67 protein-coding genes and 1 tRNA gene (1 of these 68 cut by a window edge) are annotated in these 56,233 nt (G+C 35.4%); 45 read left to right on the forward strand and 23 right to left on the reverse strand.

The features are described 5' to 3' along the window. Positions 1–151: 151 nt before the first annotated feature. Together MWJ95_RS12065 and MWJ95_RS12070 are read left to right on the forward strand one after the other, a co-directional pair. On the forward strand, positions 152–316 hold the full coding sequence (locus MWJ95_RS12065) for a DUF2639 domain-containing protein (RefSeq protein WP_249072844.1): 165 nt from the start codon (positions 152–154) through the stop codon (positions 314–316). A gap of 61 nt (positions 317–377) precedes the next feature. Then, positions 378–1,067 carry a YqjF family protein gene (locus tag MWJ95_RS12070; RefSeq protein WP_249072843.1) on the forward strand — a complete coding sequence of 230 codons (690 nt, stop codon included), beginning with the start codon at positions 378–380 and terminating at the stop codon, positions 1,065–1,067. A gap of 14 nt (positions 1,068–1,081) precedes the next feature. Here the strand turns inward: MWJ95_RS12070 and MWJ95_RS12075 are convergent, their stop codons facing one another. After that, complete coding sequence (locus MWJ95_RS12075; RefSeq protein ID WP_249072842.1) at positions 1,082–1,747, reverse strand: hypothetical protein; 666 nt, start codon at positions 1,745–1,747, stop codon at positions 1,082–1,084. A 628-nt stretch (positions 1,748–2,375) separates the two neighbouring features. Here MWJ95_RS12075 and MWJ95_RS12080 point away from each other — a divergent pair. From MWJ95_RS12080 to MWJ95_RS12090, 3 genes are all read left to right on the forward strand, one after another. After that, positions 2,376–2,449, forward strand: a tRNA-Arg gene (locus tag MWJ95_RS12080). A 119-nt stretch (positions 2,450–2,568) separates the two neighbouring features. Then, complete coding sequence (locus tag MWJ95_RS12085) at positions 2,569–3,534, forward strand: tyrosine-type recombinase/integrase (RefSeq protein ID WP_249105735.1); 966 nt, start codon at positions 2,569–2,571, stop codon at positions 3,532–3,534. Between the two features lie 51 nt (positions 3,535–3,585). After that, a complete protein-coding gene (locus MWJ95_RS12090; RefSeq protein ID WP_249105738.1) occupies positions 3,586–3,846 on the forward strand; it encodes a hypothetical protein in 261 nt (86 codons plus the stop codon). Positions 3,847–4,587: 741 nt separating this feature from the next. Here the strand turns inward: MWJ95_RS12090 and MWJ95_RS12095 are convergent. Then, entirely contained in the window at positions 4,588–4,896 is a 309-nt protein-coding gene (locus MWJ95_RS12095; protein WP_249105740.1) for a hypothetical protein, read from the reverse strand. A 245-nt stretch (positions 4,897–5,141) separates the two neighbouring features. On the opposite strand from MWJ95_RS12095, the gene MWJ95_RS12100 reads away from it, so the two are divergent. After that, positions 5,142–6,071, forward strand: coding sequence for a hypothetical protein (locus tag MWJ95_RS12100; protein WP_249105743.1), 930 nt, complete (start codon positions 5,142–5,144; stop codon positions 6,069–6,071). A gap of 77 nt (positions 6,072–6,148) precedes the next feature. Continuing rightward, positions 6,149–6,376, forward strand: coding sequence for a hypothetical protein (locus tag MWJ95_RS12105; protein ID WP_249105745.1), 228 nt, complete (start codon positions 6,149–6,151; stop codon positions 6,374–6,376). Positions 6,377–6,805: 429 nt separating this feature from the next. Here MWJ95_RS12105 and MWJ95_RS12110 read toward each other — a convergent pair whose 3' ends face one another. Continuing rightward, positions 6,806–8,089, reverse strand: a complete 1,284-nt coding sequence (locus MWJ95_RS12110; RefSeq protein ID WP_249105747.1) for a hypothetical protein — start codon at positions 8,087–8,089, stop codon at positions 6,806–6,808. A 662-nt stretch (positions 8,090–8,751) separates the two neighbouring features. Further along, a complete protein-coding gene (locus MWJ95_RS12115; RefSeq protein WP_249105750.1) occupies positions 8,752–9,300 on the reverse strand; it encodes a recombinase family protein in 549 nt (182 codons plus the stop codon). Positions 9,301–9,644: 344 nt separating this feature from the next. Here MWJ95_RS12115 and MWJ95_RS12120 point away from each other — a divergent pair, with 344 nt between their 5' ends. From MWJ95_RS12120 to MWJ95_RS12185, 14 genes are all read left to right on the forward strand, one after another. Continuing rightward, positions 9,645–9,989 (forward strand): hypothetical protein, encoded by a 345-nt coding sequence (locus tag MWJ95_RS12120; RefSeq protein WP_249105751.1) that lies wholly within the window; start codon positions 9,645–9,647, stop codon positions 9,987–9,989. An 859-nt stretch (positions 9,990–10,848) separates the two neighbouring features. Beyond that, complete coding sequence (locus MWJ95_RS12125) at positions 10,849–11,136, forward strand: helix-turn-helix domain-containing protein (protein WP_249105753.1); 288 nt, start codon at positions 10,849–10,851, stop codon at positions 11,134–11,136. 372 nt (positions 11,137–11,508) lie between these two features. Then, on the forward strand, positions 11,509–11,985 hold the full coding sequence (locus tag MWJ95_RS12130; protein WP_249105755.1) for a phBC6A51 family helix-turn-helix protein: 477 nt from the start codon (positions 11,509–11,511) through the stop codon (positions 11,983–11,985). Positions 11,986–12,034: 49 nt separating this feature from the next. Beyond that, positions 12,035–12,607 (forward strand): hypothetical protein, encoded by a 573-nt coding sequence (locus MWJ95_RS12135; RefSeq protein WP_249105757.1) that lies wholly within the window; start codon positions 12,035–12,037, stop codon positions 12,605–12,607. Positions 12,608–12,711: 104 nt separating this feature from the next. Then, entirely contained in the window at positions 12,712–13,557 is an 846-nt protein-coding gene (locus MWJ95_RS12140) for a major capsid protein (protein ID WP_249105760.1), read from the forward strand. A gap of 352 nt (positions 13,558–13,909) precedes the next feature. Continuing rightward, positions 13,910–14,233 carry a hypothetical protein gene (locus MWJ95_RS12145; protein WP_249105762.1) on the forward strand — a complete coding sequence of 108 codons (324 nt, stop codon included), beginning with the start codon at positions 13,910–13,912 and terminating at the stop codon, positions 14,231–14,233. Positions 14,234–14,261: 28 nt separating this feature from the next. Beyond that, positions 14,262–14,498, forward strand: coding sequence for a hypothetical protein (locus tag MWJ95_RS12150; RefSeq protein ID WP_249105764.1), 237 nt, complete (start codon positions 14,262–14,264; stop codon positions 14,496–14,498). 435 nt (positions 14,499–14,933) lie between these two features. Beyond that, a complete protein-coding gene (locus MWJ95_RS24700; protein ID WP_249072829.1) occupies positions 14,934–15,077 on the forward strand; it encodes a siphovirus ReqiPepy6 Gp37-like family protein in 144 nt (47 codons plus the stop codon). 38 nt (positions 15,078–15,115) lie between these two features. Further along, positions 15,116–15,406: a hypothetical protein gene (locus MWJ95_RS12160; protein WP_249105766.1), complete on the forward strand. Its 291-nt coding sequence runs from the start codon at positions 15,116–15,118 to the stop codon at positions 15,404–15,406. Continuing rightward, positions 15,396–15,659 carry a phage holin gene (locus MWJ95_RS12165; RefSeq protein ID WP_249072827.1) on the forward strand — a complete coding sequence of 88 codons (264 nt, stop codon included), beginning with the start codon at positions 15,396–15,398 and terminating at the stop codon, positions 15,657–15,659. The genes MWJ95_RS12160 and MWJ95_RS12165 overlap by 11 nt, the downstream gene beginning before the upstream one ends. Beyond that, on the forward strand, positions 15,656–16,324 hold the full coding sequence (locus MWJ95_RS12170; protein WP_249105768.1) for a M15 family metallopeptidase: 669 nt from the start codon (positions 15,656–15,658) through the stop codon (positions 16,322–16,324). Before MWJ95_RS12165 ends, MWJ95_RS12170 begins: the two co-directional genes overlap by 4 nt. 449 nt (positions 16,325–16,773) lie before the next feature. Continuing rightward, positions 16,774–17,253, forward strand: a complete 480-nt coding sequence (locus tag MWJ95_RS12175; RefSeq protein WP_249105770.1) for a carbohydrate-binding protein — start codon at positions 16,774–16,776, stop codon at positions 17,251–17,253. Positions 17,254–17,275: 22 nt separating this feature from the next. After that, entirely contained in the window at positions 17,276–18,190 is a 915-nt protein-coding gene (locus MWJ95_RS12180) for a hypothetical protein (RefSeq protein ID WP_249105772.1), read from the forward strand. Between the two features lie 145 nt (positions 18,191–18,335). Beyond that, positions 18,336–18,815 carry a PH domain-containing protein gene (locus MWJ95_RS12185; RefSeq protein ID WP_249105773.1) on the forward strand — a complete coding sequence of 160 codons (480 nt, stop codon included), beginning with the start codon at positions 18,336–18,338 and terminating at the stop codon, positions 18,813–18,815. A gap of 174 nt (positions 18,816–18,989) precedes the next feature. On the opposite strand, the gene MWJ95_RS12190 is transcribed toward MWJ95_RS12185, so the two are convergent. The 3 genes from MWJ95_RS12190 to MWJ95_RS12200 all read right to left on the reverse strand — a co-directional run bounded on the left by MWJ95_RS12190 (position 18,990) and on the right by MWJ95_RS12200 (position 20,261). After that, positions 18,990–19,676: a lysozyme inhibitor LprI family protein gene (locus MWJ95_RS12190; protein WP_249105776.1), complete on the reverse strand. Its 687-nt coding sequence runs from the start codon at positions 19,674–19,676 to the stop codon at positions 18,990–18,992. An 86-nt stretch (positions 19,677–19,762) separates the two neighbouring features. Further along, complete coding sequence (locus tag MWJ95_RS12195) at positions 19,763–20,035, reverse strand: helix-turn-helix domain-containing protein (RefSeq protein ID WP_249105777.1); 273 nt, start codon at positions 20,033–20,035, stop codon at positions 19,763–19,765. A 1-nt stretch (position 20,036) separates the two neighbouring features. Continuing rightward, positions 20,037–20,261 (reverse strand): helix-turn-helix domain-containing protein, encoded by a 225-nt coding sequence (locus MWJ95_RS12200; protein ID WP_249105779.1) that lies wholly within the window; start codon positions 20,259–20,261, stop codon positions 20,037–20,039. Between the two features lie 405 nt (positions 20,262–20,666). Here MWJ95_RS12200 and MWJ95_RS12205 point away from each other — a divergent pair, with 405 nt between their 5' ends. From MWJ95_RS12205 to MWJ95_RS12215, 3 genes are all read left to right on the forward strand, one after another. Beyond that, on the forward strand, positions 20,667–21,557 hold the full coding sequence (locus MWJ95_RS12205; RefSeq protein WP_249105781.1) for a helix-turn-helix domain-containing protein: 891 nt from the start codon (positions 20,667–20,669) through the stop codon (positions 21,555–21,557). 434 nt (positions 21,558–21,991) lie between these two features. Then, positions 21,992–23,698, forward strand: a complete 1,707-nt coding sequence (locus tag MWJ95_RS12210; RefSeq protein WP_249105783.1) for an AAA family ATPase — start codon at positions 21,992–21,994, stop codon at positions 23,696–23,698. 287 nt (positions 23,699–23,985) lie between these two features. Next, positions 23,986–24,363, forward strand: a complete 378-nt coding sequence (locus MWJ95_RS12215; RefSeq protein ID WP_249105785.1) for a hypothetical protein — start codon at positions 23,986–23,988, stop codon at positions 24,361–24,363. Between the two features lie 432 nt (positions 24,364–24,795). Here MWJ95_RS12215 and MWJ95_RS12220 read toward each other — a convergent pair whose 3' ends face one another. From MWJ95_RS12220 to MWJ95_RS12230, 3 genes are all read right to left on the reverse strand, one after another. Next, entirely contained in the window at positions 24,796–25,209 is a 414-nt protein-coding gene (locus MWJ95_RS12220; RefSeq protein WP_249072818.1) for a hypothetical protein, read from the reverse strand. A 426-nt stretch (positions 25,210–25,635) separates the two neighbouring features. Beyond that, on the reverse strand, positions 25,636–26,235 hold the full coding sequence (locus MWJ95_RS12225; protein ID WP_249072817.1) for an exosporium glycoprotein BclB-related protein: 600 nt from the start codon (positions 26,233–26,235) through the stop codon (positions 25,636–25,638). 354 nt (positions 26,236–26,589) lie between these two features. Then, positions 26,590–27,117, reverse strand: a complete 528-nt coding sequence (locus MWJ95_RS12230) for a DUF6241 domain-containing protein (RefSeq protein WP_249072816.1) — start codon at positions 27,115–27,117, stop codon at positions 26,590–26,592. A gap of 260 nt (positions 27,118–27,377) precedes the next feature. Between MWJ95_RS12230 and MWJ95_RS12235 the strand changes: the two genes are divergently transcribed. Both MWJ95_RS12235 and MWJ95_RS12240 read left to right on the forward strand, forming a co-directional pair. Further along, positions 27,378–27,632: a hypothetical protein gene (locus MWJ95_RS12235; RefSeq protein ID WP_249072815.1), complete on the forward strand. Its 255-nt coding sequence runs from the start codon at positions 27,378–27,380 to the stop codon at positions 27,630–27,632. A 20-nt stretch (positions 27,633–27,652) separates the two neighbouring features. After that, complete coding sequence (locus tag MWJ95_RS12240) at positions 27,653–27,859, forward strand: hypothetical protein (RefSeq protein ID WP_249072814.1); 207 nt, start codon at positions 27,653–27,655, stop codon at positions 27,857–27,859. 386 nt (positions 27,860–28,245) lie between these two features. Here MWJ95_RS12240 and MWJ95_RS12245 read toward each other — a convergent pair whose 3' ends face one another. Further along, positions 28,246–28,707: a DUF4365 domain-containing protein gene (locus MWJ95_RS12245; RefSeq protein ID WP_249072813.1), complete on the reverse strand. Its 462-nt coding sequence runs from the start codon at positions 28,705–28,707 to the stop codon at positions 28,246–28,248. A 158-nt stretch (positions 28,708–28,865) separates the two neighbouring features. Beyond that, complete coding sequence (locus MWJ95_RS12250) at positions 28,866–29,312, reverse strand: GNAT family N-acetyltransferase (protein ID WP_249072812.1); 447 nt, start codon at positions 29,310–29,312, stop codon at positions 28,866–28,868. A 643-nt stretch (positions 29,313–29,955) separates the two neighbouring features. On the opposite strand from MWJ95_RS12250, the gene MWJ95_RS12255 reads away from it, so the two are divergent. From MWJ95_RS12255 to MWJ95_RS12265, 3 genes are all read left to right on the forward strand, one after another. Next, complete coding sequence (locus tag MWJ95_RS12255) at positions 29,956–30,720, forward strand: hypothetical protein (protein ID WP_249072811.1); 765 nt, start codon at positions 29,956–29,958, stop codon at positions 30,718–30,720. A gap of 260 nt (positions 30,721–30,980) precedes the next feature. After that, the gene (locus MWJ95_RS12260) at positions 30,981–31,181 is read left to right on the forward strand and encodes a hypothetical protein (RefSeq protein WP_249105787.1); all 201 of its coding nucleotides are present in this window, start codon (positions 30,981–30,983) and stop codon (positions 31,179–31,181) included. Between the two features lie 97 nt (positions 31,182–31,278). After that, positions 31,279–31,566 (forward strand): hypothetical protein, encoded by a 288-nt coding sequence (locus MWJ95_RS12265; protein ID WP_049667586.1) that lies wholly within the window; start codon positions 31,279–31,281, stop codon positions 31,564–31,566. 91 nt (positions 31,567–31,657) lie between these two features. On the opposite strand, the gene MWJ95_RS12270 is transcribed toward MWJ95_RS12265, so the two are convergent. Genes MWJ95_RS12270 through fdhF form a run of 3 tightly spaced genes read right to left on the reverse strand, consistent with a single transcriptional unit; the run spans position 31,658 to position 36,135 of the window. Next, positions 31,658–32,704, reverse strand: coding sequence for an Mrp/NBP35 family ATP-binding protein (locus MWJ95_RS12270; RefSeq protein WP_249072809.1), 1,047 nt, complete (start codon positions 32,702–32,704; stop codon positions 31,658–31,660). 16 nt (positions 32,705–32,720) lie between these two features. Beyond that, positions 32,721–33,197 (reverse strand): helical membrane plugin domain-containing protein, encoded by a 477-nt coding sequence (locus MWJ95_RS12275; protein ID WP_249072808.1) that lies wholly within the window; start codon positions 33,195–33,197, stop codon positions 32,721–32,723. Positions 33,198–33,201: 4 nt separating this feature from the next. Continuing rightward, positions 33,202–36,135 (reverse strand): formate dehydrogenase subunit alpha, encoded by a 2,934-nt coding sequence (gene fdhF, locus MWJ95_RS12280; protein WP_249105789.1) that lies wholly within the window; start codon positions 36,133–36,135, stop codon positions 33,202–33,204. 593 nt (positions 36,136–36,728) lie between these two features. Between fdhF and MWJ95_RS12285 the strand changes: the two genes are divergently transcribed. Genes MWJ95_RS12285 through moaA form a run of 3 tightly spaced genes read left to right on the forward strand, consistent with a single transcriptional unit; the run spans position 36,729 to position 38,921 of the window. Beyond that, complete coding sequence (locus MWJ95_RS12285) at positions 36,729–37,076, forward strand: Na-translocating system protein MpsC family protein (protein ID WP_249105791.1); 348 nt, start codon at positions 36,729–36,731, stop codon at positions 37,074–37,076. A gap of 14 nt (positions 37,077–37,090) precedes the next feature. After that, entirely contained in the window at positions 37,091–37,903 is an 813-nt protein-coding gene (gene fdhD / locus MWJ95_RS12290) for a formate dehydrogenase accessory sulfurtransferase FdhD (protein WP_249072806.1), read from the forward strand. 1 nt (position 37,904) lies between these two features. Next, positions 37,905–38,921, forward strand: a complete 1,017-nt coding sequence (gene moaA, locus MWJ95_RS12295; RefSeq protein WP_249106056.1) for a GTP 3',8-cyclase MoaA — start codon at positions 37,905–37,907, stop codon at positions 38,919–38,921. 77 nt (positions 38,922–38,998) lie between these two features. On the opposite strand, the gene moaC is transcribed toward moaA, so the two are convergent. From moaC to MWJ95_RS12310, 3 genes are read right to left on the reverse strand one after another with little or no spacing between them, the layout of a single operon-like run. Continuing rightward, positions 38,999–39,481 carry a cyclic pyranopterin monophosphate synthase MoaC gene (moaC, locus tag MWJ95_RS12300; RefSeq protein ID WP_249072805.1) on the reverse strand — a complete coding sequence of 161 codons (483 nt, stop codon included), beginning with the start codon at positions 39,479–39,481 and terminating at the stop codon, positions 38,999–39,001. Then, positions 39,474–40,067, reverse strand: coding sequence for a molybdenum cofactor guanylyltransferase (mobA, locus tag MWJ95_RS12305; RefSeq protein WP_249072804.1), 594 nt, complete (start codon positions 40,065–40,067; stop codon positions 39,474–39,476). Before mobA ends, moaC begins: the two co-directional genes overlap by 8 nt. Further along, positions 40,064–40,558 carry a MogA/MoaB family molybdenum cofactor biosynthesis protein gene (locus MWJ95_RS12310; protein WP_249072803.1) on the reverse strand — a complete coding sequence of 165 codons (495 nt, stop codon included), beginning with the start codon at positions 40,556–40,558 and terminating at the stop codon, positions 40,064–40,066. Before MWJ95_RS12310 ends, mobA begins: the two co-directional genes overlap by 4 nt. Positions 40,559–40,668: 110 nt before the next feature. Between MWJ95_RS12310 and MWJ95_RS12315 the strand changes: the two genes are divergently transcribed. Genes MWJ95_RS12315 through moaD form a run of 5 tightly spaced genes read left to right on the forward strand, consistent with a single transcriptional unit; the run spans position 40,669 to position 44,181 of the window. Further along, the gene (locus MWJ95_RS12315; protein WP_249072802.1) at positions 40,669–41,685 is read left to right on the forward strand and encodes a thiazole biosynthesis adenylyltransferase ThiF; all 1,017 of its coding nucleotides are present in this window, start codon (positions 40,669–40,671) and stop codon (positions 41,683–41,685) included. 15 nt (positions 41,686–41,700) lie between these two features. Beyond that, a complete protein-coding gene (locus MWJ95_RS12320; protein WP_249105793.1) occupies positions 41,701–42,993 on the forward strand; it encodes a molybdopterin molybdotransferase MoeA in 1,293 nt (430 codons plus the stop codon). Continuing rightward, a complete protein-coding gene (gene mobB / locus MWJ95_RS12325) occupies positions 42,960–43,478 on the forward strand; it encodes a molybdopterin-guanine dinucleotide biosynthesis protein B (RefSeq protein WP_249072800.1) in 519 nt (172 codons plus the stop codon). Before MWJ95_RS12320 ends, mobB begins: the two co-directional genes overlap by 34 nt. Beyond that, positions 43,475–43,933: a molybdenum cofactor biosynthesis protein MoaE gene (locus tag MWJ95_RS12330; RefSeq protein WP_249072799.1), complete on the forward strand. Its 459-nt coding sequence runs from the start codon at positions 43,475–43,477 to the stop codon at positions 43,931–43,933. The genes mobB and MWJ95_RS12330 overlap by 4 nt, the downstream gene beginning before the upstream one ends. A gap of 14 nt (positions 43,934–43,947) precedes the next feature. Next, the gene (gene moaD, locus MWJ95_RS12335) at positions 43,948–44,181 is read left to right on the forward strand and encodes a molybdopterin converting factor subunit 1 (protein WP_249072798.1); all 234 of its coding nucleotides are present in this window, start codon (positions 43,948–43,950) and stop codon (positions 44,179–44,181) included. An 84-nt stretch (positions 44,182–44,265) separates the two neighbouring features. Here moaD and modB read toward each other — a convergent pair whose 3' ends face one another. Both modB and modA read right to left on the reverse strand, forming a co-directional pair. Further along, on the reverse strand, positions 44,266–44,922 hold the full coding sequence (gene modB / locus MWJ95_RS12340) for a molybdate ABC transporter permease subunit (RefSeq protein ID WP_249072797.1): 657 nt from the start codon (positions 44,920–44,922) through the stop codon (positions 44,266–44,268). Then, on the reverse strand, positions 44,923–45,711 hold the full coding sequence (gene modA, locus MWJ95_RS12345) for a molybdate ABC transporter substrate-binding protein (protein ID WP_249072796.1): 789 nt from the start codon (positions 45,709–45,711) through the stop codon (positions 44,923–44,925). A gap of 546 nt (positions 45,712–46,257) precedes the next feature. Between modA and MWJ95_RS12350 the strand changes: the two genes are divergently transcribed. The 3 genes from MWJ95_RS12350 to MWJ95_RS12360 all read left to right on the forward strand — a co-directional run bounded on the left by MWJ95_RS12350 (position 46,258) and on the right by MWJ95_RS12360 (position 48,241). Continuing rightward, positions 46,258–47,181, forward strand: coding sequence for a helix-turn-helix transcriptional regulator (locus tag MWJ95_RS12350; RefSeq protein WP_249105795.1), 924 nt, complete (start codon positions 46,258–46,260; stop codon positions 47,179–47,181). Between the two features lie 343 nt (positions 47,182–47,524). Next, on the forward strand, positions 47,525–47,725 hold the full coding sequence (locus MWJ95_RS12355) for a cold-shock protein (protein WP_248716720.1): 201 nt from the start codon (positions 47,525–47,527) through the stop codon (positions 47,723–47,725). Positions 47,726–47,902: 177 nt separating this feature from the next. Beyond that, positions 47,903–48,241 carry a hypothetical protein gene (locus tag MWJ95_RS12360; RefSeq protein WP_249105797.1) on the forward strand — a complete coding sequence of 113 codons (339 nt, stop codon included), beginning with the start codon at positions 47,903–47,905 and terminating at the stop codon, positions 48,239–48,241. Positions 48,242–48,340: 99 nt separating this feature from the next. Here MWJ95_RS12360 and MWJ95_RS12365 read toward each other — a convergent pair whose 3' ends face one another. Both MWJ95_RS12365 and MWJ95_RS12370 read right to left on the reverse strand, forming a co-directional pair. Then, positions 48,341–49,717 (reverse strand): MATE family efflux transporter, encoded by a 1,377-nt coding sequence (locus MWJ95_RS12365; RefSeq protein ID WP_249105799.1) that lies wholly within the window; start codon positions 49,715–49,717, stop codon positions 48,341–48,343. 19 nt (positions 49,718–49,736) lie between these two features. After that, the gene (locus MWJ95_RS12370; protein WP_249105802.1) at positions 49,737–50,216 is read right to left on the reverse strand and encodes a DUF6530 family protein; all 480 of its coding nucleotides are present in this window, start codon (positions 50,214–50,216) and stop codon (positions 49,737–49,739) included. Between the two features lie 252 nt (positions 50,217–50,468). Between MWJ95_RS12370 and MWJ95_RS12375 the strand changes: the two genes are divergently transcribed. The 3 genes from MWJ95_RS12375 (at position 50,469) to MWJ95_RS12385 (ending at position 51,987) form a co-directional block, all read left to right on the forward strand. Continuing rightward, positions 50,469–50,846 carry a hypothetical protein gene (locus MWJ95_RS12375; protein WP_249072791.1) on the forward strand — a complete coding sequence of 126 codons (378 nt, stop codon included), beginning with the start codon at positions 50,469–50,471 and terminating at the stop codon, positions 50,844–50,846. Between the two features lie 33 nt (positions 50,847–50,879). Beyond that, complete coding sequence (locus MWJ95_RS12380) at positions 50,880–51,422, forward strand: TlpA family protein disulfide reductase (protein WP_249072790.1); 543 nt, start codon at positions 50,880–50,882, stop codon at positions 51,420–51,422. A gap of 61 nt (positions 51,423–51,483) precedes the next feature. Continuing rightward, the gene (locus MWJ95_RS12385; RefSeq protein WP_249072789.1) at positions 51,484–51,987 is read left to right on the forward strand and encodes a DinB family protein; all 504 of its coding nucleotides are present in this window, start codon (positions 51,484–51,486) and stop codon (positions 51,985–51,987) included. Between the two features lie 162 nt (positions 51,988–52,149). Here the strand turns inward: MWJ95_RS12385 and MWJ95_RS12390 are convergent, their stop codons facing one another. Continuing rightward, a complete protein-coding gene (locus tag MWJ95_RS12390) occupies positions 52,150–53,154 on the reverse strand; it encodes a nucleoid-associated protein (protein ID WP_249105803.1) in 1,005 nt (334 codons plus the stop codon). Positions 53,155–53,593: 439 nt separating this feature from the next. On the opposite strand from MWJ95_RS12390, the gene MWJ95_RS12395 reads away from it, so the two are divergent. Further along, on the forward strand, positions 53,594–55,147 hold the full coding sequence (locus MWJ95_RS12395) for a spore germination protein (RefSeq protein ID WP_481817353.1): 1,554 nt from the start codon (positions 53,594–53,596) through the stop codon (positions 55,145–55,147). A 25-nt stretch (positions 55,148–55,172) separates the two neighbouring features. Then, on the forward strand, positions 55,173–56,233 hold the 5' portion of the coding sequence (locus MWJ95_RS12400) for a spore germination protein (RefSeq protein WP_249105806.1). It continues 37 nt past the right edge of the window; the window shows 1,061 of its 1,098 coding nt (coding positions 1–1,061); the start codon lies at positions 55,173–55,175; its stop codon lies off the right edge, out of view.

Genomic DNA, 56,233 nt, shown 5'->3' on the forward strand with positions numbered 1-56,233 from the left:
ACATTCACCAAAATTACCTAGACCCATTTTGATTATTTAACAGTATGAAAACGAAGGATAATTTCTTCGTTTTTTTATTTTGAAAAATTGTCACTACACAAATTCCTGAGCATACGCTATGTATGAAGATTAGAGAAGGAGAATGTGTACAATGCATAAGTATTCAAAAGGTTGGTTTGTGAAGCAACTTCGAGATCATGGTATGTTGGTGCATCCACAATATAAAAGTCATTTAGGCAATTATAAAGAATCGGAATTGCGCAATCTGTATTACCGATATGTGGAAAAAGAAATGTTAGATTCAGAACAAAAATAGTCATGTTCGTTTGAATAACTCCTTTGTAGGAAAGAATTTAACTACAGAAAGGAGTTATTTTATGTGGAGTAAATCGTGGATTTTGACGCAAATTTGGCAGGATGTGTTGTTTCTACATTGGCCAGTATCACCGAAGGATTTAGAGCAGCACATTCCGCAAGAGTTACAACTGGACCTCTATGAAAATAACGCTTGGCTTAGTGCTGTCCTTTTTAAAGTGAAAGGACAACGACTAAGATGTCTGCCACCATTACCTGGAGTAGATTCCTATTTGCAGCTAAATGTCCGGACATATGTTACATATAACGGCATGAAAGGAGTCTATTTCATAAATTCAGATGTAACGAATCGTTTTATAGTACAACTAGCTACAAAGGGCGGTTTATCATATCGCTATTCTAAAATATCTATAAAGCAAAAAGAGAACTATTTTTCGTCTTCAAGTTTATATCACGGTGCACGGGCAGAAAGGTTCAAAATTTCATATCAACCGATTGCCGGTGAAATAATTAGTTCTACCTTTGATAAATGGTTAGTGGAACGTTATCATTCTTGGTCGAAATGGAAAAATTCTTTATTTCGCATTGATATAGATCATTTGCCATGGCAGCTACAACGAGTCCACATTAACATTGAAAGCAATACACTAGCTCCATTTGTGAAGGAATCTATACAAGGCATTCAACCTATTGCCCATTATTCGAAGAGGAAACAGGCTAGAATTTTCTCGCCAATTTTGGAACAGAAGTAACCGATTCATTTACGTTAATAAAAGAGATAATAAAATTGCATGACAATGGCGCTTGCAATCATATCCGACATTGCAAGTGCCTCTGCCTCAATGTCGTCAAAAACTTGAACATCCTCTTGATAGTTTTTCTGAATCATAGTCACGGCTTCTTGTTTTGTTAAAGCTAAATGTGTGTAGAACATTTTTTGTACTGCCTCCATACTCAAGTATGGATTTATTTGATTTAAAAATATGGCAATGTCGTCAGCGTTACGATACCATTCCTTTTCCTTTGCATCCGCTGTTGCTGTATCTCCTTTGGCAGCTGCAGTTACTAACTGCGCAGCAATAAGAAGATGTTCTTTAATCAGCTCAGCATAACGATCAGCAATTTGGTCACCGTAAAATGGACGTAAACAATTGCCTAAGTCCGTCGCATTCCGTAACAGTCGTTCCTGCACAAAGGGCAAATCAGGTAAGCCAAAGACAATACTAATAATCGTCATTCTCGTCCAATTGACATGCTCCATCCATAACAAACGATTCATTGCCATAAAATCTGCTTCAGCTCTACTGATAAAGCGACGATGATCGTGCTGCGGCAATAAAAAATGGCGAACTGGTGCAGTATATTGTGTGGAAGTATCTTTATATAACGCACTTAAAGGACTAGCGTAATATCCAGTTGAATTTGGGTACAATGTATATCCACTCCCTTTAGTTTTTCATTCTACTGTAGAATACTCTTAGGTATTTCCATATATGAAAGAACAATTTTTTGAAAGGAGTGAAGATGGCTATTTTTCATCCATCATTTTCTTCGATATCCCTCCAGCAGCAGTTAGATAAATAAAAAGATTTATGTTGAAATTTCCCCGCATTATTAATTAAAATATGAATAGTACCAAAATGATTAACAACTTTTAAAGAAACGATGTCCTGTTCTTTCGTAACATCGGTTTGAACAAAAAAACTAATAACCTTGCGCGAGTAAATATTTTTTTATTTGCTTTGCCTAATTCTTTATTTATATTGGTAATAACAACATTGGCACCATTTCGTGCATACTCAAGTTTAATGCCATTGCCAATCCCTTGTGCAACCAGTTACGACGACTACTAAGTCATTCAACATATTCCTTCCTTCAGTTTTTTGCTTTTCATTAGCAAAAGTAGAGTCGAAAGAGGGCATAATGGGGTACAGGAAATCATATAATAATAATAATGAGGCAAACCTTGCCTTCATAGTAAAATTAATGTTGACTTTATGATAAAAAGCACATATAATAAATATTGTCCTTCATATGGATTACATAAAAAATAACATCATGTCTCAGTAGCTCAGCTGGATAGAGCAACGGCCTTCTAAGCCGTCGGTCGGGGGTTCGAATCCCTCCTGGGACGTCCAGTTTTACAACGTTATATCTAGAGAAATAAGCACTTTCGCTTATGATTCAATTTTACAGTACTCGGTCAGTCGAGTTTCTGTACTAATGAATTATAGGTGGAGGTGCTTTTTTCATTTGACTAAAAAGAAGGGGATATTTGATATCCAAATTGAACAACCGTTAATTCAAGTTAGAAAAGGTGAAGAAAAACGTAATGATGTGGCAATTGAACAAGCGTTGTCAGTCATTCTGAAACAACTTGAAGTCAGTGGCTGTCGTGAAAGAACGCTATACGATTATAGTACAATTGTTCATTATTTTATCAGAGATACAAATGTTGTGTATCTGATAGATATAACTAGCGATGTAATTTATTCTTGGCTGGAACAGATGAACGTCAAAAATACAACTAAATTAACACGTTTAAAGTGTTTTAAAGCATTTCTGGGACGTTGTTTTGATAATGGATGGTTCACTAATAAGTTTTGGCGGTCAGTAAATATAAAAGTGGATACTGAAATTAAAGAAGGTGCAACAGATGAAGATGTGAATTTACTTTTGTCTGTTCTTGACTATACAAAATTTCTTGATTTAAGAAATGCCACTGCAATTTTATTGATGTATCGTTGCGGATTAAGGATTGGAACTATTGCACGAATGAAAGAAAAGCACGTAGATTTTGTGAATGAAAGGTTAGTACTCGATGGAGAAGTTATGAAAAATCATAAAGGTTTAATTTTACCTTTAGACGAACAATTAATTTATTTATTACAAGTTATGAAAAAACAGAATTTCCATATTAGAAATGAATACAAGGAAGATAATGATAATCTGTTCATAACGATTAAGGGAAAACCAACAACTACTTCTATAACATCTAACTCGATTCAGAAACAACTTAGAAAGTACACTTTAAAGTATGGAATAAGGAATATTAATCCCCATGCCTTAAGACGTGGGTTTGCAAAAAATTTATATTCAAAATCTAATGATTTACTCTTAGTGTCGAAAGCATTAGGACATAACGATTTATCTGTAACTACAAAGTATTTACATACAGAATTAAATGATATAGCAGATAAATTGAAGGATTATATGTAATAACCAAAGTTAGTATATTGGTGAAACTGAAAAGGTTAGAGGTGTGTACCAGTGGAGAGAAGATATAAAATTTTTGACATACAAGACAGCGATTTATTTGTTTCAATAGAAAGTCATTATTTTACACGTACTGATGCTAAACAAGCTTATATTGATTCAAAAACTTCAAAAGATAAAAATGATGATTCACTACTAATCACAATCGCAAAAAATGATTATTCTGAAATACAATCAGTGGTTACCTTTGGAGTTGAAGAAGGGGAACGGTTTGCATTAGCACTGTTAAACCTTTGCCAAGCAATAAAATACTAGTTTTTATGTAGAAGAAAAGCCACCTACTCGCAATAGGTGACTTAATAGTAAATCGAACTTCTAGTTCACGCAAATAAACCGAATACGATATACCTTATCTTGCTTAATTTTATCGAAAAAAATTAGAATTAGCAAGGCTTATTAAGTGCACACTTTTTTGGTATATCCAACGTGGAAAGCCTAGTAACACGTTGAGAAACTAAACTTGACAGGTTATGGCGTTCCCACTGCAAACAAACGTTTAGCACTCTGTATATGCGTTCCTTGTTTCGCTTTGAGTGTGAATGGTGTTAGCGACCATTAACGGCTAGGAGTGGAAGGTCTGAATGATTAAGGTCATGCAGAATACATAATACATTGTAATTGTTGTTGAGTTTCTCATAACAGTAGAATAAGCATTTACGATACACGCAGAAGGCATGTAGACGGATTACAAGACGTTTCGGGGGCAGAAGTAGAAACTATATGTATTGATTTGAAAGAATCACATTTAACAAGGGCATACATATACGGATACCTCAAATGACGGATTCATGGAAATACATAATGCAATGGCTGTCTATGTTTCAGATTCTATTAATTTAGTTTCAGAAATGTAGGCAGTCATTTTTGCACCAAGCCGTTGTCCTCAACTCTGGCTTCATGATAGGGGTAGCACTGAAATAATGCAAGTAAACATGAAGAAATAAATAAAAAGAGAACCACTGTTATATTAGTAGGTTCTCTAACTTCTTCAATTAATCAATTAACTGAAAGATGAAATACATTGTCATTATCCAAGCCTTCTACAGGAAGTTCTTGTATTAAGTTATTGATGTAGCTGAATAATATACATTCAAGTTCAGGAGTTATTTCATATTCAAGTCCTAAATAACCTAAATGAAGAATGTAACGAATTTTTAATTGGTTGAAGTATTTATATTTGCCTTGTTGGTATATTTGACGCAGTTCTATTATTTCTTTTACTGTAATTCCGTTTATTGATTTAAAAGCTATGTCTTGTAATAAATCCATGTGTATATTCAATTGCATATTTAGTTCTTTTTTCATTTTTTATTCCCACCATTATTTTATTTTTTTCTATTGTTGCTTACACCCCTTAAAACAACTAAAGTAGATTTTTCAGACGTACTCAATAATGATTTTTTAAAATAAAGGGTTGTTATTTTAGTTTTACAACGTACTAGTGAAAAACACCGATTTCATTTAAAAGATAGGCGTTCAGATAGTTAGCTTTTCTTTAAGTTGTAGCTGATAATGGTTATAAGCCACTCTAATTGAAAGGTAGTGTTCGAATGGGAAAGAAAAAGCATAAATGCACATGTAGACCACAAGACCCTAATATTGAAAAGCGTAATGTGTACTTCAATTTGTACTTCAATCCTTACTACAAAGAAACCTTTACCCGAATATATGATGTATTGATAGATACTCATAATCGTACATATGAATCAATGTATAAAGACTTAAAGGAGAATCCTGAAAAAATTGCTGAATCTTATTTTAAAGAAGCTAATGAAACCATTCCCAGCAATTACAATTATGAATACGATGATGGTAGCGAATACTATGAACAAATTGAAAGTTATGTAGTTGACCGTATGCAAGAACAATCACTTATGCATTATCAATTTGAATTAATGTCATTGAGTAATCTGTACCAGGTATTTGAACAGCAGTTGCGGAAATGGTTGTTTGAAGAAATGACAAATCATCATAACGAATACATAAATCAAATTGAATTCACTTTAATCAATGAAGAAAAAGATTACGGTGAGTTTTACAGTCAGTTTGGGGCTTTACGGAGTGTACTGCAAGAAATGAAATTAACCTTTACTATGCCGTCACCTATCGCAAGTGACCTTCCTGAATGGGCTGATTTGTTTGGCGTTATAGAGGACAGTGGGATTGAAGTACCTATCGTGGAAACGGAAATATGGGAAACAATTCGTGAATGTAATTTATTATCGAATACATTTAAGCATGGTAGTGGACCATCAGCGATATCATTATACAAGATACGTCCGGAATACTTTGAAAAAGTAAATAAAACTAAACTTATGAACTTGTACCGCACGACCAATATGGAAGAAGTATTAAGTGTCGATAAAATATCTTTTGAAAAATACGCTAATGCTATGAAAAACTTTTGGGAAAAGCTAAAAACAAATCAAGGCGGTTCTGTTAAGCTAGATATCGATATTTCAACTGAACAGGAAGCCTAAGAAGAGAATATTTAGTCGGTGCTTAAAAGTTTTTATGGCACGTTTGCAAAAAAGGCTAGTGAAAGAAGGGGATATTTATGTACTGGAATTATAGAGTTGTTGAATTTACCAATAAACAGAACAAACCTTACTTTGAGATATGCGAAGTTCATTATGATGAAAACGATAAACCTCATATGTGGGGTGAAATAATGCCTGCAGAATCATTAGATGAATTAAAAGATGATTACGAGTATATGCGTAAAGCATTTGAAAGTCCTGTATTGAAGGTGGTTGGAAATAAATTAGAACAAGTGACAGAATAATGTGCAGCACGTATATAATGTGTAATAAAAGAGAAGCGTCTGCCTGTAAGGGTATTTTTTTCTTATTGAACTAACGGTGCAGGTTAGTTGAGAAAATAAATGTTTATTTTTGAAAGGTGAATGTGTTTAGATTGAAGAATATATTAAGGGTATAGTTTGTAATGGGGGAGAGAGAATAGAAAACTATTAATGAAAGGGTGATGAAATATAAAAAACAGGACAAAAAACATTCTTATTTTTCTTCTAGGATTTGTGACGTTCTTCATTTTATCAACCATTTTCAGATATTTCTTTTAGGCTGTTTTCGAAAAGATTGTTGTTATTCAACTAACGGTGCAGTTTAGTTGAATAAGGTTCAAAAAGAAAAGTCGATTCCTTAACATACAGGGAGTCGACTTTGTTCTTTAAAAACATCATGTCGATTAAACATCACCATTCGTTTTCTAAATAATCTTTAAGAAGCGTTCTCATACGCTTTGATGGGATATATACGTTTATTTGTTGCCCGTGTCTGATACGGCTTCTAAATAGCCACTGAAGCAATTCAGAAAGGGCAAAAGTATCTTCATCAACCTGAACGCCATGCTTAAAGAAGAAATTCTTTGTTACTGGATTCATAAAACGATTTGCTAAATAAATACATACAGATTTATCTTGATATTGATTGGTAGCCCTACAATTCACGGAAACAAAGGAATTTTTCAGTCCAGTTGGTGTTAATGTGTCTTGAAATTCTTTGAATGTAGTCCACATGACTTCATCCGTTGAAACCTTGCATTTATTGCGATAGAAATTATAAGCGTTATCTTTGAGTACTTTTTTTATTGCTGTTTGTTTGGTTCTAGTTCGCAAATTACCCATGCTGAAATCTATACGCTTATCGCCAACTTTGTTCATATCCTTTTTATCAGCTGGTGAAGGTGTGTAAATATTAATGTTGTCTCTGATATGTGCAAGCTGTTCGTTGTGATATTGGTTGTATTTAGTAAGTTGATATGTGCCTTCAATGTTGGCAACAGAATAATAATTATATTGAACTCTGAACAGGTCAAAATATGCCCGTTGAATTTGTCCATCAAATAAATATGTCAGTAAATAAATTTCATCAAAATAATGGAAGGATTCTGCTGGGAATGCCCAATACAAGACAACTGGTTGTCCTTCATCATCTTCATACATCATCAAGTTTCCAGCGTTAGCAAGGTTGCGTATTTTAGTGAAATATCCTTCATCGCTATCGTATTCAGGCTTATTCCAGTGTACAAAACCTCTATCATCCACTTTTATTATTCCTTCACTGTATAACAGCCGTAAATCAGATTTAGTGTATTCTTCCAATGGTGTAATTACATTCATTACTTCATCCAAAATAAGGGTATAGTTTTCGCTTGATAATAAGTCTAATAGTTCCGCATCCACACGCTGGAATAATGAATGAGTTGAAGCAATATCAGCACCTTCAGAAATCAGGCGTTTAATATCTTCAAGTTTTGTGCCATCTTCATTTGATGGCTGAACAAATTCTCTACTGGTACAATCTGAAATGATACGTTCCACTTCATCCGTGAATGGTGTTATGTAGATGAATTTTTGCCGTGCTGGTGCATTGTTCATATGATGGATAGCCCAGCTGGATTTCCCACTTCCCATAATTGAATCAATTACTTTGATTGTTGGTGTGTTTAGTTGTCGTACTGGATTGATTAGATTCATGGTGATATTCCCCCGATTTCTTAAATGTTTCTTCATCCCTTTAAACAAGGAAATGGGGAAATTCAGACAAGTAATTTGATGTTGAAAAAAACCTTTACTTTCATTGCTTAGTAAACGATTGCTGAAAGCATTGATATGACTGGGTTTGTAGCAGATTCCCTTTAAAAGAGAAGAGTATAAAAAAGAAAAAAGAAGATGCTTTGCATGTGGAAGAAAAGCACTTCCACCTATAATGAAAAAATGCTATCTGAAAAGTAGCACGTATAATTCTTCAGCTAACAATGAAAAGACATACAGTGATGATTTAGTGCAGACGAAACTTGTTTCGACTGATGTTTTGACTTTGAACTATTACGCTTTTAAAGGTGGGTGATTGTTCAGACACAAAGTAGAGTGATTATGTGGTGTCGCATGTATAAAAAATTTTAACGTGTATGCCGATTGTGTCTAATGTGTGTCTACGTGTACAGTGAATATCGGGGTGAATCTACCATATATCGTGCCTTGCGTGTGGAAAAGGAAATAAGGTGTAAAGTGTTTTCCTTACTGTATTAAGCCGTATCAGCTTAGACTCAACGCTGGTGTCGTTATACGGATGCTGAAATCAACCTAAAACAAAGAGAGAACCAGCAAAAGCTGATTCCCGTATATCACTATTCAATTCACTGCTTTTTCTTGTGTCTGATTAAAGTGCTTTTGCTGATTCCAGTCATAACTTCTACCTGTTTATACGAGTTGGATTCAAGAAGCTTCAATGCGTGTTCCATCTGTTGCTTGTTGAACTTGTTGGGGCGACCTTCTTTAAATTCAGGATTCTGTTTTGCAATGGCTTTTCCTTCCTGTGTCCTTTCAACAATCATATCCCTTTCAAATTCTGCAAATGAACTCATGATGTTAAATATCAGCCGACCAGTGGGTGTATCTTCTACAATGCCCATATTCAGTACATGCACCTTTACACCTCTGTTAAACAATTCCTTAACGGTTTCAATAGCCCCTGAAGCAGAACGTGCAAACCTATCAAGTTTAGTGACAACAAGGGTATCTCCTTTATCTAGATGCTTTAATAGTTGCTGAAATTGAGGTCTATCTGTTTTCGTACCAGTGTATTTTTCAGAATAGATTTCTTCGCATCCTTCAGCTTTCAATGCATGTAATTGTACTTCTAAATCTTGTGTAGCAGTTGATACCCTTGCGTAACCGTATTTCATTATGTAAAAACCCCTTTTTAGTATTTCATTTATGAATCTATGTTATGACACCTTTTGATACCTTGATAATACAGGGGATAGCTAGTGGTGTCAATTCTTTTAAGTTTTGACACTCAAATCGATACGAGACGAATCGAAGTGTAGTTAAGTAGGGAAGGCATCGTCCAATTATTCTCACAGCGATTTTGATGTTTTTTTGCTATAATAATAGGAAAGCAATTTACATAAACATTTTGCGAAATTTTCTTTATATCATTAGGGGGTGCACCACGACTGACATAGAGTTTGAAAAAATAGTAATAAACCGGAAATGATAAAAATAAATGTAAAAGAGTGATTCTACCATGCCGAATAAACCTAATGATTCTCAAGTCCCGAATGAAATTGTGTTAGACCAGTTTTATCAAAAGGAAAAGCAAGTTGAAAAGAAACAGGTTTCTATTTACTTAGACACTGATGTTATCGTTGCTTTGAATAAGTTCGGTAAGCAAAAGGGCAAGGGTGCAAAGAGTGACCTTGTAAACAACTTTTTAAAGCAAGCTTTCGGTATTACACAGGGGCAACAAGTAGTTACGGCTAAGACAGCTGAACAAATGATTTCAATGATTAAAGATATGGAGAATGGAGAACGTAATAAATTTTTAGAATACCTTTTCCATGAAGTGCTAACGGTATACTCTAAGAAATAGGGTTATTCCAATTCCACTAAGCCCCTGTTCAATCAAATTGAAAGCCCGCCAACTTCTACTGGTGGGTCTTTCTTTTGGCTTAGCAATTTAAAAGGGGCACTACTTTTTAGGGGGTGTCCTTTAACCGCCCTAGCCTTTTAGATACCCCGACTATTCCACCACCTACCTACCAGCAACCAATGCACAACAACCAGCCGATACAATCCACACTGATTCATACCTTAAATACTATTGCGTATTCCATTACGGAACAAGAAACTATTTCACCTATCTGTATCACCGAACCCTTATTGTTCCGTTAAATTCTTTCGTGTTTCCTTTGCTGAACTTACATATAATCCTTTCGTGTTCCCTTTGAAAGAATGAATTCCTTTTCAGCTGAAGAACGATTTCATCCATGAAGTGAATTAATAATTGAAGATTAATATTCAATAATCAATGAAGGGGGCAACGGGGTGGCTAGGGGCTGTTTCTTTAGGTTTTGGTGTTTCGAGAATATACACACTATTTTTTTCACTGTTTGCTTTTCTGAAATCCAACAGAACATCATGATTTCTTTTAGGGGGTTACCCTATATCTCTATATCAATTCTTAAAATAAACTACAAAATTTTTTTCTGAATTTTTCACATAGAATTCTTACCCAGGCAGAAGCATAAAAAGGCTGATACACCGAATACCAAACATATTCTTTATCGTTCCATAAAAATTTTTATAAACGTCTTACTTTGGGCACTAACCAAGTACCTATTAGTAGGATTTAATAAGGTGAAATGTTTCCCCTAGTAATTGGTGTGGTCGAAAGACTGCACCTTTTCTTTTTAAGTTGTACTGCCAATTTGAACAGTAAAGGAAGTGAAATGAAAGACATGATGTCAGTTGAATTATTAAAACAAATGCGGATGTTTGTGGGCTATTCCCAGCAAGACTTAGCGAAAGCCACGAATTACAGTCGCAGTTATATAAGCAAAATTGAACAGGGTACAGTTGAAGCTTCTTCAATTGTGCAGTGGCATATTTTACAGGCCTGTAGACGTGCTGGAATGGAAGATTTCCAATTTGCGATTTTAAAAATCATTGTAGACGGTAGCGAACAAGAAATGGAGGAACTATTGAATGGAATTAGTCGAGAAGCTGAAAAAGTGTGAAAAGATGCTAAGTGAAAACTTACATGGAAGCAAGCCAATCATAATTCACTGGTTGTCTGAAATTTATAAGTAAGTTGCAGATACAACTTTTACATATCAAGTGGGCTATAAACTTCCACACGTTCAAAACCACATTCCAACCTATAGAAAATACGCTATGAAGCATAAAGCGAAATCACTCGCTGCTATTCAGGAAATCATGTGTGAATTAAGAAGCCGGCACACTAATTTTAATCGAGTAAGCCGAATTATTACGGTATTAATTGCAACTAACCTCTACAGTGCCAATGCACAAAGGAAGCTAAACAACTTCAAATTAACAATTGGAAAGATGTAGTACACAGAAATAACGATTTAAGGAGGATAAAAAACATGGACAAAATTAACGAGATAAAACCATCACCTTCCCTTTCTGAAAACATGGTCAAATTTGCAAAATCATATGTGAAGCTTCGAATTGTTGACGGGCTAAGCGTGGGTGACATCTGCAAAACGTTAGGAGTATCAACAAAGACTTTTTATTCATGGAAAGAAAATGAAGCGTTCAATTCTTATTTGAAGGCACTTGAAGCAAGTTATGTTACGGAAGATGAGGTACATGCGTACAACCACGTGCGGAAACACATTCTTAAAATGGTGTCAAAGGAAAATCCCACCGATAAGCACGTTGAGATGTTTCTGAAGCACTTCTCACATGTAGCCGAATCAGAAAGCCAAAAACACATGAATGAGTTGGGAATTAGTACAAACACAAGGTCTAGTAGATTGAAAGAAATTGAAGAACGTAGGGCTAGTTTAGCAAAGTATGGTTTTAAAGTTAACGATGAAGGTTTTATTTATAGGGATTAAATCTACTGGAACGATTGAAAATTAATATTCAAAAAGGGGAGTATACATTATGAAAAATATAAAAAAAGTCATAACCGGTCTTTTAAATAAAGCATCTGATGCATCTACAAGCTATGAACTTGCACTGGAACGTAAGCAAGAAGAGTTGGTTCAGCTACAGCTACACCTTCAGGATGAACAGGTAAAGCTGAAAGATTACCACAAGCTTGCATTGCTTCAGCAAATTTCAGAACAAACATATGAGGAACAGAAACAAGTTGTGGCATCTATGACTAATAAAATTCAATCTATTCAGCTTGAGATGCAACAAATATCCATTTACCGTACTGAAGATGTAAATGCCGTGATTGCCGAGATTCAGGCAAATAAGGCTGAAATGAACATGGCACAACAAGTCGAAATACAAGTAATTAAAGAGGGCATTGCAGAAGCAAAACGTGAATATCTGCAAAAGCTTTCAGAGTTGGGTGAACAGTATGATTCGGCAATTAAAGAAGAAGGACTACTGCAAAGCTTCTTAGTGGATATAGGGAAGCAACCTAACGTCTACCTACCTTACAAAATGGAGATTTTAGGTGCTGGTGCAACAGTCTCGATTCATGAAGTAGAAAACAACCTTTAAAAAATTTAATAGCAGTGCAAAACAAGCACACCCACAAAGCTAACTGATGAACTTCAGTTGGCTTTTTTATTGCAAAAAATTAACGAACAGAAGGAGATTTTTATATGTCAGGAATTACACTTACAGAAGCTAACAAATTAACAGGCAACGCAATGCAGAAAGGTATCGTACAGACAATTGCACGAGAATCAGCCGTATTAGAGGTATTGCCTTTTGAAACTATTTTTGGTGCTACATACGGCTTTATCCGTGAAGAATCTGATGGTGGTGCAACTTTTCGGGCAGTAAATGAAGAATACATTGTTGAGAACCCTACCAACTCACAACACTTCGAGGAACTACGCAGACTAGGTTCTAAGGTTGAAGTTGACCGTTATATTGAATTAACGCAAAACATTCACAATGCCCGTGCGGAAGCTACAGCAAGCAAGGCAAAGGCTATAGCCAATCATTTTACCCAAACTTTCTTCCACGGTGATTCATCTGTAAACCCTATGGAGTTCGATGGGTTAAACAAGCGAATGGACATTGGTCAGGTGGTTGATGCGAGTGGATTCCCTTTGCACACAGGACTGATTCACCAGCTATTAGATAAGGTTCAGGGCAATGCTAACGTAATTTTTATGAACAAAAAAACACGCCGTAAAGTAAATGAATTATTCATGGCACAGAAAGCCTTCATTGAACCTTCACAAGATGCCTTTGGGCGACCTGTTCAACGCTTCGGTGAAGTTCGTATTGCAGTTGTAGAGGACATGTATATACCTGACAACGCTATCTATGCAATGTCACTTGGTCCTGACGCAGTAACTGGAATCCAAGCTGGTGAAATTACAGCAGTAGATAACGGGCTTAGAGGAACAATCTACGAAACACTTATCGAATGGTACGTGTCAATCGTTGTAGGCAATCCATACAGCGTTGCAAAGTTAACAGGCTTTACAATCTAGTAGCAATCTGAAGGCTTCAGCCACCTTCAGGTTGTTTTATTACCAGCTATGCCCCCATAGTTGTGTTGTCACCTCCATTAGTTCGTTATGAACCTTTGGGGGTGAATTTTTTTTGTATTCTTTTTGGTCTGAAGTGGGCCAATACGTTGTTAATGGTATGTAAGGGATAGAGTTATTCCTTGTAATTGTTCAGCCATTCCTTTCTATGTTGAATTCCTTTACACAAGATGATGCTGGTATTGATGCTTTTAAAGCTGATGTATTGGCATCTTTTTTTATGTCAGCTGTTCCGTACCAACGTGCTACAATAAGAACACAGCAATGGAGAAACCGAGAAATGGAGAAATGAACAATGGATGATAATGAAGCTAAAAAAAAGATTATGGATATGCTGGTGGATATGCAAGGCAACCTGAATGAACTGCATAAAGGCACGGATGGTATACTTGCAGACATGAAAGAAATGCGTACAAATATGAACACACGCTTTGATGCATTAGATGCACAATTTGATTCAGTAGATACACACTTTGATAGAATTGATAATAAGCTGGGTTCAATCGAAAGTAACCTTGATAGAATCAGTCAACTAGCTGAAGAAGAAATACAACGTGAAAAGAACCGAACCGCACAGTATAAAGAACTGTTAGATAGATTGAAGAATGGCACTCAATAGAGTGTATTAATCTGAAGGGGCTGAAAGTATGAACGCTGATAGAGAATATTTTTATGAGTTGGTAGATAAGATACCTGAAGAAAAGCTTTCAGAATTACGAATGGTTTTATTGAAAATGGCGATTCCTGAAGTCGAACCAACTGAAGAAGAACGTGAAGCAATCAAACGTGGTAAAGAACAGTATGAGAAAGGTGAGTTCGTTTCCTTTAAAAATTTAGAGGAAATGGAAAGATATTTCATGTCAGAGGACGACACGGAAGACTGAACGGGCTTCTTTTTTGGAGAAAGAGAGAAAGAATCTTATTAGATTATCCAATCAACAAAATAAAAACTATTTAATCGTTATACTTTTTTGATATAAAGGTTGTGGGATTAGACTGCCTTATATTATACTATATTTAATTCGGTCTTATTTCGAGAACTGTAATATTGAATTAGCTTAAAATATAACGATTGTTTAAATAAAATTTAACTAGGTCGGGGGTTCGAATCCCTCCTGGGACGCTAACTTAAGCCTTACAGCCACAACGGTTGTAAGGCTTTTTATTTTTATACATAAATGTATATTTTGTTATTTGGTGCCCAGAAGGTCCCTGGGCAGCAGAATTTAAATGAACTGATACAAGAAGAATACCTAGAAGGACAGATATTAACCAATAGTGATGTTACCACTATTCAAAATAATTTTTGGGGCATTACGATGGATGCTCGTATTACTGATATTAAGGAAATTCACGAAACTGGTGGATTTAGTATTGAAGCTACATTCGAGAATAATCGTCCTACGTTAATACAGAAAATTAAACAAGAGCTATCCCAAATTAGTGGGGAAGTTAGAAGATAAAGTTGGTCTTCCACAATAATCTGTGGAGGGCTTTTATATTGGAAATGAAGGTGAGAACAGTGGTGGAAACAATTAATAATTGGATGCCGATTGTATCAGCATTAATTGCAGGTCTTTTATTCATTTGGCGCATTACTAACAATCTGAATAAAACGCTACTCAGTTTAACTAATGGCATAGATAGATTAAATCAACATTTAAATGAGGTAGACGAAACCTCAAAAGATTCTGCAAAGCGTATCAATAATCATGAAGTGCGAATTGTTGTGCTGGAAAAAGTAGCAGGTATTCAAAAGAATAAAAAGGAGAGTGTGCAACATGAAGATTAATTGGAAAGCGCGTTTACAACACATACAGTTTTGGATGTCATTAATTGCATTACTACTAGTGCTCGCTAATCAAATAGCGGGCATTTTTAATGTCGATATTACGATTTACAACGACCAAATTACAGCTATTTCAGAAACGATTCTGAGCATTTTAGGTCTGCTTGGTATTATTATCGACCCAACAACAAAAGGTGTTTCAGATAGTCGACTAGCAATGGATTATGACAAACCAAAGGATGGTGAAATTAAATGAGTACAAGCGTAACAACTACATGTCGAGATTTAGCCGAACTATTACCAGTTGCACAAACAGCTTGTAGATTACTATTCCAAGAGTGTTATAAGGCAGGTATTAAGAACATCTTCATCACTGAAACGTACCGGAGCCAAGAACGACAAAATTACTTATATGCTCAAGGGAGAACACGACCAGGGCAAATTGTTACTTGGACACTAAACAGTAATCATAAATCACGTCTAGCATGGGACATCGCTGTTGGCCCTCCACAATCATTATATGATTTGACAACGCTGAATCGAATTGGAGCTATTGCTAAAAAGCTAAGCATTGAATGGGGAGGCACATGGACAGGTAGTATTGATCGACCGCACTTTGAAGTTAAGTCATCTTGGAAGATACCGAAAGGCTATAAATTAGAAGGACAAGTAATTGTTCCAAGTAATAGTAAAATGCAAGTTCAATTAATTGTGAAAGACAAACCAAAGGAGGAAATTAAAATGACAAATTGGAATCCAGGTTCACCAACTATGAAAACAGAGGCTGAAAATTATATCGCCAAGGCAGTTAAAGACGGTATTATTCAAGCTTCGCATTTGAAAGATTTACAAAGTGGAGCGATGACTACAGACCGTTTGATTGGATTGTACATTACTATTCAGCAAAGACGTAATAAATAAGCAATGAGGACTAGCAAAGCTAATTTAGCCGAGCTAGTCTTTTTTTATTGAATGATACTAAAATTGACAGCTTTTTGAAAGTTATTACTAAAATGTGTGGACAAAAATAAATTAAGATTTCAAGTGTTCTAGTGATAAGTTCACAAAAAACCTTACTTTCTTATTAAATAAAATTACGAGTGCGCCAAAAAATGGCGTGATAAGTGGCGTGACTTGGCGTGAATCAAGAAAAATAGTCGAATACCGTCAAAAAATGGCGTTTATAACGACACTTATTGGCGTGAATATTCGATTGAATTCCCTCTTTAAGTAATGTTAAGGTAATGGTAACTCGAGGTAGTACAGTTATGTTATAACATTTCAAAGTAAGACCGCATTAAAATTCACATGAAAATTTTAATTACAGTGATGATTAATGAATACAATAAATACATGGGAGAGTTAGCAAAATGACGAAAAAAAATATTCTAAGAAGTTTAATATTAGCAGTCTTTAGTTTTATTTTAGTAATGCCATCTGCATTCGCTGCTACAGCAATTGTAGATAATGATGCTACATCTAGTCAACCAGGATGGAACCAATCAGAAGGTCCTTGGAAGTGGAGTTCTGGTTCTGGCTATAATAATGACTATAGATCAATACCTGCTAATACATCTAGCATTGGTGCCTATTATTTATGGCATTACAACGTTCAGTCGGTAAATGCATCTTATTATGTATATTTAGCTAATCCTTCGTTCAATTGTCCAAGTGCTGCATATCAAATAGGAGAATATGGAGGATGGGTTAATGTAAATCAAAATACAGCACCTACTGGTTGGACTTATTTGAAACAATATAAAGGGACTCATCATTTTATCAATTTATCTCCTGGTCAATCTACTAAATCAGGAACTATTGGTGCAGATGCAACGAAACTTGTTTATTAATATAAAATTAGGAGGCTTAATAATGAAAAAAAGAATTGTTTATCCACTAATGATGGCATCTATTATTGGTTCTGGGGCATTATTAGTTAGTTCCAATAATAGCGAAAAATATTCTGGAAGTATAACAGCTGAAGCTGCAACTTATGATTCTGCAGATGTTATAAAAAATATAGATTCAGAAAAAATAAATGTTCAAAACTTGATGTTAAATTCTATAGATAATTTTAAAACTGCAAAAGGTTCATTTACTTATTATAGTAATTCAGGGAAATATAATTTGAATGTTGAATACAACGTTAATCTAACAGAAAATCCTAAATCATATGAAAAAGTACAAAGTCTCGAATTTAATTCAAAAGATAATTCTTTTAAAAAAGCATCTTTTGAGCCTGGATATGAAGAAAGTTTATATGATGGGAATTCTTTTACTAAAAGTAGATCAGCCGATAACCAAATAAATGGTTTAGCAAGAAGTGCTGATGCTCAAACTTCAACTGTAGAAGCGAGACCAGCTACTAAGGAAGAACGTGAGTTTAAAAAAGGTACAACAATGGAAGAACGTATTGAAAAAATGCCAGGTGGAGAAAAAGCATATATAAAAAGGGTTGATCCATCTTTAATGGGAATAGCAAAAACTTCTTTATTCCCTGAAGACATAGCTATGGGGTTATTAGAGAATACTGATTCTTGGAATATCACTGGTGAAGGAAATATTTCAGGGATTAAGACTTTTGTAATTCAAGGAAAGTTGAATAATGATTATGCGACACGTTACAATGCTCAAGATTTCGAATTAGAAGTTGATCAAAAAACAGGCATATTATTAGTGTTTAAAGCAATTGATTCAAATGGAAATGTTAAAGAATCAATAATAACTAATGAAATTGAACTTAATTCAGTATTAGATTCAAGCTCATTTAAACTTTCTAATAACTAAGGTAAGCAGTTCATCAAAAGCCCAGGTACTCAATTAATTTTGAGCCTGGGCTTTTTTTATTTATATGATTGGTATATTTGGTAATTCAAAGTATACTCTAATTAAAGACGTATTTTTCATATACATAATTAGGAGCGATGAAGCAATGGTTAAAGCTTTAAATTGTCCAAACTGTGCTGCAACATTTGATCCAACTGAAAATATTTGTGAGTACTGTGGTAGTTATATTATTACATCAGAAGCAAAACAAATTACTTATGATTCTAATGATTTCAAACTCACAAATAAAAAAATCTTCTTCCATGAGATTGAAATGAATAAAAATGAATTTCCTATACGCTCAGGTGTAGCGAATATGTATTATAGCGCAACTAAATCGGATGGTGGGCGACTATTATTAACAAATCAACGTTTAATTTTTTGCGCCCATGCTATAAATTTAAATCCTAATTTATATTGGGAAGTAAATTTAGATGAAGTAGATCAGGCTAAACTCGGTTTAAATCTTCTTATAACGCAAAGAATTCATATTCTTGATGAAGAAGATAATGAAACAATTTTTGTCGTTTATGGCGGGAAACACTGGCTAAATGAATTAGATCATGCTTTAAGCATGGTTAAATAGGACACATAATAGAAAAAACCAGGTACTCATTATTATGAGCGCCTGGTTTTTGGAATGTTTTAAACAACTTCTCCACTATCCCGTGTGCTAATAAACTTCCATGTAATCCCTATGCTATATTCCGAACGGTCGCTAAACTCTCCTTAATGATGCTATTCTTTGGTTTTGAAGAATTCAATATTCTCTTTCATCAAAATACATATCAATTAGATACAGCGTTCTTTCTTTTGTTAAGGAAGTACGAATTTCTAGTGCTGTCATAACGCCCACTTCCTCCGGATCTCCTACCTCTCTATCCCGTGATTTAATCCAAGCTAGTTCCTCCTTTTTTAGCGCATCCATATTTTCTGGTGAAAGTTTTTTTCTTAATAGACCATAGATTCTGTTAAGCTCATAATCCCAAGCTTCATCTGCTTCCCGCATGGATATTGTATCGGATGCATTATTCATTAGATCAAAAGCATATAGGATGGATTTCGAATAACTAGAACTTCTTGATATATCATTTGCTGAAGTGGTATCTGTTTGCATAGGAGTATCTTCGTTTATAGATTCTGTTTGTGATGAAGCATCCTCTTTTTCAGTTACTTCTGAGTTAGCTGCCATGTCCATTATAGGAGTACTATCTCCAATCTGAATGCCAGATGTACCGTTTGCATCTGTAATGTCAGTCTTTAAATCGGCAAGATTACCATATTTGATTGTGCCCCATGTAGGCTCATTGTCGTTTTCTTGAGGTTCATAGTCGTTTTCTGCATTTTCTTGAGGTTCAGCTGATGCTTTATCTTTTAGTTTTGCTTCCTCACCACATGCAGCGAGTAATAATGCTGATAATGCACCAACATAAATTAGTTTTTTCATTACACAAAATCCCCCTTTTACTTCCGTAATTACCATTCTAGGTAATTTGGTGGAAAAAGTACATATAAAAAAACAGACAACTGTGATTAGTTATCTGTTTGTAAAACATTCAACATTAATTCCTTAGCCTTTTCAGCTACTTCTTTCCCGAAAAGCATTTCAACTACCATTTCTTGAGTACCGGTCATTTTGGCACATTCCATTAAAAAATCTAAATACATTGTGGTTTCATTTCTTTCTATTTTAGAAATTGTAGATTGACCTGTATTTAATTTATGAGCTAGTTCTTCTTGTGTTAATCCAGCGTGTTTTCGAATAGTTTTTAGAATTTTACCTGTATCAATTTCATTAAAATTCAAATCACTCCACCTCATTTTCTACTATTGTGAATAGTTCATTCATGTCTTTAATATCAAAAACATTCACTAGCTCATTGATCGCGTGCTTTGTATAACTTTTAGTCTTATTGTTGTACAACTCGCTGATTGTACGAGCTGAAAGTGTAGTTCGCTCCGCTAAATCTTTTTGTTCCCATTCACGTTCTGCAAGTAAAACCCTCAATTTTAACTTAACTATCTTCGCCATCTACTCACCACCTTATTCTTATTTATCCGTAATTAAATAATAAAATACATAATACATTTACGCAATTTTTATTTGACTTACGAAATTCGTAAATGTAATATGTGTTTAAAGAGTTTATTCGTAATTTAAAACCGAATTGCGAAATTAAAAAACGAAAGACGGAATTATAATAAACAATTATTTCAAACTAGAGCAAGAACGTTCTAACTATTTTTAGAACAAATGCTCGTAATTATCAACGGTGAAGGGGTGTAGGGTCATTTGAAAGGAACTATCAAGCACAATGAATCCAATGAAGTTGTTGAGTTCGCAACTATGTTACTAGGGATTATAAACGAGGATTTAGCAGCTGTAGAAGAAGAGTTTAAGTAGTAGGAAGCTGGAATGAAAGTGAGGTGAAAAACGATGGCATTTGAATACTTAGCAACTTATAAAACATTTGAATCAATAGCAGATATGGACACAGCTGTAGAAAATCACATGGCAGCACATTACTATGATTTGACTGAATCAGAGCGTGCCATCGTTTTCAAACTTGCTAGTCACAGCTTAGAGTATCCAGGGGCTTGTCATTTGAAAGCTGCAACAATTGCTGCATCATTGGAGATCAGTACAAAGACAGTTTACCGTTCAATTAAGAAATTAGTTGAGAAGGGCATCATCGAAAAAGTACCAGGTACGAAATTAAACGGTATCAAAGGGGCTAGTATTTATCGCATTTTACCTTATGTCCCATCGAGCGTGTCCCAACGAGAGATAGCCGACAAAGCTAGTAATGACGAGGTTTGTTGTACACAATCTGAAAACCAACCATCTAATTCTTTTAATCTTTTAAGTTCTAAACAAGCAAATAATATTATGAGTCTTGAAAATGAATTAGCTTTGCAAGCTGAAAAGAAAAAAGAATACATGAATGAGTACCAAGTGATGTTATTCGACTTCATGCACTCGTTGCCTTTACGTGACGATTTAAAAGACCAACTGCATAAGTGCATATTGGCTACTCAAATTGATACGGTACAAGCCTTCCACACTGCTAAAAATGTACTGTTTAAAATTACGAGAGATATTGCGAACGGTACATTAACAATTGCTAGTACATTAAGAGCTATATTTGTAGGGGCATATAGTAAGGCTGTGGAGCGAATAAAAAGCATGTCTAATAAATCACCATCTATAGATGAAACTCCATCTAAAGAACGTCCAGTGCCTTTCTATAATTGGTTAAATGAACGTGATGTCATTCCACAATCAACAAATAATAGACCAGCGATTGATAATTGGTTGGAGTGGTAGAGAGGGTAATATTATATGTCTCATTTTAAATATATGGAGCATCAGGTCCAACTAACAATATTTGATTTATTAGGTCAATATGAAGAAATTTAAAATTAGAAAGCCTCCTCAACTGTGAATAAAATTAATGATAAATAAAGGAATTAACAATGGAAATAGTTATCCAAATAAAATTGCTATGAGGTATTATTATACTATAGGAGCTGGTTAGTTGAAGAAAAAATAGTTCTATAAACTTAGAAAAAGGAGTAGTGACTATAAGATTAAGATAAAAATGAAATAATATTAAATAACAAGATTGATTGATTTACTTTAGTTTGTTGAGATGTAAAAATGATAAATTTAACAAATGAACAGCTAATAACATCACGAGAAATTTTATTAATCAAGTGCTAATTCGTAAAACATAAAACAAATATCATAGGGAGAAAAACATGAAAATTAAATCCATTAACATAGTAAATAATCCAATATTAGGGAATTTGAATTTAAATTTTTGTGATACAAATGGTATGCCATTTAATACTATTTTACTAGCTGGAGAAAATGGCACAGGGAAGTCAACAATATTAAATATTATTTATAATATTATAAACTTAGAACCACCAAGAATAGTAACTGATGAAAAACAAACATTCGTCTTTGAATTGAACGAAGATGAAATAAAAGGACTTTGTGCTTCTGAGCAGCTAAAAAACATAATCGGAAGAAACAGTAGTAAAAATGAACTCACTATTACTAAAGACTTTTCTTTTGGTAATAATTGGTACGGTTTAATATCAAGTATTTCTCAAGAAGATGGAGATCCAATTCCATTTGACGGTACTGTTTTTATGGATTTAGAAGTGAAAAGCATCTTTAAAGGTATTTTTTCAGATGTCGAAGTAAATTATAATCCAAATGATATTAGATCAATATCTTCTTTAGATGTTGATTTATTAGCTCAAAGAAATATTAGATCTTCAGAAAATTTAGCAACTGAAATTACTCAACTATTAATTGATATTGAAGCATTAGATAGTAGCGAATTTTCTGAGTGGGCTGGAAATAATCAGGATAGATTGGTCTCAGAGGGTATTAGAGATAAACGAATGAGTAGGTTTAAAAATGCATTTCATTCTATGTTTCCTACGAAAAAATTTAAAAAGATTGTTAATACTCAAGAAGGGAAGAAAATAATATTTGATGAGCATGGTAAAGAAATATCATTAAATAATCTAAGTTCGGGTGAGAAACAAATAGTATTTCGTGGAAGCTTTCTTCTTAAAAATAAATTTTCGACGCAAGGTGCAGTTGTTCTTATAGATGAACCTGAAATAAGTTTACACCCTAACTGGCAAATAAAAATTTTAGATTTTTATAAATCACTCTTTAAAAATAATAGTGAGATACAAACTTCACAACTTATTGTAGCAACACATTCTCCGTTCGTAATTCATAATGAGAAGCAAGAAAAAGATAAAATTATTGTTTTAGGAAAAAGTGAGGGTGGTGTTTATGTAGAACCAGAACCTAGCTTTTTTGGTTGGACACCCAAACAAGCGGTGACTCAAGCTTTTGATATCAAATTGAATTATGATAAAGATAAATTAATAGTTTTAGTTGAAGGACCTACAGATGAGAAATATATTAATAAAGCATTAGAAGTCTTTGGTATAAATCACCTACCTGTTATTGTCCAATGGATAGGTAGAAAAGAAGCAGCTGGTGACAAATTCACAGGTGATACAGCTTTAAATCAAACAAAAGAATATTTATTGTCGAATAATAATGTCTATGACAATAAATTTTTACTTTTATATGATTCGGACACTAAAGCTAAAGATGAAGATTTTGATTATGCAAATTTATTTATTCGTAAGTCACCCAAAAATGAAGAAAATGAACTTTTCAAGATAGGTGTTGAAAACTTATTAACTCTGCCTCAAGATTTTGAAAAGGATAAGTTTTATAAAACGACTACGAGAAAAGATAATTATGGAGGAGAGATAGTAAATAGAAGTCTTGATAAGATGGCTTTATGTGATTATATATGTAACGAATTAGATGAGTATAAACAAAAATTGTTTTTAAGTAAAATAGAAACAGAAATATTATCAATAATCAAAGAAATAAATGAAAAAGAACTAGTCAATATTTAATAAACCATGCAAAAAAAGACCACTCCATGATGGGTGGTCTAAAAAGTAAGGTAAACAAAAGGTAAACATTATAGCTGTTAACTATTGATGTATCAGCATTGTGGTATGTCCTCCTGGGACGTCCTAAAATTAGTCACAAACCTTTGATACAATTGGATTTGTGAGAAACTAGGGATTCGGTCAGGGCTTCGGTCACTGTTACTGAATCCCTTTTTTATTACCCTAAGAAATTACGTGAATATAGTACCGAAATTATCTTCCAATTCAATTGAATGGAGGATTTTTTTATGACCAAAAAGTCGGGATTATTTGATGTAGATTTCTCACTGACAACTAAAGAGCTTACCGCTTCTATCAAAGGGGAGAAGTCAACGGCTGCACGTTACAAGCTCTTTTCAGAAGCGGTGAGAACTATTATAAGCCAGGAGGTTAGTGGCTATAGACTACGTACCATCAAGGATTATGATACAGTACTGATGAATTTCTCAAGGAGTACAGGAGTTACCTATTTAGAAAAAATCACAGTAGACACTATTTACTCAAGGCTTGATAGTATGCATGTAGTGAATCAAACAAAGCTAACACGCCTAAAGGTTCTGAAATCGTTCTTAGGCAAATGTTTCACCAATGGTTGGTTGAGCTTGAACTTTTGGCAATTAATGTGAAGGTAGATAAGAAGTTTAAAAAGGGAGCAAAGCCGAATGATATTGCAATCTTAGTGTCATTAATTGATAAAAGTACATTCATTGGTCTGAGAGATGTAAACAGCTATTTTAACGATGTACAAGACAGGGATTCGCATTAACACTCTAGGACAATTCAACGAGCGACATATTGATTGGGGAAGCTAATTGGAATCCTAACAACTATTTCCTTAACTACCTCTTAGGAGAGTTTAACGAGCCTATAGCACCTGTGAGCGTTAATAGTGGAGCAGAGGAATCATTTCACACAGGTTATCTAGTCGTTGCTGTACAGCCCATGCGTGGAGTTACAGGGTTAGTTGTGAGAGCATAACAAAAGGATTTGCGTGTAATGAATTGTTATCACGCAAGCCCTAGATTGTTGGAGTTAAAAATTTATTATTGTTTCGGAAATTAAATCTTTGGAATTGCGCCCGATTCTAAATTTTCATAAACAAACCTTGAACAAAGACCCCAATAAGAGGAATGGTAATATTCAGGATATTCAATGAGAAGTTGAGAACGTTCAATCCACAATTGAAGTTCTTTTGATTCAGCTGTATTTTCCATCGTACCTAGTAATTGAGATAACTTTTGAATTTTTCCTCTGTCCTCTCCCCGAACCGTATCTCCTGTGAAAACATATAAGGTATTAAGGAAATAAGAAGTATGTTTACATTGCTCATCCTCAACAAATGTACAAATCATCGGTATATTTTCAAATTTATAGATGGCGAGTTCCCAATCTTGCACAGGTTCCATTTCATCACTATATGCCCATTTTTTTATTTCTTTTTGTGTAGGATTCCAAGGGTCTTTAAACATCATTTTGTGCTCCTTTAAATGTAAACTAGTATAAATTTCCTTCAAAATTATAACATGGAAGATTGTTCATTGGTAGGGAAATGGTAAATGTGTAATGAATGAGATTGTCTGTTACTAAACAACGACACGATAAGGGCTAATTGCTTTAGAAGTCTATTCATCGATAAAGCACAACGATTCATGGGGAATTTCCTATATGATAGTCAAATTAAATAGTGAGCCGTATCGAAGTAGAACATAAGGGGAAATGTATCTTCATCTAGAGTCTATGAAAGTGTACAGTTATTTCGTAGAGATGCTAGGGTGTCAACGAGTTCGATTACATTAAACGACTATTTAGCAAGCGCATATTTTAAGTATTGGGAGCATATGAGGTGTTGGGCAAATAAAGGTTGATGCTCATTCGTTTAGATGAAAGAGATGTTATTTTTAAACAATATTAATTCCTGCACTTGCGTAACCAGCCATAGCGACTCCTGCTTCCAATACATGAAATACCATAATTAAACTATCACCTACAGCTACCGACACAGGTGGGATATTAGCTGTTCCAAAAGATATTTCTCCTATTCCTGAAAGTGCTGTTATTGATGGAGCCAAATCAACACTTGCACTTGTAGCAGTGAAACTATTACTACCTACAGGTGCACGGAATATCTGAGCTCGAACTGTCGCAGTTTCTAAGTCCAATACCCCTCCTAAATAGGTGAATGACGCCGAAATAGATGTAATATTACCGCCACGTGAAACAGTGAAGGCTTCATTAGGAAGTCCAATTAAGTTAATTGTATTACCAATAAGAGGAACTAAAGATACAGAACTACCAAAACCTATAAGACCGACATTGTTAGTACCATTGCCAAAATTGTCACCGATTAAAATAAATTCAAATCCAGAGGAAAATGGAATTATGGATCCGCCAATAGGAATGGAAGTACTGATGCAATTAATATCATTAGCCGTAAATGTTCCGAAATTATCGCATTTTTTAATAGTTAATGATTCATTATTACTCCCACAATTATTCATGTAATGGTTATCTCCTTTTTGTCTTTATAATATGCGTTAAAGGGGAGGAGGACAAAGGCTATCATGCTATTGATTGAAAACAATTTACATATGATTTATCCGCCTAAAGAAAAAAACGTCACAGCGGTTAAGCAATGACGTTTAGCGATGTTACTGATCTCGTGATTTATTTTTAGTTATGTGTAACAGGTCCTTATTAAAGTTCAGGTGTCTCAGTGAAGACGTATATTTGGTACTTTGGATTATGGCGATTAAAAACCTCCACCGATTTTTTTGTATCTTAGTAATTGGAGGTTTTATGTAATTGATATTAAGATATCAAAACGAAAAATAGCTTACAAATAAAAAATCCGCCTATTTTTTGTCTGTGAAAAATTGTTCTATATACTGCTCTTCTTCCTCGGGGCTTAACAAACGAGTTGCTCTCCCTGAATTTGTTGAGTCATCGCCACCTTGCATCTCCCAAATTGCGTTATGATCTTCTACAGCATGAGAAAAATCACCTTTCGACCATCTTTCCAATATTGAAACGTAAAGTTCTTTAAATTTATAATTGCTTTCTTTGGAAATTTCCAATAATCGGTCAACTTTGGCCTGTGTTATTTGCTCACGACCCCATTGTGATTCAGCTTTCACTTTTTGGTGAGACATGCTATGAATGGCTTCGTTTACTTTGTGCTCTATTAAGTTGTCAGGATAAAGCAATTCTTCTTTTGTAACAATTTTATTTTCAAGCGGTACTCCAGCATTTTCAACAATTGCTTTTTCTTTTTTGGGAGCAGGTTTTTCTATTTGTTCGGTGAATTTGATGTAACCAAAAATTCCACCAAAAGTGAACAATATTCCAATGATAACGATAGTCGCCTTTGTTTTTCTTTTCATGTTATCACCCTTCTATAATTCTGTATCATTATGCAATGTTGTGTTGGTTTATATTGTGTAATTAGGATAATAATAACACAATATTGAAATAACCTGTAGTTATGGCAATGAAAAGTTGAAACGTACAGTATAAGTGACAGGTACTCTCCGATATACAGAGTACCTACATAATTGCATTTAACGAACGCAAAATGGCGTTGGTTGATTTAATGAGCGCATAATTAGTAAACAATGCTGAAGCCTATTTTGAAAGTTTATCAGTGACTGAAGTAGAGCAGATGAATAATGAGATTGGTTTTGACAAAAGCTTAAAAATGCAAAATAGTGAAATAACACCTAGTTTCATTCCTGCAATTTTAATCTCTATCACAAAATATTTGATAGGAACGGCAGGTGCAGTTATTTTTTATCATGTAATTACTTATGGTATTATTAAAGCGTGCAAAAATTTAAAAGGTGATATTGGTTCTTTACAGATTTTTGTGAAACAAATGGATGGCTTTAATAAAAAATAAAAACTGAGGAGGGTTTACTTATGAAATTTTTAGATAGTAATTTTTTTATTTTTATTTTGGCTTTTGTAATTGCTATTGCGTTTGTCAACCCACCTGTAATATATGATTTTAAAAGTATAATTTATTTTTCTATTTATATTATGATTTTAATTTCAGCTGGATTTGTTACATTAAAGTTTTTATTTAAGATGTTTGATTTGGCTGTTTTGAAATTTAGTAAGAACTGAAAATTGCGTTTTCATGTCTAATATAGCTGTAAACCATTGATGTATTAGCATTTGTAGTATGTCTCCTGGGACGTCCAAAAAGCAGGTTTCAGGCCGTTAGGGATAAGGGTTTGAGAGAAATTAGGGATATGGTCAGGGATTCGGTCCGGATGACTTTATCCCTTTTTTTGTACCCTTAAAATTATATTACGAGACCAGAATCATCCTCCAATCAATTCTTGAATGGAGGACTTTTTGAAGTGGATGTTGATTTAAACCGTTTAAAGTGTTTTAAAATGAGGCAACTGTCATGAAAAACGAGAAAAACCTCCTATCTTACTTTTCAAAGTTTTGAGGGCTATTTTAATGTAATGATTGTATAAAATTTAAATTCATATGTACTTTTTTTATAAAAAATCTTGAATTGAATCTTCAAATTTAAAAATTTCGAGTAAAGAATAGTTTCTTTTAGATATGTTTATTCCGTACTCTGGAAAGCTTTTTTGTCCAGGTTTATCATAATTTCTGTCAACAAATATTTCATTCGGTACTTCCCAAGCTTGAGATGGAATAAGGAAAATATCTGGTAGCTTTCCAGCTTCAAATATAAGCAAAGCAAGATAAAGATTTTTATTTGTTATATCAAACTTGCTTTTTTGCATAAATACGTAGCCTGTACCTCTTAGGGATTTCACTTGTATCTCACAGAAACGGTTATTCTTATCTTTCACTACAAAATCTATTCCGTGGTCATCCACCTCCGAAGTATAAACATCGCATCCGTAAGAGGCAAACTCCATTTTAGTATAATATTCTGCATATCTCCCCAATTGTTGGGGCTTAAGTTGTGTCCAATTAGTATTTGGCATAATTCTTCCTCCGAGTTATTCTAATTTGTTAGTGTTCTTATTATTGGTATCTATTTACCAAATAATAATATGCGGTGATAAACTTATGTTGATAGCTTCGTGGTAAACCAGAGACTAAGATAGCTTAATTGCCATCTTGGTCTTCCTTATAATGCATTTTAAAATACTTTAACTTTCATTAGAGGAAGGTGACGGTCAGGGAATACTGTAGATGGAGTAGAGCCAATGTTCTTTGCACCCATTTTTAAATAAAAACCTTCTGCATTAGGTTCACTATCAAGAGTAAATTCGTTTATTCCTAACTCCTTTGCTTTATTTAATAAATGGTCCCAAATCATTCTACCTAACCCTTTACCGATATAATTAGGATCTATGAATAATGCATCTAATTTTCGTTCATTAATTGTAAAGCTATAAAATGCTACTATCTTGTTGTCACTCTCCATTAAATAAACTGGATTTTCTTCTATGTACTCTTTAGTTACAGTCAGATCATCTTTACATTGTTGTAGAAAATCTTCTGTATATCCCCAGTAGGCTTTTGACTTATAGGCTAAATTGCTTAAAATGTTACAATCTTTAACTTTTGCACTTCTAATTAGCATAAAAAAATTCCCCCCCGATAAATCATTTTTTGTTTGCCGTTTTGCTTGGTAATATAATATAAATTCCATAATTTAATTATGCCATAAATCTTAATCGCCCAAGCCGCTTTTCGAGAAATTGGATCTTAAAACGTTCTACTCGCTACCGACACCAAAAAGTATCTATTTCTACCAAGATAACGCATTGCCACAAGGAAGGAACTACGGTTGGCATCCGAATATGTCCAGACGGCGCGGCCTAGTTCCGCCTGATTGTAGGCGACGGTGATCACTTTACGGATACGCGTTTCAGACCGGCAATGGTGGCACAGAAATTTTACGAAGCAGGTCCTGTCTGATTATTGGAAGCAGGATTAAGTTAATAATTAGCCTTTATCAACCATAAAAAGACCTCTCTGTGATGAACCGCGCCTCTCCGGTTATTAGACATATCTAATAATTGGATGTGGGGTTCAAGTGAGGGTGTTTTTTTGTATTAGACTGCTTTAAATATGAAGGACAAAGCATTATAGAGAACGGCTAAAGCCTTTCTATAATCAATTGGGGACCGAATTAACACTAACATTATTATACAGTGGATGGTAGAATATAGATTATTAGTAAATCATACTGAATCTAAGATAAAACGGTGTAGGGGGAAATAATGAAAAAATTATTGATTGTGTTACTGGCAGCATTTGTATTTGCGGTAGTAAATCCAACGAAATCAGAAGCAAAAGTGATGTATGATGGAGCAGAAGTTGTAAAAGGGCAAACGGGAAAAATGACCTTTAAAAAAGATATCAAGGTGTACAAGAAAAATCCAAATGGCACATTTGATTCGTTAATGGTTAAGCGAAATAAATTCTTTAGAACGTATGATATCGAAAAATATGATGGCAAAATATTTTACCAGATGGGGGAATACCGCGTTCAAGCAACGGATTTAGTAGTTTTCAAAGAAGTACCAATAGAAATTCGTTCATCTTTCTATAACAATCCAACTTATATTGTTAGTACTCGTGATGGTATTAATAATAGCAAATATTACGGATCGTACTTCAAACTAGAAGGACCATGGGGTATTTATTTCGAGAATACAAAGAATGGACAACTACTGAAGTATTGTGACAGTGGTGATGGCAGTGAGGAATCTTGTCTTGAGTATCCTGGTACAGACCTTAAAATCGTTGAGACAATATCGAGAGAAAGAGGTGTACGTTATGAACTAACAAGAGATGCAGAGGGGAAGAGCGTACCATTAAAAGAATCTAAAACTGAAAGAATGATGAAAAAGGGAAGTACTGTTTTTTCAAGGTATGATCGTGAAATTAATGGTTATATATATGTAACTGATGACTTAGAAGGAAAACTCGATAATGCTGTTTATCTTCCAATGAATTCACTAAAGCCAGTTAAAGATAAGTAATAGATTAGAAATTATAGAATGCCCTCTTATTTATTTGATAAGGGGGCTATTTTGTTGTATTTATTCTTCTTTTTGACCAAAAACGATATAAGAAAGTACCTTCTTTGTCGTAGATTTCCCTTCATCCAGCCGATTTCCGTACATGCATCATATACAAAGCTTCATTTTCATGCTATTTCACCCCGTTAAAGATTCCTTATTAGAATAATTTACATAAAAAACGGAAAGAAATATGTGTAAAAATGTTGGAGTTGATCGTGATGGAATTTGATAAAGAGAAAGAAATTTACTGCTACAGCTGTCGTAAAAAAACTATATTTACGCGTATAGATATGCAAAATAAAAGTGGGGTAGACAGTCACTGTAGTGAATGTTCCGGTTTTTGGTTTGAATGGCAGAATCGAGCCGTAGAGAGAGAAGTGGAAAAGTGGATTGACTATAATAAAGGGCTTGTAAATTAGCATAAGGATCAATTTAGATCTACATGAGAAGAGCGAAAACTTATAAAAAGAGTTATAATATAGGAAGAAACTCAATGTAAGAGAGATGGATATTAACATGAACGAACAATTAGTAGATTGGATTACACGATTTCAAAAGGAGAAAGATATAGAGGCCCTCGCAAACTTAAAAGACTATTGCTACTATATGATTGAACCTTTAATTGAGGAATTTACGGAAAAATACGGTGAAGATGCTGGGGAATTATTACGGTTAAAATGGGATAAGCGTTTTTATTTTATTTTTACTAAGTATCAATTAAATGTTGGGCTGCCTTTAGATTCTTTCGTTAAAAATACGTACCGTTTTTATTTTATGCAGGTTTTAAAGAAGGCAGGCTATTGAATTAAATAGTAGGGGAGTGTTTGGCTCCATGAAAAAAACCCTTGTCTCGTATAAGAACGAGCCAAGGGTTTACTTGTTTTATCCTGCATTTTTATTGATACATCAAATCTTCTGCAAGGTGAGTAAATACCTCGCCGATAATGGAGTCTTCATCATAAACGGAAGAACCTGTATTTTCCTCAGGTTGCGCAAATGGAATTTGAGCAATGATACTTGTCTGAAGCTCATCTGCTAGTTTTTCTGCGCCACCTTGACCGAATAAATAGTTCTTTTCACCATTTGAATTTTCAAAGTAAGCCATGTTTTCAATAACACCAAGAATCGTATGGTTCGTATGTTGAGCCATCAGACCTGCACGGGAAGCAACATGAGAAGCTGCAAGGTGTGGTGTTGTGACAATAATCTCCTGTGCTTGTGGAATCATTGCCGCCATATCAATGGCTACATCTCCTGTACCAGGTGGTAAATCGATAAGGAGATAATCTAATTCATCCCAATGTGTATTGACAAGGAAATTGCGAATCCATTTGTTGAGCATTGGACCACGCCACATGACAGGTTGGTTTTCGTTTGTGAAAAAGCCCATCGACATGATTTTTACACCATGACTTATTACTGGAATAGCTGTTTGGTCAATCATTGTTGGTTTTTGATGAACCTTCATCATGGCCGGAATACTGAATCCATATATGTCGGCGTCTAAAATACCTACACGCTTTCCAAGACGGGCAAGAGCTACTGCTAGGTTAATTGTCACGGTAGATTTACCGACGCCACCTTTACCACTAGTAACTGCTATAAATTTGACACCAGAATCAGGTAGCAGCATCTTAGGCATACCTTTATCCGTAACTTTTTCTGATTTTAAAGAAGCTGTTAAACTACGACGTTCGTCATCTGTCATAGAACCAAATGTAATGGAGACTTTTGATGCACCGATCGCCTTCAACGCTTCCTCAACATCTTGTTGGATTTTAGCTTTCAAAGGACATCCAGGAATAGTCAAGATAATATCAAGTGAGATATCAGTACCGTTGACTTGAATATTGCGTACCATATTCAAGTCAACGATGCTTTTATGAAGCTCTGGATCATCGATTTTCTGTAAAGTTTTTAAAATGTGTTCGTTCGTTAGCATGTAAGAAATTACCCTCCTATTTTAGGCCTTTGCCAAGCCCTTTTAAGAAGTGAACGCCAAAGTTTACGGCACGATTAACATCTGGATCGTTTAACATTTTGAACAACTTAAAGGCACTAACTTTTTCGTCAGATTCAGCGGCTTTGTTCGCTTCATCTAAGCCAGTATTTAAGCTCTCAATAAGCTTTGTTGTTGTTTCTGGATTCAGTTCAGTTAATGCTCCTGCAACACCCATTAAGTTGTTGATGATATTCGTAACAGGCTTACGCGTTAATTGGCCTAGAGCAATATGTGCTACATCTTCTTTAGCTTCAAGTAGTTTCGTAGCTGCTTCTAGCGCGCCAATGTCATTTAATTCGGCCATGATCGTAAAGACCTGATTCACCATTTCTTCATTCTCAGAAAGAAGCTGCTTTAAATTGTCTAACTTTTCTTCCTTTAGTTGTTCTTCTGTTACTTGTGCTTTCTTAATTGTCGTAATTGGTGCAGCCATGAAATCACTCCCTTTCGTTAGTTGTTAAGTGAACGTAACCAGGACGATTCCATTTACGTTGTACCTCAACACCATTTTGTGGATGACGTTTTTTATAACGTGGGTTTGTTCTAGGAAGTGGCGATTTTCCTTTTTGTTTCAATACTTCTACACGTACTTTTGTTTGTTTGTACGCTGGTGTCGATGTATTGATGTCTCCAGCCGGTCCTGTTAAGAAATTAATCGCTGAATCTTTGCTAACAGAGTTCATTGGTAAGAATAGTTCATTTCCTTGTACTCGATCTGTCACTAGGGCATTTAATTTTAATGCGCCTTGTGGAGACACTAAGCGAAGAAGAGCTCCATCTTCAATGCCACGCTCTTTTGCTAGTTCTGGTGATACTTCAACAAAAATTTCAGGTACTTTCGATTGAATCCCTTTTGATTTATTTGTCATATTACCTTCATGGAAGTGTTCAAGCATACGACCATTGTTAATATGGCAATCATATTGTGCTTCATATTCAACCGGTCTAATCCAATCATTTAAAGCAAAACGAGCTTTTTTGTCAGGGAAGTTAAAGCCATCCTTATACAGTAAAGGTGTGTCTTTACCATCATGGCTACCCCAACAGAAGCTACCCCAATTTTCTAATACATCATAGTTCGCTTGCGAGAAGAATGGAGCAAGACTAGCCATTTCAGCAAAGATTTCACTTGGGTGACTGTAATTCCAGTCAGCACCTAGGCGACGTGCTACTAATTGAAGGATTTCCCAATCGGCTTTTGATTCACCAAGTGTTGGTAATACTTGATATAGTCGTTGCACACGACGCTCTGTATTCGTGAACGTACCTTCTTTTTCAAGAGAAGGTGCTGCTGGTAAAATAACATCCGCATATTGTGCTGTACGTGAAAGGAAGCAATCTTGGACAACAAAGAAGTCTAATTGTGAAAGTACTTTATCTACATGGTTAGCATCGCAATCTACAAGTGCCATATCTTCCCCAACTAAATACATGGCTTTCATTTTACCTTCCATGATCGCATCTAACATTGCCATATTCGTACGACCTGGTTCAGGTTTGATTTTCACACCATATGCTTCTTCAAATTTCTTACGTGCTTCGTCATCTATTACTTTTTGATTACCTGGTAATAGATTTGGTAGTGTACCCATATCACAAGCACCTTGAACATTGTTGTGACCACGAAGAGGGTAGGCACCTGCACCTGGACGACGATAGTTACCAGTAGCTAGAAGTAGGTTAGAAATTGCAGCTGATGTATATGAGCCACCTGTATTTTGTGTAACGCCCATACCCCAAAGTACACATGTACCGTCAGCATCACGAATCATTTCAGCAACATTTATCAATGTTTCTTTTGAAATGCCCGTTTCTTTTTCTGCATATTCTAGTGTGTATGTTTCAAGTACATCTTTAAAATCGTCAAAGAAGTGCACGTTTTCTTTAATGAAGGCTTCATCATGCCAACCTTGATCGATCATGTATTTTGTAACGGCCATTAACCATACTTGGTCTGTACCTTGCTTTGGACGCATGAAGATATCAGAGCGCTCAGCCATTTCATGTTTACGAACGTCGGCAACAATTAATTTTTGACCGTGTAATTTATGGGCACGTTTTACACGAGTAGCTAAAACAGGGTGACCTTCTGCAGGGTTTGCCCCAACAATAATAACAAGGCCAGCTTTTGCAATATCTTTGATCGTTCCAGCATCGCCACCTATACCAACTGTGCGTAGTAGGCCATCTGTAGCTGGAGATTGGCAATAGCGTGAACAGTTATCGACATCGTTTGTTTCGAATAATTGACGTGCCATTTTTTGAATTAAGTAGTTTTCTTCGTTTGTAATTTTTGAAGAAGAAATAAAGCCGACAGAACCAGAACCAAATTCTTTTTGAATGCCACCTAGTTTAGAAGCGATTAAGTCAAGCGCTTCATCCCATGAAGATTCAACAAATGCATCATTTTTTCGAATTAATGGTTTTGTAATTCGTTCTTCAGAGTTGATGAAGTCCCAGCCGAATTTTCCTTTTACACAAGTAGAAATAGCATTTACAGGACCATCAGAAGGTTGCACTTTTAAAATTTTGCGGTCTTTTGTCCAAACTTCGAATGAACAACCTACCCCACAGAAAGTACAAACTGTTTTTGTTTTTTTCGTACGTTTACTACGCATAGCAGCTTCGACTTCAGAAACAGCAAAGATACCGCTATAACCTGGCTCAACTTCTTTAATTAAACTAATCATCGGATCTAATGTTTCTTGTTTAAGCCCCGTCATAAAACCAGCTTCGCCAAGCATTGATTTTTCCATTAAGGCATTACATGGACAAACGGTAACACATTGACCACAGCCTACACATGAAGAATCGTTAATGGCAACGCCTTCATCCCAAACTACTTTTGGTCTTTCCGCTTCCCAATCAAGAGATAATGTTTCATTAACTTGTAAATTTTGACAAACCTCTACACATTGACCACATGCGATACATTGGTTCGGATCATATCGATAAAACGGGTGTGACATGTCTACTTCATGCGGTTCAACTTTTGGTTGATAAGGATATTTTTGATGTTCGATTTCCATTAATTCTGCAGTGTTGTGTAATGTACAATTTCCGTTGTTATTATCACAAACTGTACAGTACAGCAAATGATTTTCTAGTAAACGATCCATCGCTTCTGTTTGTGCAGCTTTCGCTTTATCAGAAGTAAGTTGGATATCCATGCCGTTTACTGCCTTTGTTGAACAAGAGCGAACTAATTGTCCATTCACTTCGACGATACATGTATCACAAGTTTCGATAGGATCAACAGATGGTACATGACAAATTTGTGGATGGGCGATGCCATTTTGATTAATGGTATCAAGTATTGTAGCTCCCTCTGCTACATCGTACGGTTGGCCATTAATTTTAATTGTAGTCAAAGTATTTTCCTCCTTTTGCTCTTTGAGACTTATTTGACAACAGGTTAATACTTAGGATCAATCGGGAATAGCGTTACGAGTTTTTATTTTGATTGTCTTGTTATCATGTCATTTCCCGATTTGTCCATTGTCTACACCAACATAGATGTAGAAACATTAAGTATTAGTTGTCGGTGTTGATATTGCGCAAAAATAAAAAAATCCACCATGAAAAGGCATGTACTAACATGCTATTTATTCATGGTGGATAAAATTCTTAACAGGCCTTGCTAAAAATTCAATCAACTTTTATTTTTTATCCAATATAACTATAGAATTTAAATATTAAAACCACCATGCCTATAGTTCAAACTCTTTGTATGAAACCATGACATAGGAATCAAAATACTTTTATTCCATATGTAATACCAATTATTATAGCCTTTTCAGCCAAAATGGACAATAATTATAATAAAAATTATTGAATGAGAATAATTATCATTGGATATTTTCTCTTTAATTTTTATTTAAGTTGCTATATTATTAACAAACTGTAAGGGTGACCCCCATAAACATAGGATAAAAAGATTAATTACGTTGGGAGAATCGTTAAAATGTCAAAAAAAGTGCATGAGTTCAACGACATTATTCGAAAACTACGCAAAGATATATTTGGAAAAGGACCAGAGCGTATTCATACTGTTTTCGTAGAGAACATGGCTGTCTCAACTTTATATGGTAATATCACACCAACAGAAAAATTTATTGCGAGTACGCCTGAAGGGTTAAAAATGGTTCATGCTGCACGTACAAGAATGATTCAAGATTTGTATACTAAATCACCACCAGAGGGCATGGAAGACCTGATGGGCACTAAGTTACTCCATTTATTTTCAGATATTAAAATTGAAGAGGATTTTGCTATTTCTGTCTTTGTTTTTGAAGATAATATTAGTGAATAAAGGGGATGCCGTAAATGGAACGTGCAGTAGCAAGAGAAATAATACGTGTTGAAGGTAATCAAATCAAAGAAATAGAAGATACCGTTGTCACAGAATACGCGGTCACAGTGAAGATTAATGAGCAAGAATTTGTGACGATGGTTTGCACACCGGAGTATGTAGAAGATATGGTTATTGGCTATTTGGCCTCTGAACGAATTATTCGCGATTACGAAGATATTGAAACCATTTGGCACCAAGAAAAGGAAGGGTTTGTGCATGTTAAAACAAAACGTGTGAATCCTTACTTTCAACAAATTCAAAATAAACGTTACATTACTTCTTGTTGTGGCATGAGCCGCCAAGGGTTTGTGTTTGCTAATGATGCATTAGTAGCTAAAAAAATGGAAGGCATTCATGTGCAAATTACAACAGATGATTGTTTTCGTTTAATGCGCGATATGCAAGATTTGGCTGAAACATTCAAACAGACCGGTGGTGTTCATAATGCCGCGCTTTGTGATGCGAATGGTGTTATATTAAGCCGAATGGATATTGGGCGTCATAATGCCTTAGATAAAATTTATGGTTATTGCCTCAAAAACAACATTAGCATTCAGGACAAAATTATCGTATTTAGCGGAAGGATTTCATCTGAAATTTTACTTAAAGTTTCGAAGATTGGCTGTGAAATTGTGCTGTCCAAATCGGCTCCAACAGAATTAGCATTGCAATTGGCAGAGCAACTCGGTATTACGACGGTAGGCTTTATTCGCCAAAATACACTTAATATTTATACACACAAAGAACGTATTCATTTACCTACTAAAATGAAAGGAAGAGATTAACATTACTAATCTACAAGACCAACTACACAGACCATTAAGAGATTTAAGGATATCAGTAACAGACCGTTGTAATTTTCGTTGTCAATATTGCATGCCTGCAGAAGTATTTGGTCCAGATTATGCTTTTTTACCGTCAGATAAAATATTGAGTTTTGAAGAGATCGAACGATTAGTAAAAATTTTCGTTTCATTAGGTGTGAAAAAAGTACGTATTACGGGTGGTGAGCCTTTACTACGTCGTGATTTGCCGAGGTTAATTGAACGTATACATCGCATAGATGGAGTAGAAGATATTGCCTTAACGACCAATGGCACATTGTTGAAAAAATATGCCGATGAACTGGCGAGATCAGGTTTATCACGAGTAGCTGTTAGCTTAGATTCCCTAAATGAGGAACGTTTTTTTGAGATGAATGGCCATCGAGGAAAAGTGAAAACGGTATTAGAAGGTATAGAAAAAGCGGCAGAAGCGGGTTTACAAGTGAAGATCAATATGGTCGTTCAAAAAGGAAAAAATGAGCAAGATATCACGTCGATGGCAGCGTATTTTAAAGAGAAACAGCATATTCTTCGCTTTATTGAATATATGGATGTCGGGAATTCGAATGGTTGGCAGCTAGATGAAGTTGTGTCAAAGAAAGAAATCATTGACCAGGTCCACCAATTTTCCCCGTTGTATCCTGTTGACCCTAATTATAAAGGGGAAGTGGCTACACGTTATCAATATGAGGATGCTCAAGGCGAAATTGGCGTGATCTCATCTGTCACAGATTCGTTCTGCTCCACTTGTTCGCGTGCCCGTATTTCGGCAGAAGGAACATTATATACGTGTTTATTTGCAACCGAGGGAACGAATCTGAGAGATTTGTTAAGGGCTGGAGAAGATGATGAAACCATCACTCAACACATTTCGAAAGTTTGGGAAAATCGAAAAGATCGTTATTCCGATGAACGAAATGAACAGACAATGGAAAAAAGGAAAAACTCAAAAATTGAAATGTCACATATCGGTGGTTAGACGAAAAAGAGTGGTATTCGTTAATGTTGTTAGTAAAAGACAGAAAAAATCGGCAAAAATTGCCGAATTTTTTCTGTTTATTTATGCATAAAGTTACCGCTTTTTCCGCCTGTTTTTTGAACTAGGTATGTTTCTTTAATCACCATAGACTTGTCGACAGCTTTACACATGTCATAAAAAGTTAGTGCAGCAATGGATACAGCAGTTAATGCTTCCATTTCGACACCTGTTTTACCACTACATTTCACTGTAGCTTGAATGTGTAGCTCGTAACCAACCTCTGCTTTTGTATAATCAAATTGAAGATCTGTTCCTTGTAACATAATCGGATGGCACATTGGGATAATATCAGCAGTTTTTTTAGCACCAATAATCCCAGCAATTTGTGCCACTTGCGTTGGGTCGCCTTTTTTTATGCCTCCCTGTTGGATAGCTTGATAGACTTCATCGGATAACGCGATTGTACTTCGAGCGATCGCTGTACGGTTTGTGATTGTTTTTTCTGAAATGTCGACCATTTTGGGACGACCTTCTTCATTCCAGTGTGTAAAATTACTCATTATTAGTAGACTTCCTTTCAAATGTTTGTAGCCAATCTTGTTGGGAATTGATATTGATAAATGTTGAGCTGTCTTCTTCAAATGGGACATAACATACTTGAAGTTGCTCTAACAAGACTTTCATACTTCGCTTGTTTTGTTGCACTAATTCATGTGCTTTTGGTAAAGCACTGCGTCGATATAAAGCAGCAAGAGGTTGCAATCTTGAAGCTTGTGTAGGAACAATAGCCTCATATCGATCATCGATAAATGAGAGCATCGTTTGGACAAATTCTGCATTAATAAAAGGCATATCACTTGCTATAACGAAAAACCATTCTACTTCCGGGAAATTTGTCATGATATTATGCAAGGCAAACAGAGGTCCTTGATGAGGCTGTTGTTCAATGATCCATTGAACATTTTCTTCTACAAACTTTGGTTGCAAGCTAGCATTCGTAGCAATAATTAAAGGCTGCAGTTGATTTTTTTGTAAGGCTATGAGACTGTGCTTATATAAAGGCAGACCAGCAAATAACTCAAACATTTTTGGTTGACCATACCGAGAAGATTGACCACCAGCTAAGACAACACCAGCCGTTTTCATAGGCGGTTCAACTCACCGACAAAATGTTGCACAGTAGGAACAATTAGTTTTGTCATCGCAAGAGTCACGGCATTAGTGGAACCTGGCAGAACATAGATAGCCGTTTTAGCACGACTACCTGCTGTTGCACGACTAAACATAGCTTTTGGGCCGATTTCTTCATAGCTAAGTGTTCGAAATAATTCACCAAATCCCATCATTTCTTTTTCGAAAAGAGGGAGAATCGTATCGTACGTTTGGTCTCTCGGTGTAAATCCAGTTCCTCCTGTTACGATAATGGCATTAATAGTATGATCATCGCACCATTTTTTTACATGGTTTGAGATTTCAAGCGGTTCATCTTTTGACATTTGGTAGTCTGCTATTTCAAATGAAGCTTCTTGAAGTAAGGATTGAATACGCTGACCACCACGATCATTCGCCTTCGTGCGTGTGTCACTCACTGTTAAAATGGCAGCTCTTATAGGAAGTTGACTATGTGTAGGATGCAAGATATAAAAGACCTCCTTTTATAGAGTTGATGAAAAAACATTGCTTTTATTATAAAGCTATAAATTAAAAGGTCAAACTAAATTTCATAGAAAGAAAGGCGAAAGCGGTTATGCATAATAGATATTCTAGACAACAATTATTCAGCCCAATCGGAGAAAACGGGCAGCAACTACTTAAACAAAAGCATGTCTTGATGATAGGAGTTGGTGCTTTAGGCAGTGCGAGCGCAGAGGCTCTTGTAAGGGCAGGCGTCGGAAAGTTGACGATTATTGATCGTGATTATGTAGAATGGAGTAATTTACAAAGACAACAACTATATACCGAACAAGATGCATTAGAAAAAATCCCTAAAGTAATCGCTGCAAAAAAGCGACTACAAAGCATCAACTCTGAGGTAGAAATCAATGAATATATTCTGGATGCGTGTACAGAGCAAATAATTCCATTGCTTGTAGATGTAGATATAATGGTGGATGCAACGGATAACTTTGATATTCGCTTTATGATGAACGATCTTGCACAAAAATATCAAATTCCTTGGGTTTACGGTTCTTGTATAGGCAGTTATGGTGCTACTTATACAATTGTGCCACGTAAAACACCTTGTTTACATTGTTTGCTAGCAGTGATGCCCAATACAGGGATGACATGCGATACAGTAGGAATTATAAATCCAACTGTTCAAATCGTAGCAGCTTACCAAGTAGCTGAAGTATTAAAGTTTTTAGTAGGTGATGAAGAAGCATTACGTAAAACTTATTTAACTTTTGATGTTTGGCAAAATCAACACTATGAAATAAACGTAGAAAAAATTCGCAAATCTGATTGCCCATCTTGTGGGGAAAATCCAACCTATCCATATTTGTCATATGAAAACCAAACAAAATTAAATGTATTATGTGGTCGCGATGCTATTCAAATACGTCCACCTAAACCGATTCATTATCATTTGGATCAGCTCGCCGTACAACTTCGTCCCTATGGTGATATTCAACAAAATCCCTATTTACTATCTTGCCAAGCCGAAGATTATCGACTAGTGATATTCCAAGATGGACGAGTTGTTATTCACGGTATACAAGATATACAAAAAGCGAAAACCATTTATTATCGTTTATTAGGCTAAAGGAGTGTAACGTAAATGTTAGAAAAAAGAAAACCAATTGCTGTTGGGGAAGCTGTTCAACGTGTCATGGAGTTTGCATTCCAAGAAAAAATTGAGGTCGTTCCACTACAGCAAGCACATGGCCGTTTTTTAGCAGAAGATGTGGCTGCAGATCAAGATGTACCAGCTTTTGATCGATCACCTTATGATGGTTATGCTATTCGCTCGGTCGATAGTCAAGAGGCTAGTTCAGAAAATCCAGTAACCTTTAAAGTAGTGGGGGAAATTGGCGCGGGCTATGTATTTGAGGGAAAAGTAGGGGATTGCGAAGCGGTGCGCATTATGACAGGAGCGCCTATCCCAAACGGATGTGATGCAGTCGTTATGTTAGAATTAACGCACACATTTGAAGAAGACCATCAACGGTATATGTCGATTAAACGCTCTTATGAAGCAGGAACCAATATTTCCTATAAGGGAGAGGATGTTCAAAAGGGCGCCATTCTTATTGAAAAAGGACAGTACATCAATCCTGGTGTTGTCGCATTGCTTGCTACTTTTGGTTATGGTCAAGTCCCTGTTTTTCGAAAACCAATCGTAGGCGTTATTGCAACAGGTAGTGAATTATTGGAACCAAGTGATCCTTTGCAACCAGGGAAAATTCGTAACAGTAATGCATATATGATGATGGCTCAAATTGAACGTGCTGGGGCAACCGTCAAATATTTTGGTAAGTTTAGTGATGATCTAAAATTATGTATTGAAGCTGTTGAAAACGCTCTTCAGGAAGTAGATATATTGATTACAACAGGTGGAGTATCAGTAGGTGATTACGATTATTTACCTGCCATCTATGAAGCTATTGACGCACAAGTACTTTTCAATAAAGTAGCGATGCGACCAGGTAGTGTAACAACTGTGGCGGCTCGAAACGGTCAATTATTATTTGGCCTTTCAGGTAATCCGTCAGCTTGTTATGTTGGCTTTGAACTATTTACACGGCCTATTATTCGCACAGCCTTTGGGAATAAGCAACCACATCTACGTAGGGAGCAGGCTATTTTAGGTGCGGACTTTAAAAAGCCGAATCCATTTACCCGTTTTGTGCGTGCGAGTTCTTCGTTCGACAACGGTCAATTAGTTGCAGTTCCCTCTGGTTTTGATAAATCTAGTGCGGTATCTTCCTTAGCAGAAGCCAATTCTTTTATTGTATTACCAGGAGGATCACGCGGATACGAAAAAGGGATGCAAGTAGTTGTCTTATTGTTAGAAGATTTACAGGGAAGTGAGTGGCCATGGGACAGCATCGAAAAATCTTACAAATCGTAGGCTATCAAAATAGTGGTAAAACAACGTTAATGGAGCAACTCATTATACAAGCTACTACAGAAGGTTTTCGTGTAGGTACAATTAAGCATCATGGACATGGCGGAATTCCGATGGTAGAAAGTTCAAAAGACAGCGTTCGTCATGAGAAGGCTGGCGCGAGTGTAACAGCAGTTGAGGGAGAGGGTACTTTGCGGATGAGTATTCACCAAAATGACTGGCAACTTGCTGATATTCTAGCTATTTATGAAACATTAAGTATGGATATTATTTTCATTGAAGGCTATAAAAATGAAGATTATCCGAAGGTTGTTCTTTTGCGACAGGAGGAAGATGAATCTTTGCTACAAAAAGTAAGCAATATCGTCTGTGTTCTTTATTGGCCGACCTATCCACTAAAAAAACCGTTAAAATATCCGACGTTTTCAATTCAAGAAGAAACACAATATATGGAAGTTCTTATGCAAGAAATGAGGAGAAAATTATGACTACATCGTTGTTTGAAATCGTTGATAAACCAATAGATGTTGAAAAAGTAAGACAAAAAGTAACTGATCGAAATGCTGGTGCCATCACTGTTTTCATCGGGACAGTACGTGAAATGACGAAAGGAAAGAAAACACTTCATTTGGAATATCAAGCTTATCCATCTATGGCTGTTAAAATGTTTGAACAAATATCTAAAGAAATACAAGAGAAATGGTCAGAAGCGAAAGTAGCCATTACACATCGTGTTGGTCATTTAGACATTTCGGATATTGCCGTTGTCATTGCGGTTTCATCACCACACCGAAAAATAGCCTATGAAGCAAATGAATATGCGATTGACCGTATTAAACAAATTGTACCGATTTGGAAAAAAGAGTATTGGGAAGATGGGACCGAATGGATTGGTGATCAATTAGAAAATGTCCCTTATCCAAAAGGAAATCCATCAATTTAGGGAGGAGGAATCTTGTGATTAATATATTATTGTTTGCTCACTTACAAGAAATCATCGGTGAGTCAAAATTATGTGTAGACCAGTCAGACCGAACAATTGGACAAATTAAAGAATGGATGGAAATTCAATATCCACAAGTTAATTTACAACATGTTATGACAGCAGTGAATGAGGAATTTGCAACAGATACAACGGTTGTAAAACAAGGGGATACAATCGCGTTTATTCCACCTATTAGTGGAGGGTAAAAAGAAAAGATGTAGTTGGTACAGTTTAATTTGAACCGACTACATCTTTTATTATATTTATCCTAGTTAGTAGGGAAGAGTACTTTATGCTTTCGTGTGATGAACGCACAACAGCATAAGAAAGGAAATACCTATCATACAAATCACCCATGACCAAGCGAGTGACATGTTACCCGAACCAATCGCCATGTAAATAGCAAGTGGGGTAGTTTGCGTTTTACCTGGGAGGTTTCCAGCAAACATTAAGGTTGCACCAAATTCACCTAAAGCTCGTGTGAAACTTAAAATTCCACCAGAGACAATAGATTTTAATGCAAGAGGGATAGAAATAAAGAAGAAGACTTGCCATTCGTTAGCACCATCAACACGTGCAGCGTTTTCGATGTCCTTATCAACAGATTCGAAGCCAGTCTTTGCTGATTGATACATTAAAGGAAATGCAACAACCGTAGAAGCAATGACCGCCGCCCACCATGTGAACATAACTGGTTGGTTAAAAAGCCATGTTATCAAGTTACCTAGCACACTGTTTTTGCCAAAAATAATAATTAGAAGAAATCCTACTACAGTAGGGGGTAATACTAATGGTAAAAGTAACACTGTTTCTAGAAATATTTTTCCTTTGAAATTGCGTTTTGCCATCCATTTAGCAAAGACAATACCTGCTACTATCACAATTATTCCTGACACAAGTGCTATCTCGATAGAAAGCTTAAGCGGTGACCAGAAATCCGTACTCATCTATTGTTGGGTTCCTTGAAAGCCGTATTTCTTAAATACTTTCATCGCTTGATCACTTTGTAAATAGCGATAAAAATCGCCCGCTTCTTTTATATGCTTACTATCTTTGATAACACCTACAGGATAAATAATAGGTGTATGAGTATCTTCATTGGCTGTAGCAACGATATCGACTTTTTCTGATACAAGGGCATCGGTTTTATAAACCAAACCTGCATCAACATTTTCAGTTTCCGTATAAGTAAGAACTTGTCGTACGTCTTTTGTATACACTACTTTTGATTCTATATTTCCCCAAAGTTTCATGTTTTTCAATGTTTCTATACCGTATTTGCCAGCAGGAACTGTTTCAGGTGTACCAACGGCAATGGTATCAATTTTCGTTAAGTCTTCAAATGATTGAATATGTTTTTCATTTTTCTTAGGAACGATTAATACTAATTCGTTCGCTAAAAGGTCTGTTCCTTGTTTTTTGTCGATTAAATCTTCTCGAACTAATTCATCAAATTTGTCTTCTGCTGCTGAAAAGAAAAGATCCACAGGAGCACCTTTTAAAATTTGTTGCTGTAAAGCACCAGAGCCACCAAAGTTAAATGTGATTTTAATATGATCGTGTTCATTTTCATAGGCTTTTTGAAGCTCTTCTAATGAATCTTGCAAACTAGCTGCTGCGGAAATTGTTAATTCAACGGGTTTGTTTGTATTGTTGTTGCTTCCTTGGCTACCACAACTCGCTAAAATGCCGATCAGTAGTAACAATGAAGCTATTAAACTATAATACTTTTTCACTTTGATTATACTCCCTTTTATAACTCGTTATAACAAGACATGATTAATTATAATTAGTTATATCTAAAAAAGGAATACCAAATCACTAGAAACTTTCAAGATGTAAAAAATATGGTTCATCACCTAAAGTTGTAGAGGAATTTTGTTAAACGTATACTATGTAAATAAGTTGATTGGAGTGGAGGCTGGGCGACTCCTTGGGGATTAGCGATAGGGGAACGAAGGCTAAGAACATCACATCCTGTGATAACGCCTTCGTGACCAACCTCGTGTTGGCCCGAGACCCTGGAGAGAGCAAGTAGGGGAACGAAGGCTAGGAGCATCACATTCTGTGATAACGCCTTCGTGACCAACCTCGGTGCTGCTGCCGCTCCGTTAGCACTACGCTTTCGCGCAAAAAACATCTGTTGGCCCAAGCGGCTCAACGGACGCCCCAGGAAAGCGCCCAGTCGGAACGGAGATCAACCACACGTTTTGGTGATGGTCCAAAAATATTATAATTAAGTTACTATAGTATCAATAGAAGCAGAAGGGGAGATTTTTTACATGTCACATGAACATTCCTATACGATTGAAGAGGTGGCTCAACTATTAAAGGTTTCAAAATTAACGATCTACGATTTAGTGAAAAAGGGAGACTTACCTATTTTTCGTGTAGGCCGACAAATGCGTGTCGATAGAACTGATTTACAATTATATATACAAAAGAGCAAGACAGGAGTTACTCCTGCTTCATCTACTGCCATGACTACTCCTTCGACAAAAACTAAAAAAGTTATTATAAGCGGACAAGATTTAGCCTTAGACTTATTAGGAAAATATATAGAGAAAAAACAATCAAATAAAGTATTGCGCTCTCATGAAGGTAGCTTTAATGGTGTTATGGCGCTGTATAATGGGGAATGTGATATTGCAAGTTTACATTTGTACGATGGTGATACAGGGGATTATAATACACCTTATTTAAAAAAGATTTTTGTCAGTCACTCTTATATTCTGCTCAATCTAGTTTCTCGCCGAGCAGGCTTTTATGTTCAAAAAGGAAATCCATTGCAAATTCAATCAATGGAGGATTTTAAGACTAAATCATTAAAATTGATGAACCGTGAAAAAGGTTCGGGTGCCCGTACTTTTCTAGATGAACAATTACGTATGCATCACATATCTCCATCCTCAATAGAAGGGTATAACGAAGAGGAAATGAGTCATATTGATGTAGCCTCTGCTGTCGCAAATGGCCATGCAGACATAGGAATAGGTATTGAAAAAATATCAAAACTCATAGAGGTTGACTTTATACCACTTATTAAAGAACGCTATGATATTGTCCTATTAAAAACACCTGAAAACCATCTGCTGATTGAATCGGTAAAAGAAATTTTAAATTCACCAGAATTCCAATCAGAAATAGACGCACTAGGAGATTATGATGTCACTAAAATGGGGCAAGTTATCTATGAGACACTTTAACTTCTTTCAGCAGAAGTCTTTTGTACAGAGAGCGCATGGTTTTAGTTTGTTCAACTAACGAGTTACATTGATCTAAAAAGGCTTACATATACTTAGTTGATGAACTTATTTTAGTAACAAAATAGGTAAGTGAGAGACTAATATTAAGAAAGTCTGTATTTACACTAGACAAATACGATTTTTTCTTATATAGTAAAGATAATAAAATCGTTTTCAAGAGAACAATAAATTCACATATTACAAAGAGTAATCGTGTTTTGTTTGATGCTTTTTGTAATATGTGAATTTTTTCTTTTGAAGAAAAATGATTTTACGTAAATTTAATTAATGGAGGTCATGCAAAATGGCACAAGGTACAGTAAAATGGTTTAACTCAGAAAAAGGTTTTGGATTCATCGAAGTAGAAGGTGGAAATGACGTATTCGCTCACTTCTCAGCTATCCAAGGTGAAGGTTTCAAAACACTTGAAGAAGGTCAAAAAGTAGAATTCTCAGTAGAAGAAGGCCAACGTGGACCTCAAGCTACAAACATCGTAAAACTTTAATTTTAATGATGTAACCATAAAAAGGCATCCTTTCATTAGGATGCCTTTTTCTTATGCAAAAAATGAAGTGTTGTAATGAAAAAAATGATTGGTTAATAAGTTAAAATTTGGAACCTAATACAATTTCAATCGTATACAGAGTAGGAAGCATAAACTTTGAAGAATGGGGGGATTTATATGAGCGGGAAAAATTTGATAATTATGATAGTGGCATTTATTGTAGAAGTTTTAATTACGTATTTTATTGCTTCATTTTTCTCCGTAAGATTTATCGAGGTAATGTTTTTCACTGGTATAGTTTTTGCTGGGGGCACTTTTTACTTTTCAAGTAGTGGGGGAGCTATGTCTAGATTATTTGCATCTCAAGCTAGTGGGCAAACAGGCATAATTATGAAAAGAGAACGGTTCACTTATCAAATAGGTCCGATATTTATTACTTCACTAATATTCTTTTTAATTGGGTTAGTATTCTTTCTCCTACTTATTTGGGGAGTAATTCCACCTGATCAAGCTTAAATAATGGGAGATCACCAATTTTTGTTTACCCCAAACACCTTTATAAAATTGCTGTAGACAAAGTTAATATATAACTTTGTCTACAGACACTATCGTAAATTACTCGCTGAGCATTGCTTTTAATGTTCGTTTTTGCCAGCCTAGCTTGAAGTATGCGTATTGTAATACAAAATGTACACAGAAGGCAGTAGGGTAAGCAATCCAAACGCCGTTTAGCTCGAATGAAGTGTAGTGCGATAAAACAAACGCCAATGGTACCTCGACTACCCAAATTGCGATGACTAGGAAAATTGTAGGCCATAAGACAACGCCTGTAGCTCGCATTGTAGCTGAAACGGTTTGTGTATGGCCAAAAATTAAATAGCTCCAAAACGCGATATATAAATAATCCTTGGCGATCAATACTGTATCCTGTTTATCAATAAAGAAAGACAGAATAGGTTCCGCAAATAAATACATTATTAAAATAATCGCGCCACCTAAAATATAGTTAACGAGCACACCTAATTGACGAATTTTTTTAATCATATCTGTAGAATTAGCCCCTAAAGCTTGTGCTACAAATACAGATGTCGCAATAGCAATACTCATTGCTGGCACCTGTGCATAGCTAGCGACTTGATTGACAACACCATATGCGGCAGTGGCATCGGAGCCGTAAACATTCACGAAGCCTATTACAGCAATTTCTGCTACAGAAATCGCAACCATACTAATACTTGCTGGAATGGCTAACTTTAATAGTGAAGATAAAATATCCTTCTTCAATTTAAAATGCTGTAAAATCGATTTGTCTAAGCGCAAAATATGCTTTGTTTTATGCAAGTAGGCAAATAATAATAACATTGTTACCAGATTGGACAAAACAGAGGCATAAGCAGCGCCGTTTAAGCCAAACTCAGGCAGACCAAGCCAGCCAAAAACTAATGGTGGGAGGAATGCGATATTTAGAATAACACTTATAACTAAAAATAGAAATGGTGTTTTAGAGTCACCGACACCACGCATAAAGGTTGTGTACACCAAATACCAAAACATAATTGGTAGAGTGAAGAATAAAATTTGAGCATAGCTAATACTCATATCTAAAATGTTAGCAGGTGTTTGCATAAAACGTAAAATCCACTCAATGAAAAAGCCACCAAAAATTGCGACAACAATTGATAAAATCGTCGTAAAGGCTAGGGTTACCCCAACAACCTCCTTCATCTTCTCATGATTGCCAGCTCCATATGTTTGCCCTACTAAAATCGAGCTACCTGAGCCAATCCCAATAGCAAATGCCATTAAAAAGAAGAAGAATGGAAAGAATGCAGAGATTGCCGCTAGCGCATCAACCCCTAAATTGCGCCCAACTATAAACATGCCAAAGACTTGCCCTAGTGACTGCAGCACATTCGCGAGCATTACCGGGATTAAAAAGTTAAAAAAAGCTTTTTGCAGTTTCTTATCATCATGTAAAATTTGTTGGTCCATTTTTATCCCCTCTTGGGTTTTAATAACCCATTTCCTTTAAAAGATGTGATAGCGTACTCAAGCGTTCGCCGATTAGTTCACTATCCGCACTTAAAGCTTGACTAAAGAGCTGAATATCCTCTTTAATTTGTTCATTTTCCGTACATACTTCCACTGTCATTGCATCCCCTTGTAAGCCAACACGTTTAATAACAGGGTTTTCTTCATCATATAAATGATCGTAGCGATAAGCTTCCTTAAAATGAAGCTGAGATTCACATACTAAAATAGCGAGGTCAAGCACGCGATGAAGTGGTAATTCCTCCGATTGACGTGACCATTTACCTCCTGTATGACGCCACACTTTAGCCGAAATATCAACCTTGCCTCTGTCATTCCATTGAGCTAAGCCTAGTGACAGCCCTTGGGCATCTGTATGATAAGCGGTACGCCCGTCAATATTGGCATAATTTTCAGCAACAATTACAGGTTTATGCTTTAAATGTGTAGGAATTTTCATTAATTGCATCCTCCTTTGTTAATTTAATTTTTAGTAATTTAGTAAATTACTGCATTAGTAAATATAGCATTGGACAAATTTGGATGTCAATCTTTGTGTGGAAAATTTTCCATCGCATGAATCTCATCAACAAACTGGATAGCTACTACAATTTATAGAGAGTAGACCAATTCGATTAAATTGGTTAAAATGGTAATCTATTTATATAATGGTAAAATAATAGGGAAATAACGAATGAAAGGGGGGAAGAGGGTGAGGATCCAATCTACAAATAATCATTACATAAATACGATAAAAAAAGATCAACTAAATAGACTATCTCCAGATTTATTTTTAGATAAAAATAAACAAAGCAAAGCAAAATATGAAATTAAAAAAGAAGATGGTTATATTCGTCATTATGTAACAAAATTGAATGGCGAAAGAGTAATGATTAAAGAAATCAAATTACCAAAGAGACAAGATACAGATCAAAGCACAGGCGAGATGCCCGATGTTTTGATAGATAACCTATTAAATCAATTTACCAAAACTTTAGATCATCAAACATCTGATGAATTACTAAAAACAGGATTGGCTGGTCAGAAAGCTAAAGAAAAATTAATGTTAGCTTATCGAAATTCAATCTAGGAACTTTAAGAAAAGGGTATTAGGTGATCATTTATGCAGTTTAAAAAGCGTTTAGGTTTGTATTTCTCAGCTTTGTTAGTCATATTACTTGTAGGAATTGTTGTGAAAAATGTATTGATAAAAGAAGAAACAGTTAATCCACTAGTAGAAAATGAAGATGGATCAAAACAGCTTGTTTTTGATGCGAAATTAACACGATTAGACGAATCATCAACAACATTTAAAGAATACAATGGAAAGGTTCTAATTGTTAACTTTTGGGCATCTTGGTGTGACCCATGCCAAGAAGAGGCTCCTGAATTAAGAGATTTTTATAATAATAAACCAGATAATGTTGAGTTGTTAGCGATCAATGCAACTTCTAAAGATAGTAGTGAAAATGCCAAGAAATTTCAAGAGTCATACAATTTGAATTTTCCTATATTTCTTGATTTAGATGGTACACTTCAAAAATCATTTGAAGTAATGGCTTATCCAACAACTTTTATATTTGATGCTAAAGGTAAATTATTGCACACGATAAAAGGATCGATAAATCAAAAAGAAATAAACAATTATATTGAAAAGCTCTACTAATATTTTACGATGAGAGCGCTTTTCTGTTATCGACGCTTTTTAGAAAAGAGGGGGATTTTTTATGTATCAGAGTTTAAATGATTTTTTTAAGTCTTGGGCGTTCGAAGTAAATTGTACAAAGAGGTTATTGAACAATCTAACTGATGAATCTCTTAAACAGGAAATAACATCTGATCATTGGACTTTAGGACGTATTGCGTGGCATACAGTTACTGCAATTCGCATCATTACTTCAAATACAAGTTTATCATTTGATGCTCCATCTAAAGATTATCCTGTTCCTACTTCAGCACAATTTATTGCAGATAGCTATACCCAAGCTAATCATGCGTTTGTGGAAGCGGTAAAAACAAATTGGACTGATCAAACCCTTCACGAGCCCATCAATTTTTTCGGTCAAGAAATGCGAATTGGTACACTGTTAATGTTTTTGATTCAACATCAGAATCACCATCGAGGGCAAATGACAGTTCTTATGCGACAGGCGGGATTAACTGTCCCAGGCATTTATGGTCCAGCTAAAGAGGAGTGGGCAAATTTCGGTATGGAAGCTCCAGAAATGTAAAACTAATTAAGGTGTATTTTAACTTCTCTCAGCGGGTGTCCAATCATTCGCTGAAAGAAGCTAAAGCCTCCTGACGCCCCCGAAGGGAAATCAACCGCACGCTATGATGAGGAGCAAAAAAGAGACTTCCCCTGACAACTTGGAAAGTCTCTTAAAACTTAATTATAGTTCTTCCTGGAAATAAATCTTATAGAATTTTCGATTTGTAGATTCATCATAGCCTACTTCAATTAGTTCATCCACTTGCTCGATATCCTGGACATTCACCTGAATTTCAATATTAGAATCAAGTTTAATTTTGCGTTTATATTTTTTCTCAGCCTTTTCAAGTGCGCTCTCAGAAATAACGGTTTCATAAGGTTTTACCGAATTGATAATAATATCTTTCTGTGTTGGCTCCGCATGTTCAAATACCGTATCAATATAATCATTTACTTGAAATTCATCTTCATTTCTAAAGTAATCAAGCGTTTTGTTTAAAAGCCCTAGTTTTTCAGTATTCGTAAAGTTCTCTTCTTTTAAAATATATTTTTTGCATTCTACTAACGCTAAATTCGTTTTGTAGTAATGTTCATCAGCGGCTCGTATTTTTAAAAATCGTTCTTGCCAGTAGATAATATCTTCTTTCCTTTTCGTTTTCATAAAGACAGCAGGAGCCTCATCCGTTCCCATATCTACGATAATGGCCATGTTATTGATTTTCTTTACATTAATCCCATCAATGCCATTGACAATCATTTTGTTGTGGTCGTTTTTTACATCTAAAAACATTTCTTTTTCATCAATTTTAACGATGGCGATTACTTTTTTAGCTTCTGTAGCTAGAAAACAATTGTCAAATAGTCCAATAAATAATTCGCCACTTTTAATGTTAGGATGTTGAGATACACTATGTAAGTGTTTTGCAATGTTGATTGATTGTTCAAGGAAACTAGTCTCTTGATCAAAAATTGCCCTCACATATGTGTACACCTCATTTAATCCAATATCTGTTTCATGAAAAAATTCGAATTGCTGTTCCAAATCGATTTTGCTAAACGCTAGCTGTGTAAAAGCTGCCTCTAGCATGACCTCTGGCTGTGATAATGATTCCTCACCTAACACGAGAGTATCATCAATAAAATGTATAATATATTGTGCTAACTTACTTTCACTTACTTCTAGCATGTTTTCCACCTTCTAAAATAGCATTGTAGCTAATATACCATAACATATCTAGAACTATATTTTAATGTATTTTATTACTAGTTCAAAATGAATAGTGATGACCAACAGAAATCTTTTGCACAACAATGGCGAAAGATTTTTTTGTTTACCGTAAAAAGGATTTTCACAGCCGATACAGCTTTATTCATGACAAGCGAAAATGTTAATGAAATAAGTTTAAAATGCTGTTGCATAGATAATGATGGAACTATATAAATCGTGAAGCTGTAATTCGCTTTATTAACAGCTTAAAAGGGTGATGAATATGTGGGGAAAAATCTTATCCTACATTCCAGAATGGAAAGTATTTATGCAAGGTTTTATTGTATTTTTCATTCCTTATATTATTTTCAAATTGTTTAATGGAATAGTATCTAAACAAAAGACGCATGAAGATGAAATGAAGGAAATAAACGATCAAACTAACCAAAAGGTTGAGCTCGAACATCAGAAGTCTTCCCAAGGGTCCTATGATCATTATACGGGTGATTTCAACTTAGATGTTGAACTTGTAAAGAATGAGATTGGCCATAACTGGGATGTGCATGTTAGGCAGTTTCACATAGGGAACACAGATATTCGAGCAGCCATTATTTTTCTTGATGGGCTGTCAGATAAAGAACTGATTGATAAACATATTTTGGCATCTTTAATGGGGAATGTTTTAAAGAAAGATGAGCAGGAGTCTATTTATGAAAAAGGAGTCTTTTTACAGACGTTTATTAAAAATGAAGTTCTTTCCGTTAGCGATATAACAGAAGAGTATGATGTAAAGCAATCGGTAGGCAAAATATTATTAGGGGCGACCGCCTTGATAATTGATGGAATACCCAATGTATTAATGCTCGGGACGGTCAAAGGGAAATCGCGCAATTTTGAAGAACCGGTCTCGGAAGCATTGGTTCGAGGTCCAAGATTAGGCTTTACAGAAACGTTAAGTGATAATACAGCTCTTTTGAGACAGCATGGTGAAAATAGTGATTTATCCATTATCAATTTCCAGGTAGGTAAACGGACAAAAAAAGAATTGGTTATCGCCTATATTCAAGAGATTGCAGATCCGAACTTGATCGAAGAGGTAAAGAAAAGAATTCAATCAATAAATATTGATGATGTTGCGGAATCGGGCTATGTAGAGCAATTAATAGAAGATAATTATCTCAGTCCTTTTACACAAGTTCAGAATACGGAACGCCCAGACCGTGTTTTTGCTGCCTTGATGGAAGGAAGAGTGGCAATTTTATTAGATGGGACACCTTTTGCATTAATCGTGCCAGTGACATTTAGTATGTTATTGCAATCACCAGAAGACTATTATGAACGATGGTTGCCAAGTACACTCATTCGACTATTACGTTATTTAGCTGCAGCTATTACGCTTTTTGCACCGTCCTTATATATATCGTTTGTCTCGTTTCATCAGGGGTTAATTCCAACTAAGCTAGCATTGTCAATGATGGGAACAAGGGAAGGTGTACCGTTTCCTGCAATCATAGAGGCACTAATTATGGAAGTAGCGATTGAAATTCTACGAGAAGCTGGGCTTCGTTTGCCTAAGCCTATTGGCCCTACAATGGGAATTGTCGGCGGGCTTGTTATTGGGGAAGCTGCTGTACAAGCAGGGATCGTTAGCCCCATTATGGTAATTGTTGTTGCGTTAACGGCTATTTCTTCCTTTGCTATTCCGCAATATAACGCGGGAATTTCATTGCGCATGCTTCGTTTCGTAGCAATGTTTTTTGCTGCTTTATTTGGTTTATATGGGGTTATCCTGTTTTTCTTACTTCTTTGTAGCCATTTAGTGAAATTGAAGAGTTTTGGCATCCCTTATGTTAGTCCGACGGTTCCTTATAGAGCGAGTGATTGGAAAGACTTTATGGTTCGTATGCCACTTATGATGATGAAACGTCGTCCGAAGATGTTGCATACAAAAGATTCTAGCCGTCAGGATTAGTCACTAGGAAAGGAAATTAACTGGCATGATGATGAATTCACAAGACAAAATTACGCCTTCACAAGCAGTTGTTATCCTCGTTAATTATATTTTGGCTACAGGAATACTTACCTTGCCGAGAACATCTGTTGAAAAGGTGAAAACACCGGATGTATGGATTAGTGTTTTTCTAGGGGGAATAATTGCGATAATTGCAAGCTTAATTATCGTGAAATTAAGCCAAAAGTTCCCTGAAAAAACCTTTTATCAGTATAGCCAAGATATTGTAGGGAAATGGGTAGGTTGCTTCTTGAGCTTGCTTATAATAGTCTATTTCTTTACAATTTCAGCATTTGAAGTCAGGATAATGGCAGAAGTAACCTCACTCTTTCTGCTCGAAGGAACACCAACTTGGGCTATCATTTTGCCCTTTATGTGGATAGGCCTCTATTTGATTAGTAGCGGAATCAACGGGATTGCTCGACTATTTGAAATAATTTTTCCTATCACATTTGTACTCTTTTTATTGGTGGCTTTTTTGAGCTTAGGAATATTTGAAATAGACAATTTACGTCCGGTATTAGGGTTGGGTGTTATGCCAGTATTAAAAGGAGTAAAGACAGCAACTCTCGCATTTTTAGGTCCTGAAATTATGCTACTGCTTGTTGCATTTATGAAGAAGTCAGAGAAAACGAAAGCAGTAAAAGTCGTTCTTGTCGGTTTAACGATTCCCTTAATTTTTTATGTCATCACTGTTGTAATGGTAATAGGCGCTTTAAGTGTTAAGGGAGTTGTCACGAGAACATGGCCTACATTAGAACTTATGCGAAGTTTTGAAATTCCGGGGCTAATCTTTGAACGATTTGAGTCTTTTTTGCTCGTGATATGGATCATGCAAATATTCGCCACCTTTACTATTACCTATTTTGCCGCTGCATTAGGGTTAGCTCAACTCTTTAAAAAGAACATACAACCTTTTATATTCGGGTTGCTACCGCTTATTTACATTATTTCTATGACGCCTAAAAATATCAATGACCTCTTTAAGTTCGGCAATATGATTGGCAATACTGCATTATTTTTATTTGGTGTTCTCCCCATAATCTT

Origin of the sequence: Lysinibacillus sp. Bpr_S20 (assembly GCF_023337835.1) — a bacterium.
Classification (GTDB): Bacteria; Bacillota; Bacilli; order Bacillales_A; family Planococcaceae; genus Lysinibacillus.

Bases quoted from the DNA above. Each gene is read 5' to 3' on its own strand.
- MWJ95_RS12190 (WP_249105776.1), bottom strand. From the start codon at position 19,676: ATGAAAAAACTAATTTATGTTGGTGCATTATCAGCATTATTACTCGCT.
- MWJ95_RS12125 (WP_249105753.1), top strand. From the start codon at position 10,849: ATGAAAGACATGATGTCAGTTGAATTATTAAAACAAATGCGGATGTTT.
- MWJ95_RS12165 (WP_249072827.1), top strand. From the start codon at position 15,396: ATGAAGATTAATTGGAAAGCGCGTTTACAACACATACAGTTTTGGATG.
- MWJ95_RS12240 (WP_249072814.1), top strand. From the start codon at position 27,653: ATGAAATTTTTAGATAGTAATTTTTTTATTTTTATTTTGGCTTTTGTA.
- MWJ95_RS12275 (WP_249072808.1), bottom strand. From the start codon at position 33,197: ATGGCTGCACCAATTACGACAATTAAGAAAGCACAAGTAACAGAAGAA.
- MWJ95_RS12200 (WP_249105779.1), bottom strand. From the start codon at position 20,261: ATGGCGAAGATAGTTAAGTTAAAATTGAGGGTTTTACTTGCAGAACGT.
- MWJ95_RS12120 (WP_249105751.1), top strand. From the start codon at position 9,645: ATGCCGAATAAACCTAATGATTCTCAAGTCCCGAATGAAATTGTGTTA.
- MWJ95_RS12070 (WP_249072843.1), top strand. From the start codon at position 378: ATGTGGAGTAAATCGTGGATTTTGACGCAAATTTGGCAGGATGTGTTG.
- MWJ95_RS12180 (WP_249105772.1), top strand. From the start codon at position 17,276: ATGAAAAAAAGAATTGTTTATCCACTAATGATGGCATCTATTATTGGT.
- MWJ95_RS12175 (WP_249105770.1), top strand. From the start codon at position 16,774: ATGACGAAAAAAAATATTCTAAGAAGTTTAATATTAGCAGTCTTTAGT.
- MWJ95_RS12225 (WP_249072817.1), bottom strand. From the start codon at position 26,235: ATGAATAATTGTGGGAGTAATAATGAATCATTAACTATTAAAAAATGC.
- MWJ95_RS12215 (WP_249105785.1), top strand. From the start codon at position 23,986: ATGACCAAAAAGTCGGGATTATTTGATGTAGATTTCTCACTGACAACT.
- MWJ95_RS12380 (WP_249072790.1), top strand. From the start codon at position 50,880: ATGCAGTTTAAAAAGCGTTTAGGTTTGTATTTCTCAGCTTTGTTAGTC.
- MWJ95_RS12315 (WP_249072802.1), top strand. From the start codon at position 40,669: ATGCATAATAGATATTCTAGACAACAATTATTCAGCCCAATCGGAGAA.
- MWJ95_RS12355 (WP_248716720.1), top strand. From the start codon at position 47,525: ATGGCACAAGGTACAGTAAAATGGTTTAACTCAGAAAAAGGTTTTGGA.
- MWJ95_RS12285 (WP_249105791.1), top strand. From the start codon at position 36,729: ATGTCAAAAAAAGTGCATGAGTTCAACGACATTATTCGAAAACTACGC.
- MWJ95_RS12220 (WP_249072818.1), bottom strand. From the start codon at position 25,209: ATGATGTTTAAAGACCCTTGGAATCCTACACAAAAAGAAATAAAAAAA.
- MWJ95_RS12390 (WP_249105803.1), bottom strand. From the start codon at position 53,154: ATGCTAGAAGTAAGTGAAAGTAAGTTAGCACAATATATTATACATTTT.
- MWJ95_RS12320 (WP_249105793.1), top strand. From the start codon at position 41,701: ATGTTAGAAAAAAGAAAACCAATTGCTGTTGGGGAAGCTGTTCAACGT.
- MWJ95_RS12145 (WP_249105762.1), top strand. From the start codon at position 13,910: ATGGATGATAATGAAGCTAAAAAAAAGATTATGGATATGCTGGTGGAT.
- MWJ95_RS12365 (WP_249105799.1), bottom strand. From the start codon at position 49,717: ATGGACCAACAAATTTTACATGATGATAAGAAACTGCAAAAAGCTTTT.
- MWJ95_RS24700 (WP_249072829.1), top strand. From the start codon at position 14,934: ATGGATGCTCGTATTACTGATATTAAGGAAATTCACGAAACTGGTGGA.
- fdhD (WP_249072806.1), top strand. From the start codon at position 37,091: ATGGAACGTGCAGTAGCAAGAGAAATAATACGTGTTGAAGGTAATCAA.
- MWJ95_RS12265 (WP_049667586.1), top strand. From the start codon at position 31,279: ATGAACGAACAATTAGTAGATTGGATTACACGATTTCAAAAGGAGAAA.
- MWJ95_RS12330 (WP_249072799.1), top strand. From the start codon at position 43,475: ATGACTACATCGTTGTTTGAAATCGTTGATAAACCAATAGATGTTGAA.
- MWJ95_RS12370 (WP_249105802.1), bottom strand. From the start codon at position 50,216: ATGAAAATTCCTACACATTTAAAGCATAAACCTGTAATTGTTGCTGAA.
- MWJ95_RS12260 (WP_249105787.1), top strand. From the start codon at position 30,981: ATGGAATTTGATAAAGAGAAAGAAATTTACTGCTACAGCTGTCGTAAA.
- MWJ95_RS12385 (WP_249072789.1), top strand. From the start codon at position 51,484: ATGTATCAGAGTTTAAATGATTTTTTTAAGTCTTGGGCGTTCGAAGTA.
- MWJ95_RS12185 (WP_249105773.1), top strand. From the start codon at position 18,336: ATGGTTAAAGCTTTAAATTGTCCAAACTGTGCTGCAACATTTGATCCA.
- MWJ95_RS12230 (WP_249072816.1), bottom strand. From the start codon at position 27,117: ATGAAAAGAAAAACAAAGGCGACTATCGTTATCATTGGAATATTGTTC.
- MWJ95_RS12170 (WP_249105768.1), top strand. From the start codon at position 15,656: ATGAGTACAAGCGTAACAACTACATGTCGAGATTTAGCCGAACTATTA.
- MWJ95_RS12360 (WP_249105797.1), top strand. From the start codon at position 47,903: ATGAGCGGGAAAAATTTGATAATTATGATAGTGGCATTTATTGTAGAA.
- mobA (WP_249072804.1), bottom strand. From the start codon at position 40,067: ATGAAAACGGCTGGTGTTGTCTTAGCTGGTGGTCAATCTTCTCGGTAT.
- MWJ95_RS12250 (WP_249072812.1), bottom strand. From the start codon at position 29,312: ATGCTAATTAGAAGTGCAAAAGTTAAAGATTGTAACATTTTAAGCAAT.
- MWJ95_RS12140 (WP_249105760.1), top strand. From the start codon at position 12,712: ATGTCAGGAATTACACTTACAGAAGCTAACAAATTAACAGGCAACGCA.
- MWJ95_RS12100 (WP_249105743.1), top strand. From the start codon at position 5,142: ATGGGAAAGAAAAAGCATAAATGCACATGTAGACCACAAGACCCTAAT.
- modB (WP_249072797.1), bottom strand. From the start codon at position 44,922: ATGAGTACGGATTTCTGGTCACCGCTTAAGCTTTCTATCGAGATAGCA.
- MWJ95_RS12270 (WP_249072809.1), bottom strand. From the start codon at position 32,704: ATGCTAACGAACGAACACATTTTAAAAACTTTACAGAAAATCGATGAT.
- MWJ95_RS12210 (WP_249105783.1), top strand. From the start codon at position 21,992: ATGAAAATTAAATCCATTAACATAGTAAATAATCCAATATTAGGGAAT.
- MWJ95_RS12135 (WP_249105757.1), top strand. From the start codon at position 12,035: ATGAAAAATATAAAAAAAGTCATAACCGGTCTTTTAAATAAAGCATCT.
- MWJ95_RS12130 (WP_249105755.1), top strand. From the start codon at position 11,509: ATGGACAAAATTAACGAGATAAAACCATCACCTTCCCTTTCTGAAAAC.
- moaC (WP_249072805.1), bottom strand. From the start codon at position 39,481: ATGAGTAATTTTACACACTGGAATGAAGAAGGTCGTCCCAAAATGGTC.
- MWJ95_RS12350 (WP_249105795.1), top strand. From the start codon at position 46,258: ATGTCACATGAACATTCCTATACGATTGAAGAGGTGGCTCAACTATTA.
- mobB (WP_249072800.1), top strand. From the start codon at position 42,960: ATGGGACAGCATCGAAAAATCTTACAAATCGTAGGCTATCAAAATAGT.
- MWJ95_RS12205 (WP_249105781.1), top strand. From the start codon at position 20,667: ATGGCATTTGAATACTTAGCAACTTATAAAACATTTGAATCAATAGCA.
- MWJ95_RS12095 (WP_249105740.1), bottom strand. From the start codon at position 4,896: ATGAAAAAAGAACTAAATATGCAATTGAATATACACATGGATTTATTA.
- MWJ95_RS12065 (WP_249072844.1), top strand. From the start codon at position 152: ATGCATAAGTATTCAAAAGGTTGGTTTGTGAAGCAACTTCGAGATCAT.
- MWJ95_RS12110 (WP_249105747.1), bottom strand. From the start codon at position 8,089: ATGAATCTAATCAATCCAGTACGACAACTAAACACACCAACAATCAAA.
- MWJ95_RS12105 (WP_249105745.1), top strand. From the start codon at position 6,149: ATGTACTGGAATTATAGAGTTGTTGAATTTACCAATAAACAGAACAAA.
- MWJ95_RS12255 (WP_249072811.1), top strand. From the start codon at position 29,956: ATGAAAAAATTATTGATTGTGTTACTGGCAGCATTTGTATTTGCGGTA.
- MWJ95_RS12245 (WP_249072813.1), bottom strand. From the start codon at position 28,707: ATGCCAAATACTAATTGGACACAACTTAAGCCCCAACAATTGGGGAGA.
- MWJ95_RS12115 (WP_249105750.1), bottom strand. From the start codon at position 9,300: ATGAAATACGGTTACGCAAGGGTATCAACTGCTACACAAGATTTAGAA.
- MWJ95_RS12395 (WP_481817353.1), top strand. From the start codon at position 53,594: ATGAAGGAAATAAACGATCAAACTAACCAAAAGGTTGAGCTCGAACAT.
- MWJ95_RS12150 (WP_249105764.1), top strand. From the start codon at position 14,262: ATGAACGCTGATAGAGAATATTTTTATGAGTTGGTAGATAAGATACCT.